The sequence below is a fragment of the Streptomyces sp. NPDC096012 genome (assembly GCF_040426375.1).
GTDB lineage: Bacteria > Actinomycetota > Actinomycetes > Streptomycetales > Streptomycetaceae > Streptomyces.
Window position 1 is genome coordinate 1 of sequence record NZ_JBEOTD010000014.1, and the last position, 56375, is coordinate 56375.

The 56375-nt window shown below is 70.1% G+C and carries 50 protein-coding genes, 1 tRNA gene and 5 pseudogenes (1 of these 56 running past the window's edge); 38 read left to right on the plus strand and 18 right to left on the minus strand.

Annotation, left to right across the window (positions count from 1 at the left end; genetic code table 11):
- Nucleotides 1-83: 83 nt before the first annotated feature.
- Nucleotides 84-254, minus strand: coding sequence for a three-helix bundle dimerization domain-containing protein (locus ABVB68_RS16065; protein ID WP_353601704.1), 171 nt, complete (start codon nt 252-254; stop codon nt 84-86).
- Between the two features lie 162 nt (nt 255-416).
- On the opposite strand from ABVB68_RS16065, the gene ABVB68_RS36915 reads away from it, so the two are divergent.
- The 6 genes from ABVB68_RS36915 to ABVB68_RS16095 all read left to right on the plus strand — a co-directional run bounded on the left by ABVB68_RS36915 (nt 417) and on the right by ABVB68_RS16095 (nt 4996).
- The gene (locus ABVB68_RS36915; protein WP_503006134.1) at nt 417-1307 is read left to right on the plus strand and encodes an MFS transporter; all 891 of its coding nucleotides are present in this window, start codon (nt 417-419) and stop codon (nt 1305-1307) included.
- Complete coding sequence (locus ABVB68_RS36920) at nt 1289-1870, plus strand: MFS transporter (RefSeq protein WP_503006141.1); 582 nt, start codon at nt 1289-1291, stop codon at nt 1868-1870. Before ABVB68_RS36915 ends, ABVB68_RS36920 begins: the two co-directional genes overlap by 19 nt.
- Nucleotides 1871-1895: 25 nt before the next feature.
- On the plus strand, nt 1896-2090 hold the full coding sequence (locus ABVB68_RS16075) for a hypothetical protein (RefSeq protein ID WP_353601705.1): 195 nt from the start codon (nt 1896-1898) through the stop codon (nt 2088-2090).
- 138 nt (nt 2091-2228) lie between these two features.
- Complete coding sequence (locus tag ABVB68_RS16080; protein WP_353601706.1) at nt 2229-2741, plus strand: MarR family winged helix-turn-helix transcriptional regulator; 513 nt, start codon at nt 2229-2231, stop codon at nt 2739-2741.
- A 285-nt stretch (nt 2742-3026) separates the two neighbouring features.
- Entirely contained in the window at nt 3027-3467 is a 441-nt protein-coding gene (locus tag ABVB68_RS16085) for a hypothetical protein (protein ID WP_353601707.1), read from the plus strand.
- A gap of 686 nt (nt 3468-4153) precedes the next feature.
- Nucleotides 4154-4996: a phosphatase PAP2 family protein gene (locus ABVB68_RS16095; RefSeq protein ID WP_353601708.1), complete on the plus strand. Its 843-nt coding sequence runs from the start codon at nt 4154-4156 to the stop codon at nt 4994-4996.
- A 336-nt stretch (nt 4997-5332) separates the two neighbouring features.
- Here the strand turns inward: ABVB68_RS16095 and ABVB68_RS16100 are convergent, their stop codons facing one another.
- A complete protein-coding gene (locus ABVB68_RS16100; RefSeq protein WP_353601709.1) occupies nt 5333-5860 on the minus strand; it encodes a penicillin-binding transpeptidase domain-containing protein in 528 nt (175 codons plus the stop codon).
- Between the two features lie 102 nt (nt 5861-5962).
- On the opposite strand from ABVB68_RS16100, the gene ABVB68_RS16105 reads away from it, so the two are divergent.
- Complete coding sequence (locus ABVB68_RS16105) at nt 5963-6229, plus strand: hypothetical protein (protein WP_353601710.1); 267 nt, start codon at nt 5963-5965, stop codon at nt 6227-6229.
- A gap of 251 nt (nt 6230-6480) precedes the next feature.
- Here the strand turns inward: ABVB68_RS16105 and ABVB68_RS16110 are convergent.
- The 3 genes and pseudogenes from ABVB68_RS16110 to lgt form a co-directional block, all read right to left on the minus strand.
- Nucleotides 6481-7278: pseudogene (locus tag ABVB68_RS16110) on the minus strand (transglycosylase domain-containing protein); the annotation flags it as partial.
- 6 nt (nt 7279-7284) lie between these two features.
- Nucleotides 7285-8130 (minus strand): phosphatase PAP2 family protein, encoded by an 846-nt coding sequence (locus ABVB68_RS16115; protein WP_353601711.1) that lies wholly within the window; start codon nt 8128-8130, stop codon nt 7285-7287.
- The gene (lgt, locus tag ABVB68_RS16120; protein ID WP_353601712.1) at nt 8127-9026 is read right to left on the minus strand and encodes a prolipoprotein diacylglyceryl transferase; all 900 of its coding nucleotides are present in this window, start codon (nt 9024-9026) and stop codon (nt 8127-8129) included. The genes ABVB68_RS16115 and lgt overlap by 4 nt, the downstream gene beginning before the upstream one ends.
- A gap of 167 nt (nt 9027-9193) precedes the next feature.
- Between lgt and ABVB68_RS16125 the strand changes: the two genes are divergently transcribed.
- Nucleotides 9194-9703: a MarR family winged helix-turn-helix transcriptional regulator gene (locus ABVB68_RS16125; RefSeq protein WP_353601713.1), complete on the plus strand. Its 510-nt coding sequence runs from the start codon at nt 9194-9196 to the stop codon at nt 9701-9703.
- Nucleotides 9704-9882: 179 nt separating this feature from the next.
- On the opposite strand, the gene ABVB68_RS16130 is transcribed toward ABVB68_RS16125, so the two are convergent.
- Complete coding sequence (locus tag ABVB68_RS16130; protein WP_353601714.1) at nt 9883-10158, minus strand: hypothetical protein; 276 nt, start codon at nt 10156-10158, stop codon at nt 9883-9885.
- A 127-nt stretch (nt 10159-10285) separates the two neighbouring features.
- On the opposite strand from ABVB68_RS16130, the gene ABVB68_RS16135 reads away from it, so the two are divergent.
- The gene (locus ABVB68_RS16135; RefSeq protein WP_353601715.1) at nt 10286-11725 is read left to right on the plus strand and encodes an MFS transporter; all 1440 of its coding nucleotides are present in this window, start codon (nt 10286-10288) and stop codon (nt 11723-11725) included.
- Nucleotides 11726-11751: 26 nt separating this feature from the next.
- On the opposite strand, the pseudogene ABVB68_RS16140 reads toward ABVB68_RS16135, so the two are convergent.
- Nucleotides 11752-12183 (minus strand): annotated as a pseudogene (locus ABVB68_RS16140) (SulP family inorganic anion transporter); the annotation flags it as partial.
- A gap of 438 nt (nt 12184-12621) precedes the next feature.
- Here ABVB68_RS16140 and ABVB68_RS16145 point away from each other — a divergent pair.
- Nucleotides 12622-13818 carry a PP2C family protein-serine/threonine phosphatase gene (locus tag ABVB68_RS16145; protein WP_353601716.1) on the plus strand — a complete coding sequence of 399 codons (1197 nt, stop codon included), beginning with the start codon at nt 12622-12624 and terminating at the stop codon, nt 13816-13818.
- Nucleotides 13819-14299: 481 nt separating this feature from the next.
- Here the strand turns inward: ABVB68_RS16145 and ABVB68_RS16150 are convergent, their stop codons facing one another.
- Complete coding sequence (locus tag ABVB68_RS16150) at nt 14300-15658, minus strand: MptA/MptB family glycosyltransferase (protein WP_503006135.1); 1359 nt, start codon at nt 15656-15658, stop codon at nt 14300-14302.
- Nucleotides 15659-15699: 41 nt separating this feature from the next.
- Nucleotides 15700-17157 carry a penicillin-binding transpeptidase domain-containing protein gene (locus tag ABVB68_RS16155; protein WP_353601718.1) on the minus strand — a complete coding sequence of 486 codons (1458 nt, stop codon included), beginning with the start codon at nt 17155-17157 and terminating at the stop codon, nt 15700-15702.
- Between the two features lie 758 nt (nt 17158-17915).
- On the opposite strand from ABVB68_RS16155, the gene ABVB68_RS16160 reads away from it, so the two are divergent.
- Complete coding sequence (locus ABVB68_RS16160) at nt 17916-18470, plus strand: hypothetical protein (protein WP_353601719.1); 555 nt, start codon at nt 17916-17918, stop codon at nt 18468-18470.
- On the opposite strand, the gene ABVB68_RS16165 is transcribed toward ABVB68_RS16160, so the two are convergent.
- The gene (locus ABVB68_RS16165; RefSeq protein ID WP_353601720.1) at nt 18457-19704 is read right to left on the minus strand and encodes a hypothetical protein; all 1248 of its coding nucleotides are present in this window, start codon (nt 19702-19704) and stop codon (nt 18457-18459) included. The genes ABVB68_RS16160 and ABVB68_RS16165 overlap by 14 nt on opposite strands.
- Before the next feature lie 352 nt (nt 19705-20056).
- Between ABVB68_RS16165 and ABVB68_RS16170 the strand changes: the two genes are divergently transcribed.
- The 3 genes from ABVB68_RS16170 (at nt 20057) to ABVB68_RS16180 (ending at nt 24193) form a co-directional block, all read left to right on the plus strand.
- A complete protein-coding gene (locus tag ABVB68_RS16170; RefSeq protein ID WP_353601721.1) occupies nt 20057-21499 on the plus strand; it encodes an alkaline phosphatase family protein in 1443 nt (480 codons plus the stop codon).
- 37 nt (nt 21500-21536) lie between these two features.
- Nucleotides 21537-22166: a hypothetical protein gene (locus ABVB68_RS16175; protein WP_353601722.1), complete on the plus strand. Its 630-nt coding sequence runs from the start codon at nt 21537-21539 to the stop codon at nt 22164-22166.
- Nucleotides 22167-23071: 905 nt separating this feature from the next.
- On the plus strand, nt 23072-24193 hold the full coding sequence (locus ABVB68_RS16180; RefSeq protein ID WP_503006136.1) for an IS110 family RNA-guided transposase: 1122 nt from the start codon (nt 23072-23074) through the stop codon (nt 24191-24193).
- A 556-nt stretch (nt 24194-24749) separates the two neighbouring features.
- On the opposite strand, the gene ABVB68_RS16185 is transcribed toward ABVB68_RS16180, so the two are convergent.
- On the minus strand, nt 24750-24971 hold the full coding sequence (locus ABVB68_RS16185; protein WP_353601724.1) for a hypothetical protein: 222 nt from the start codon (nt 24969-24971) through the stop codon (nt 24750-24752).
- Nucleotides 24972-25687: 716 nt separating this feature from the next.
- On the opposite strand from ABVB68_RS16185, the gene ABVB68_RS16190 reads away from it, so the two are divergent.
- From ABVB68_RS16190 to ABVB68_RS16205, 4 genes are all read left to right on the plus strand, one after another.
- The gene (locus ABVB68_RS16190; RefSeq protein WP_023586116.1) at nt 25688-25891 is read left to right on the plus strand and encodes a cold-shock protein; all 204 of its coding nucleotides are present in this window, start codon (nt 25688-25690) and stop codon (nt 25889-25891) included.
- Nucleotides 25892-26236: 345 nt separating this feature from the next.
- Nucleotides 26237-27730 carry a DEAD/DEAH box helicase gene (locus ABVB68_RS16195; RefSeq protein ID WP_353601725.1) on the plus strand — a complete coding sequence of 498 codons (1494 nt, stop codon included), beginning with the start codon at nt 26237-26239 and terminating at the stop codon, nt 27728-27730.
- Nucleotides 27731-27776: 46 nt separating this feature from the next.
- Nucleotides 27777-28181, plus strand: coding sequence for a CBS domain-containing protein (locus ABVB68_RS16200; protein WP_353601726.1), 405 nt, complete (start codon nt 27777-27779; stop codon nt 28179-28181).
- A gap of 50 nt (nt 28182-28231) precedes the next feature.
- The gene (locus ABVB68_RS16205; protein ID WP_353601727.1) at nt 28232-28540 is read left to right on the plus strand and encodes an SCO5918 family protein; all 309 of its coding nucleotides are present in this window, start codon (nt 28232-28234) and stop codon (nt 28538-28540) included.
- Nucleotides 28541-28644: 104 nt separating this feature from the next.
- Here ABVB68_RS16205 and ABVB68_RS16210 read toward each other — a convergent pair.
- Together ABVB68_RS16210 and ABVB68_RS16215 are read right to left on the minus strand one after the other, a co-directional pair.
- Nucleotides 28645-29000: pseudogene (locus ABVB68_RS16210) on the minus strand (hemolysin III family protein); the annotation flags it as partial.
- A 46-nt stretch (nt 29001-29046) separates the two neighbouring features.
- Complete coding sequence (locus ABVB68_RS16215) at nt 29047-29439, minus strand: ATP-binding protein (protein ID WP_353601837.1); 393 nt, start codon at nt 29437-29439, stop codon at nt 29047-29049.
- Nucleotides 29440-30672: 1233 nt separating this feature from the next.
- On the opposite strand from ABVB68_RS16215, the gene ABVB68_RS16220 reads away from it, so the two are divergent.
- Together ABVB68_RS16220 and ABVB68_RS16225 are read left to right on the plus strand one after the other, a co-directional pair.
- Nucleotides 30673-31011: a MerR family transcriptional regulator gene (locus ABVB68_RS16220; RefSeq protein ID WP_353601728.1), complete on the plus strand. Its 339-nt coding sequence runs from the start codon at nt 30673-30675 to the stop codon at nt 31009-31011.
- A gap of 240 nt (nt 31012-31251) precedes the next feature.
- On the plus strand, nt 31252-31455 hold the full coding sequence (locus ABVB68_RS16225) for a cold-shock protein (protein ID WP_030052720.1): 204 nt from the start codon (nt 31252-31254) through the stop codon (nt 31453-31455).
- Between the two features lie 258 nt (nt 31456-31713).
- Here the strand turns inward: ABVB68_RS16225 and ABVB68_RS16230 are convergent, their stop codons facing one another.
- On the minus strand, nt 31714-32274 hold the full coding sequence (locus tag ABVB68_RS16230; protein WP_353601729.1) for a hypothetical protein: 561 nt from the start codon (nt 32272-32274) through the stop codon (nt 31714-31716).
- Between the two features lie 394 nt (nt 32275-32668).
- Here ABVB68_RS16230 and ABVB68_RS16235 point away from each other — a divergent pair, with 394 nt between their 5' ends.
- The 12 genes and pseudogenes from ABVB68_RS16235 (at nt 32669) to ABVB68_RS16290 (ending at nt 42416) form a co-directional block, all read left to right on the plus strand.
- Entirely contained in the window at nt 32669-32863 is a 195-nt protein-coding gene (locus ABVB68_RS16235; RefSeq protein ID WP_353601730.1) for a hypothetical protein, read from the plus strand.
- 313 nt (nt 32864-33176) lie between these two features.
- Nucleotides 33177-33389: pseudogene (locus tag ABVB68_RS16240) on the plus strand (XdhC family protein); the annotation flags it as partial.
- Nucleotides 33390-33710: 321 nt separating this feature from the next.
- A tRNA-Met gene (locus ABVB68_RS16245) sits at nt 33711-33784 on the plus strand.
- Nucleotides 33785-34491: 707 nt separating this feature from the next.
- Nucleotides 34492-35584 (plus strand): annotated as a pseudogene (locus tag ABVB68_RS16250) (IS110 family RNA-guided transposase).
- A 32-nt stretch (nt 35585-35616) separates the two neighbouring features.
- Complete coding sequence (pcaDC, locus tag ABVB68_RS16255; RefSeq protein WP_353601732.1) at nt 35617-36909, plus strand: bifunctional 3-oxoadipate enol-lactonase/4-carboxymuconolactone decarboxylase PcaDC; 1293 nt, start codon at nt 35617-35619, stop codon at nt 36907-36909.
- 36 nt (nt 36910-36945) lie between these two features.
- Entirely contained in the window at nt 36946-37581 is a 636-nt protein-coding gene (locus tag ABVB68_RS16260; RefSeq protein ID WP_353601733.1) for an MBL fold metallo-hydrolase, read from the plus strand.
- A gap of 44 nt (nt 37582-37625) precedes the next feature.
- Nucleotides 37626-38405, plus strand: coding sequence for an exodeoxyribonuclease III (locus tag ABVB68_RS16265; RefSeq protein ID WP_353601734.1), 780 nt, complete (start codon nt 37626-37628; stop codon nt 38403-38405).
- Between the two features lie 193 nt (nt 38406-38598).
- Nucleotides 38599-39018, plus strand: coding sequence for a DUF6278 family protein (locus ABVB68_RS16270; protein ID WP_353601735.1), 420 nt, complete (start codon nt 38599-38601; stop codon nt 39016-39018).
- Between the two features lie 136 nt (nt 39019-39154).
- Nucleotides 39155-39898, plus strand: a complete 744-nt coding sequence (locus tag ABVB68_RS16275) for an amino acid ABC transporter ATP-binding protein (protein ID WP_353601736.1) — start codon at nt 39155-39157, stop codon at nt 39896-39898.
- Between the two features lie 15 nt (nt 39899-39913).
- Entirely contained in the window at nt 39914-40885 is a 972-nt protein-coding gene (locus tag ABVB68_RS16280) for a glutamate ABC transporter substrate-binding protein (RefSeq protein WP_353601737.1), read from the plus strand.
- An 11-nt stretch (nt 40886-40896) separates the two neighbouring features.
- A complete protein-coding gene (locus ABVB68_RS16285) occupies nt 40897-41541 on the plus strand; it encodes an amino acid ABC transporter permease (protein ID WP_353601738.1) in 645 nt (214 codons plus the stop codon).
- The gene (locus tag ABVB68_RS16290; protein ID WP_353601739.1) at nt 41538-42416 is read left to right on the plus strand and encodes an amino acid ABC transporter permease; all 879 of its coding nucleotides are present in this window, start codon (nt 41538-41540) and stop codon (nt 42414-42416) included. Before ABVB68_RS16285 ends, ABVB68_RS16290 begins: the two co-directional genes overlap by 4 nt.
- Before the next feature lie 48 nt (nt 42417-42464).
- Here ABVB68_RS16290 and ABVB68_RS16295 read toward each other — a convergent pair whose 3' ends face one another.
- Together ABVB68_RS16295 and ABVB68_RS16300 are read right to left on the minus strand one after the other, a co-directional pair.
- Nucleotides 42465-44030: an alpha/beta fold hydrolase gene (locus ABVB68_RS16295; protein WP_353601740.1), complete on the minus strand. Its 1566-nt coding sequence runs from the start codon at nt 44028-44030 to the stop codon at nt 42465-42467.
- A 108-nt stretch (nt 44031-44138) separates the two neighbouring features.
- The gene (locus ABVB68_RS16300) at nt 44139-44885 is read right to left on the minus strand and encodes a hypothetical protein (RefSeq protein ID WP_353601741.1); all 747 of its coding nucleotides are present in this window, start codon (nt 44883-44885) and stop codon (nt 44139-44141) included.
- A 143-nt stretch (nt 44886-45028) separates the two neighbouring features.
- On the opposite strand from ABVB68_RS16300, the gene ggt reads away from it, so the two are divergent.
- Nucleotides 45029-46831: a gamma-glutamyltransferase gene (gene ggt / locus ABVB68_RS16305; protein WP_353601742.1), complete on the plus strand. Its 1803-nt coding sequence runs from the start codon at nt 45029-45031 to the stop codon at nt 46829-46831.
- Between the two features lie 369 nt (nt 46832-47200).
- Here ggt and ABVB68_RS16310 read toward each other — a convergent pair whose 3' ends face one another.
- Entirely contained in the window at nt 47201-49957 is a 2757-nt protein-coding gene (locus ABVB68_RS16310; RefSeq protein WP_353601743.1) for an AAA family ATPase, read from the minus strand.
- A 150-nt stretch (nt 49958-50107) separates the two neighbouring features.
- Nucleotides 50108-50884 carry a type I methionyl aminopeptidase gene (map, locus tag ABVB68_RS16315; protein ID WP_353601744.1) on the minus strand — a complete coding sequence of 259 codons (777 nt, stop codon included), beginning with the start codon at nt 50882-50884 and terminating at the stop codon, nt 50108-50110.
- Between the two features lie 107 nt (nt 50885-50991).
- On the opposite strand from map, the gene ABVB68_RS16320 reads away from it, so the two are divergent.
- From ABVB68_RS16320 to ABVB68_RS16340, 5 genes are all read left to right on the plus strand, one after another.
- Nucleotides 50992-51243, plus strand: a complete 252-nt coding sequence (locus tag ABVB68_RS16320; protein ID WP_353601745.1) for a helix-turn-helix domain-containing protein — start codon at nt 50992-50994, stop codon at nt 51241-51243.
- Between the two features lie 318 nt (nt 51244-51561).
- Nucleotides 51562-53043, plus strand: a complete 1482-nt coding sequence (locus ABVB68_RS16325; protein WP_353601746.1) for a hypothetical protein — start codon at nt 51562-51564, stop codon at nt 53041-53043.
- Between the two features lie 524 nt (nt 53044-53567).
- On the plus strand, nt 53568-54410 hold the full coding sequence (locus ABVB68_RS16330) for a nitrilase-related carbon-nitrogen hydrolase (RefSeq protein ID WP_353601747.1): 843 nt from the start codon (nt 53568-53570) through the stop codon (nt 54408-54410).
- Nucleotides 54407-55687 carry an aspartate aminotransferase family protein gene (locus tag ABVB68_RS16335; protein ID WP_353601748.1) on the plus strand — a complete coding sequence of 427 codons (1281 nt, stop codon included), beginning with the start codon at nt 54407-54409 and terminating at the stop codon, nt 55685-55687. The genes ABVB68_RS16330 and ABVB68_RS16335 overlap by 4 nt, the downstream gene beginning before the upstream one ends.
- Before the next feature lie 43 nt (nt 55688-55730).
- Nucleotides 55731-56375, plus strand: the 5' portion of a protein-coding gene (locus ABVB68_RS16340) for a PucR family transcriptional regulator (protein ID WP_353601749.1). Its footprint extends 933 nt past the window's final position; only the first 645 of its 1578 coding nucleotides appear in the window; it begins with the start codon at nt 55731-55733; its stop codon lies off the right edge, out of view.

Genomic DNA, 56375 nt, shown 5'->3' on the forward strand with positions numbered 1-56375 from the left:
GCTCGGTGTGGCTCACGCAATGGACCGACTGACCGCCGTGGCCGCCAGCCTGAGCAACCGCTCCTGAGCCTCTGACATCGGACTTATTCGTCTAGAACGGGCACGTAGGTGCGAATCGGCAGGGATGTGAAGGACTGTCGTGCTGTGGCGACGGCGTCTTCGATCTTCTCGGGGGTGTGGCGGTCGCCGTAGGACGTCTTGAGTTGCTCGGTGACGTGCCGCAGGGCTGCTTCTTCGTCCAGGTCGATCGACACGATTCCCCCTGAGCGTCGGGGCCGTTTTGCCTTGCGTGAGGGGCCGCGGCAGCGCCATGGACATTCCTCGACTCCGTCATCCGGGCGGAGCGGGCGGAGCTGCCGCGGACCCGAGATAGGACGATAGCAAAATACTTCGGTGGCCGATATAACCTTGGAGGTATGGCCACCGACATGAGTCCGCACCCGTCGAGGGGGAGCTGGTCCACTGTGTTCACCGCCGAGCGGCCACGCCCCGAGGGGATACGCTCGCGGCCGAACGCCTGGTGGCTGGCCGTCGGGACGGTGTGCTTCGGGGCGTTCATGGGGCAGCTGGACGCCAGCATCGTGACGCTGACCTACGGCAGTCTGCGCACGGAGTTCCACGCGTCGCTCGCGGCGGTGGAGTGGGTCTCGCTGGCCTACCTGCTGGCACTGGTGGCCCTGCTGGTGCCGGCCGGGCGGCTGGCCGACGCGCACGGCCGCAAGCTGCTGTACCTGTACGGGTTCGCCGTCTTCACCCTGGCCTCCGCCGCCTGCGGCCTCGCCCCCTCTCTGCTCGCACTCGTTGCGTTCCGTGTGGTCCAGGCCGCCGGCGCGGCCATGATGCAGGCCAACAGCGTGGCCCTGGTGACCACCAGTGCACCGCGCGAGCGGATGCGCAGCGCGCTGGGCGTGCAGGCCGCCGCCCAGGCGCTCGGACTGGCACTCGGCCCGACGGTCGGCGGCGCACTGGTCTCGACGCTGGGCTGGCGCTGGGTGTTCTGGGTGAACGTGCCGGTCGGGCTGATCGCGCTGGTCGGCGGGCACTATCTGCTGCCGCGCACGCGTGCCCGTACGGCGGTGGCGCGCTTCGACTGGGCCGGGCTGGGGCTGCTCGCGGTGACGACCACGAGTGCCCTGATGGGGGTATCCGCGGCATCCGGGCTGGTCGTGCCCGGCTGGGGGGTTGCCCTGCTGTTCCTGCTGGCGGTCGGCTCGGGCGGGGGGTTTGTGCGTTGGCAGCGGCGGGCCGCGTCCCGTTGCTGGATCTGGCCCTGCTGCGCAGGCGGACGGTGGCGTTCGGGCTGGTAGGGGCCCTGAGTGGATACCTGGTGCTGTTCGGACCGCTGGTGCTGGTGCCCGTCGTACTCACCACGCGCGGCTCCTCGGACCTGACTGCCGGACTCGTGCTCACGGCGCTGCCGGCCGGATTCGCGCTGGCCGCGACCGGTGGCGACCGGCTGCTGCCCGGCCACCTTCCGGATCGCGGCCGTTGCCTGGCCGGAGCCTGCGTCTTCACGCTGGCGGTGGCCGCGCTGCTCGTCGTCCCGCTGACGATCGGCTGGCTTGTGCCGGTGCTGGCGCTGACCGGGCTGGGGCTGGGGACGTTCACTCCGGCCAACAACACCATGATCATGGGTGCCATACCGGCACGGGCCTCCGGTACCGGAGGAGGACTGGTGAACATGACCCGCGGTCTGGGCACAGCACTCGGCGTCGCCCTGGTCACGCTCGCCCTGCACCTGAGTGGCGGTGACGTACAGGCGGGGGCGCGCTGGGCGGCGGCCGTACTCGTGGCGGCCTCGGTCGTGGCGGTCGCGTCGGCATGGCTGAGCCCGGGCAGGGACCCGAGAGCGTCACAGGCGACGCTTTGACGAGCAGCGTGAAAGGATCGCAGGAGTGATCTGGACCTCGGCTCAGTGGGTACGAGACGCCTGCATGACCGGCCTCGATGCCCTGGTCGCGGCACTCGCTGTGACGGGGGCAGTGGTGCTGCAGGCGCGCTGGATGGCCGCCGCGGCCGGTGTGTGGTCGATCTTGGCCCTGCGCCAGGGCTGGCTGACTGTTCGGGAGTTTCGCCGCCACGGCGGGTAGGCCGGGCGTCCACCTGCTGAGTGCCCGACGAGCGCATAGAACACCGAAGTGTTCGGGAGAACGCCGACAGGGTCCACCAGGCGTTCGCTCCACGGACGAACGGACCATACGTGTGTACGGCCCGGCTACCCTTGCTCCATGTCTGAGCAGCCCAGCACCGAGGCGTCGTCGTCCTCTCCCGGTTCCGCCGGTCAGGAGCCGGAGGCACGCCTGCTCACCGAGGCGGTGACCCGGCTGCGTCGCGCGCTGCGCTCCTCGATCCGCACCGACTACCCGTGGGAGACCCTGCCCATGGCACAGGTCGAGTTGCTCCAGGTGCTGGGGGAGCACTCTCCGGCACGGATCAGCGACCTCGCCGCCCGCCGACGCCTGGCGCCGAGCACGGTCAGCGGGCTGATCGGCCAGATGATCACGACAGGACTGGTCGCGCGCGACGTGGACTCCGCCGACCGCCGGGCCTCGGTCGTCACTCTCACCGACGCCGGCCGCGAGAAGCTCGCCGCCTGGACCACCGCGCACGAACGCCGTATCGACGCCGCTCTTGCCGCGCTGGACGACAGCTCCCGGTCGGCCATCACCAGCGCGCTGCCCGCCCTGTTCCAGCTGGCCGAACACCTCGGTGAGTCGGCCGAGGGCACTGCGGAGCAGTGACCGGCGCATCGACGTGCGGTCGGAAATTCGCGGAAATTCGCGTTACGCGGGTGAGCGTCTGTTGGAGAAGTGCAGCGTCCTCAACGGCGTGACAGGCGGGGTCTGCACTCGGGCGCCTCTGCGTTGAGCGATCGGCCTGGCCTCGCCGCTTGTAGATGGCATTGCGCATTCATGACCGGGGCTTTGTTCGGATACCGAACTATCGCCCATACGCTCGCTTGCGCCGCCTCCCACGCGCACCGGCACGGCGCATCTGCGTGCCTTTGGAACACCGCAAGGACCATCATGAACAACAGGCGCCGACAGCAACTGATGCAGTCCGCCGCTCCTCTGCTCGCCGAGGGCGAGCAGGTGGAACTCACCTCTCTCGCCAAGGTCGGCTCCGTCTCGGTCAAGCGCCGGGTGCTGACCACCGCGCTGGTCGGAGTCCTCACCGCCGGGACGGTGATCGCCACCGTCCAGCCGCGTCCGATGTACTGGGCGCTCACCGACCGGCGACTGCTGTTCTTCGATGCCAAGACCACTACGGGTCGTCCCGGCAAGCTGCTCATGAGCCTGCCGCGTGAATTGATGTCCGCCGCGCCGATGAAGAAGGCGTTGCTGGGGCTGGGAGTGCAGACCCTGCTCACCGTTCAGGGTCAGGAACAGGGTCTGAAGCTCACGTTCCCGCCCGCCTGCAAAGCAGCAGGCAGGGACCTGGCCTCGCGCATCGCAGTGACGGCTTGAGCCGGACCGTCACAGCACTCAATACGTTCACTGCAGTGAGGCGGGCCCCTGCGGGTTACTCGTTCGCCGTGAGTGGCGCCATCTACCCGGTTCAAAGGCACGTCCTGCCAGCGGCGATGGGGCTAGTACGAGTTCGCGGTTCTCAAGGGCCGGCAGCACCACCCCGACCGGCACCGGTGACGTCGAGGCCACCGGCGACAAGCCGGCCGGCAAGCCCGAGACCGACATGAAGCCGCAGGGCGGCTCGGAGCAGCTCCCCGTCACCGGCAGCCCGGCGACACCGGTTCCTCCTCCGCCCTCCCGGTGATCGGTCTCGTCGGCGGTGCCGCCGTCGTCGTCGGCGCGATGTTCGTGGTGCGGCGCCGGAGGGGTATCGGCGCGAACCCCGCCGTGTGAGCACACCCGAGCCCGAAGGGCCTGCGCCTGAAAAGGTGCAGGCCCTCCTCACGTGCTGGCGCCTGTCGCCAAGGCCAACAGGTCAGTTGGGTGCGCGTCCAGCGGGACGAGCGAATCTGAGAAGACGGTAGCGCCGACGGAAATCACTTCGGGCACCGATATATTTGGTCGGCGACACGTTCGGGCAACCGCCTGTTCGGAGTCGTATCACCTCGGTGAGACAGGGGCTGACACACCACGCGCACACCGGTCGGCCCACAGCCCTCGAAGAACCCAGGAGCCACGTCCGGATGTCGACCAGCGCCACCGCGATACGCACCGCAACACACCGCGACCGCCTCCGCTGGTGGACCGAACTTCCACTGCTCGCCGTCGTCTACGCCTTCTACTCCGGGATACGCCTGCTGATCAGGGGCGAGGTGGGCGATGCCGTGAGAAACGGGGTGGGCATCCTGCACGCCGAGCAACTGGCCCACCTGGCCCCGGAGCACTGGTTCAACCGGCTCTTCTCGCACCACGCCCTCCTGGGCATACCCGCCGACTTCGCCTACGCGTCGCTGCACTACATCGTCACGCCCGCCGTCATGGTCTGGCTGTGGCGCCGCCGCGCGGCGCACTACCGGGTGGCCCGCACCTGGTTGATGATCTCCACCCTGATCGGCCTGGTCGGCTTCGCCGTGCTGCCCACCGCTCCGCCCCGCCTGCTGAACGGCGGTCACGGCTTCATCGACACCATGGCCCAGTACAGCTCCTACGGCTGGTGGGGCACCGACGCCAGCGCGCCGCGGGGCCTGGGCCATCTCACCAACCAGTACGCGGCCATGCCCAGCCTGCACGTCGGCTGGTCGCTGTGGTGCGGACTCATGCTCTTCCGTCTGGGGCGGCACTGGCTGGTTCGCACGCTGGGAATCGTCTACCCGGTGGTGACCACGCTCGTGGTCCTGGGCACGGCCAATCACTACCTGATGGACACAGCTGCCGGCGTCATGGTGATGGGTATCGGCTTCGCGCTCGCCAAGCCGGCGCTACGCATTACCGATGCACTGTCCGTCCGCAGGCACGCCGGCAGGCAGGGCGCCCCTGTTTCGGCGCGGGTCATGGCGGAAACGGCAGCAGGGGAAAGCCGGTTGTGACCCGACCCGGCTGGCCACCTCCCCTCAAGCGCGTTGGATTCCCAGCGTTATCACGGGGCCTTTGGCAGTCTCGCCCTCAGCGACATCGAGGGGCACCACTTCGGCGCCCACCTTGTCAGGTTGTGCCTTCAGCCGGTCCCCGCTGCGGATGCCGCGGAGCCGGGACAGGCCGGGCGCGTCCGGTGAGCAACTGCTGGACGAGGAAGTCGGCCGCGTCCCCAGGACGCCCGGGTCAGGCTGGACAGGCAGCCAGGGTCACAGCGCCCAGCCATGACCGCCATTGTTGTGGAGCACTTTCAGGGGGCGGTGGCGCGGCCGTTTGAGACGGCGGTGTGATCAAGATGGCCGCTGCATCGACTGCAGGCCGGCGTTCTTCGGGTCCTCCTTGAACATGGCGACGGAGGTAACCAGTTGGGGGGTGTAGCCGATGAACCAGGCGGATTTGTAGTCGTCGGTGGTGCCGGTCTTGCCGGCCGCCGGGCGGCCCAGGGCCTGGGCGTTGGTGCCTGTGCCGTTCTTGACGACGTTCTGCAGGACGTCGGTGACGGTGTCGGCGGTCGAGGAGGGCATGGCCGTGGTGCCCTTGGGCTTGTCGAAGGCGGCGTACGCGTCGGCCATACGGATCGCGGAGGGGGTGGAGGTGCCGATGTAGAAGCCGGGGGTGTCGTACTGCAGGCTCTTGCGCAGCAGGCCCGCCTTGAGGGCCTCGTTCTCGACATTGGTGTAGCCGACGTACTCGCCGAGCTGGACGTAGGGCGTGTTGACCGACTGCTCCATGGCCTTGCGCAGGGTGATGTAACCCCATTTTGTAGGAACGTCGTTGTGCTGGTGGAGGAACCCGGAGGGATCGCTGGAGTCCGGCATTTCCTGGCCCTGCTGGTTCTTGATGGTGATGCCGTCGTCTCCGTTGAACTTGGAGTCGGGTGTGATCGGTAAGGGCGGCTGGCCAGGGGAGAGTACGGCGCCGTGGTCGAGGGCGGCGGCCAGGTCGATGGGCTTGAAGTGGAGCCGACTGGCACACCGGTGGCGTCGGCGTTGTCGGTCCAGTGGCCCTTGTCCCAGCCCGGCCCGCCGTACAGGGCCGCGACCGCGCCGGTCGACGGATCGATCGACGCCGCGCCGACCTGGACGTCCTTGTCGGCCGAGCGGTGCTTGGGGTCGAGGTGTTTCTTCTCCATCGCGGCGACGGACGCCGACAGTGCGTTCACCTTCTTCTTGTCGAAGGTGGTGTAGACCTGGTAGCCACCGTGGCCGAGTTGCTGGTCGGTGAGGGACGAGTGGGCCTCGACGTACTTCTTCGCGGCGTCCACCAGATAGCCGGTCTGCCCGGACATCCCCGCCGACGGCGTGTACGGCTTGGGCGTGGGGAACCCGGCGGTCAGGTACTGCTGTTCCTGGGCCTGACTGATCTTGTGGATGGTGGCCATGCGGCTCAGCACGTACTTCCATCGTGCCTCGGCCTGGGCCCTGGCGTGCGGGTCGGTGTCGGCGTGCATCAACAGGCTCGGCTCGTTGACCGCAGCGGCGATGAACGCGCCCTGGCTGACGGATAGCTGGGAGGCGTGCACGTGATAGTAGGCGCGGGCCGCGGCCTCGATGCCGTAGGCGTCCCGGCCGTAGTAGCAGATGTTCAGATAGCCCTGCAGGATCTGCTGCTTGGACATCTGACCACCGATCTTGAGGGAGATCATGATCTCCCTCAACTTGCGGGTGACCGACTGGTTCTGGTTGAGGTAGGTGTTCTTCACGAACTGCTGGGTGATGGTGGACCCGGACTGCACCTCGCCGCCCGTGGCCGTGTGGTAGACGGCGCGGAGCATGCCCTGCGTGTCGACGCCGGGGTCGGTGTAGAAGGTGGCGTTCTCTGCGGCGAGGAAGTCCCACTGCGCCAGCTTCGGCACCTGGGCGAGGTCGACGTTCTGCCGGTTGGTCGACCCCTGCGTGGCCATCACCGATGGGTCTGGTGTGCGACGGCAACCGGCCCTGGGTAAAGTCACACGGGCCAGGAGAGGCCGAAGTCGTGGCCGGGCCCGGCTCGGGGGCCGATGTGCCGCCTCAGCGTGGCGACAGTCGACAACGACCGCGAGCTGGGAACCGCACGCACCGAGAGTGTGCCGACCGACGCGAGTACCTCGTCCGCGCAGTACGCACAGCCAGCGGTCTCGCTCCCGTCGGCTTAGGTGCCTCCTCGCTGGGACCGGCGCTGGTCGCGAACGAATGCACCTGACCTGGGCGGTCGAGCGCCCTCCGGCATTGCGGGGGATCACTTCGGTGCCGATCATGTCGGGCTATGCCTTCAGCCGGTGTCCGCTGCGGATGCCGCAGACTCCGGGATAGGCCGGGCGTCCGGTGAGCAGTTGCTGGACGAGGAAGCCGACCGCGAGGGTGGCAGCGCCCGCGACCGCATCGGTGACGAAGTGGTTGGCGGTGGCCAGGATGACGGTGAAGGTGGCCAGCGGATAGCAGAGGCCGAGTACGCGCACCCAGGTGCGGCGGGCCAGGAACGCGAGGGTCAGGCCCGACCAGCTCGACCAGATGATGTGCACCGAGGGCATGGCGGCGTACTGGTTGGACAGCGCGGCCACGTCGCCGGAGGCCCAGGAGCCCCAGGTGTGGTGGACAACCACGGTGTCGATGAAGCCTTGCCCGGGCAGGAAGCGGGGCGGGGCCGTGGCGCAGAACGCGAAGCCGGCCAGGGCCAGCAGGGTGGCGGTGTACAGGGCGGTGCGCACCGGGCGGTAGCGGTCGCCATGGCGGCCGTACAGCCAGAGGAGCACTCCGATGGTCACGATGAAGTGCAGTGTGGCGTAGTAGTAGTTCATCCCCACGATCAGCCAGCCGACTCGGTCGGCGGCGTGGTTGATCGTCAGCTCGATGTTCAGGTGCAGCTCCTGCTCGGCGCGCAGGATGTCCTGCGCGCGGTGCAGGGCGGCGCTGCGGTGGGCGGGCACGGCGTTGCGGGTGAGGGTGTAGGCCCAGTAGAGAAGCCCGGTGCAGACCAGTTCCACCCACAGGCGCGGCCGGTCCGGCGGGCGCAGCCGGGCGGGCAGTAACGGGCCGAGGTGCCAGGTGCGGGAGCTGTCGCAGGATGGGGCCGGGGATGTTTCGGTTTCCGGTGCCGGAGCCGTCGTCACACCTGCTCCCGGTCGGCGGCGTCGTTCGCGCCGACTGCCGTCAGTGCCTCTTCCTCTTTCACGTCCTTGCCGGGCGGGTACGGGGCGTCATCGTCCTGACGCGGTCGCCGGGTGGCGATCAGGTACACCAGCGCGCCGGTGAAGAGGGCAAGGGAGACGTAGTCGTTCAGGCGCAGGCCGAGGAAGTGGTTGGCGTGGTCGATGCGCAGGGCCTCGATCCAGGCCCGGCCGGTGGTGTAGGCGAGTACGTAGCAGGCGAACAGCCGGCCTCTGCGCAGCCGCTGGTGGTGACGGGCGTCCAGCCACAGCAGCAGCGCCATTACACCCAGGTCCCACAGCGACTCGTACAGGAACGTCGGGTGGTAGAGGCCGACCGTGGGCATGTCGGCCGGTCGGTGGGCCGGGTCGATCTGCAGCGCCCACGGCAGGTGGGTGGGGCTGCCGTACAGCTCCTGGTTGAAGTAGTTGCCCCAGCGGCCGATCGCCTGCGCGAGCACCAGACCCGGCGCGACCGCGTCCGCGAAGTCCGACAGCTTGATGCCGCGGCGGCGGCAGCCCAGCCAGGCGCCGACCGCGCCGAGCGCGACGGCACCGGGTATGCCGAGGCCGCCGTCCCAGATGAAGAGGGCGTGGATCGGCTGCTTGCCGGCGGTGAAGTACAGCTCGGGGTCGGTGATCACGTGGTAGAGACGCCCGCCGGCGACGCCGAACGGTACGGCCCAGATCGCGATGTCGGCGATGTCGTCACGGCGCCCGCCCCTGGCCTCCCAGCGGCGGCCGGCGAGCCATACGGCGGTGAAGATGCCGGCCAGGATGCACAGTGCGTACGCCCTGATCGGCAGCGGACCGAGGTGCCACACCCCTTGTGACGGGCTGGGGAGGTACGCCAGGTTCAAGGGTTCGACCGTTTCTCGTACGCACGGAACCCGGCCGTGCGCCGGGAGGGGGACCCACCCGACAATACATCGGACACCGAACCTTTCGGGAGGGTGGAGCGGTGGACGGGTGTCCGAGGCGCGGACGACGCGACCGCACCTGTGTGCGCCCCCGCTACCCTTGATCCATGTCTGTGCTGCCCCGCGCCGAGGCCCCGTCCTCCTCGGTCGCCCTCGGGAAGGAGCCGGAGGCTCGTCTGCTCACCGAGGCCGTGACCCGGCTGCGTCGCGCCCTGCGCTCCTCGATCCGCACCGACTACCCGTGGGAGACCCTGCCCATGGCCCAGGTCGAGCTGCTCCAGGTGCTCGGCGAGCACTCACCCGCGCGGATCAGCGACCTCGCCACCCGCCGGCGCCTTGCCCCGAGCACAGTCAGCGGCCTGATCGGTCAGATGATCGCCGCGGGGCTGGTGGCGCGCGACGTGGACGCAGCCGATCGCCGGGCCTCCGTCGTCACTCTCACCGAGGCGGGCCGCGAGAAGCTCGCGGCCTGGACCACCGCCCACGAACGCCGCATCGACACCGCTCTCGCCGCCCTCGACGACGGCGCCCGGGCGGCCATCACCGGAGCGCTGCCCGCCCTGTTCCAGCTGGCCGAACACCTGGGCGAACCGTCCGACGGCGCGGCGGGCGACTGACAGGAACCAGCGGGTGCACCGGGCGCGCGAGTCTGCCCACCGCTCGCCCGCGATCTTCTCGTGCGGTGACGAATCCGGCTCGGTCGGTGGTCGGTGCGTGCGCGTATGTCCGCCCGCGTGCGGTCCACGCGGGCACCTGTTTGGCATGCATGCGGGCGAGGATCATCGCCATGCTCGAGTCAGGGTGTCGTCGGCCCGCTGCGGCGCGCGAGGATCACCGCCTCGCGCGCGTCGTCGGGCGGATTCGCGCCACTGTCGTACTTCGCCGACCACTCGCACACCATGCCGGCCACCACCAGACCTATGGCCGCGGCGGCGATCAGCCGCCAGCCGCTGCGCTCTCCCCAGCCCAGCCCGACGATCAATCCCGCTGCCGCCAGGCCACCAGCCGCTGCGGCAGCGCCATCGGTCAGCCATGTCCACCAGTGCCGTCTCGTCCAGTGTCGTCTCGTCATGTCGGCGTCCTTTGTGGGTTCACGTCACGCCATTATTCGGTTACAAAATATTTTGGTAGCCGATGTAACCTGAGAGGGCAAGTTTCCCTGCCGAGTCCGAGGACGGAGGCGTCATGGTGGTGGAGGCATGAACACGGCCCCGATACGTACCCGCTCGTGGTCGTCGCTGCTGACCTGGGAACGGCCCCGGCCCGAGGTGATACGCAGTCGGCCGGGTGCTTGGTGGCTGGCGGTGGCGACGGTGTGCTTCGGCGCGTTCATGGGGCAGTTGGACGCCAGCATCGTCACGCTCACCTACGGCAGCCTGCGGAGCGGGTTCGGCACGTCGCTCGCGGCGATCGAGTGGGTGTCGCTTGCCTATCTGCTCACACTCGTCGCGCTCCTGGTCCCGGTGGGGCGGTTGTCGGACGCCCACGGCCGCAAGTTGTTCTATCTCTACGGGTTCGTGGTGTTCACCGGCGCGTCGGCCGCCTGCGGTCTGGCCCCGTCCCTGGTCGCGCTGGTGGTCTTCCGGGTGGTGCAGGCCGTGGGCGCGGCGATGATGCAGGCGAACAGCGTCGCGCTGGTGATCACGAGTGCGCCCAGGGAACGGATGCGCGCCGCGCTGGGTGTACAGGCGGCGGCGCAGGCACTGGGCCTGGCTCTCGGGCCGACGGTGGGCGGGGCGCTGGTGTCGGCGCTCGGCTGGCGGTGGGTGTTCGGCATCAATGTGCCGGTGGGGGTCGTGGCGCTGGTGGCCGGCCACTATCTGCTCCCGCGCACTCGCAGCCGCAACCGGGTGGCCTCCTTCGACTGGCCGGGCCTGGTGCTGCTGGCGGCGGCGACCACGAGCCTGCTGCTGGGGGTCTCGGCGGCCTCGGGTCTGGCGGTGCCGCCCTGGGCGGTCGTGGCGCTCTTCGCGCTCGCGCCGGTGGCGGGCATGGCCTTCGTACGGCGTCAGCGGCGCGCCCCCGTTCCGCTGCTCGACCTCGCCCTGCTACGGGTGAGGGCGGTCTCGTCCGGGCTGGTGGCGGCACTGTGCGGGTACCTGGTGCTGTTCGGGCCACTGGTGCTGGTGCCGCAGATCGTGGTGCGGGCAGGGGGTTCGGAGCTGCTGGCCGGGCTGGTGCTGACCGCGCTGCCGGGCGGGTTCGCGCTGGCGGCCACCGGCGCGGACCGCCTCCTTCCACAGGGCGTGGGTGACCGGGCGCGGTGTCTGCTCGGCGTCCTGGTGTGTACGGGCGCGTTGACGGCGATGCTGGTGCTTCCCGTCACGACCACCTGGATGGCAGTCCAACTGGCCGCGCTGGGTGTCGGGTTGGGGCTGTTCACCCCGGCCAACAACACGCTGGTGATGAGCGCGATACCGGCGAACTGTTCCGGCACCGGCGGCGGTCTGGTCAACATGGCCCGGGGTCTGGGTACCGCCCTCGGCGTCGCTCTGGTCACCCTGCAGCTGCACCTGTCCCGCGCCGGAGGAGTCAGCGACGGGTGGGTCCATGCTGTCGGTGTCCTGCTCGCCGCGGCGTTCGTCGCAGCCGTGATGGCATGGCTCTCCCCGGTCGGCAACCGCGGGCGGGTGCGTTGACGGTCCCGGCCCGGCGTATGGGGGCGTCAGGCTTTGGGGCTCAGGAGCGGCTGATCGCGGCCAAGGGGTTCCGGTAGATGGCACGGACCGGGGGCCGCCGGCCGTGCCGGCGGTGCTGCGGCCAGGGCGACGAGCAGGGACTGGTCGAGCGGTGCCTGCGTGGTGGACAGGAAGGTCGGCAGTATCACCGTGGTGTCGGCCGGGCCGGAATTCAGGGCGCCGCGGATGTCGCGGGTGCGGGCGGCGATGAGTTTGCAGCCGATGACGGTGACGAGGGCGCCGATGACGGGTAGGGGGATGCGGGCGGGGAGTGGGCCGAGGGTGGCCACCAGCGCGGCCAGCAGGAGCCCCGAGAAGATGCCTGCCCAGCGAGTGCAGGCTCCTGCCGCCTGGGCCACACCGGTTCGGGAGGGCGAGCTGTCGGCCGGCAGTGCCTGGAAGAACGTGCCACTGATGTTGGCCGCGCTATGGCAGGGATGTCCGCCGCCGCTGAGCCCTTCTGGCCGGCCTGGATAGGGCTACCGACCGAAATTCGCTGACCTGCAGGAATGTGACCCGTGTTGTGTGGATCTCTCGTGCTGGGGGGTGAAGGTTCCCGGGTGTACCTTCACCCGCTGACCTGTCACCAGCCAGGCCATGCTGGGAGCTCGGCTGCTGCAGTCGACGACACATACCACCGGGTCGGACGCCCTTGGCCACCCGCCGATTCAACCCAGCGGAGCACGATGTCCACGGCGCCGCCTCGAACTAGTCCCCCGCTGGCCTGGGCGAGTGGCCCAGCGGTAATGGGCGGGTACTCGCGTCTGCGCTCACATGCAGCGCCGCGAGCCGTACCGAGCTCGACAGGAAACCGACGCGGAGAGCATGCACGGCCGAAGACGGCGTAGAAAGGGCATATGGGTCCACGAGGTACATCAGGGAACCGTCTCCTGGAGCAGCGTGCGGGGCGCGGGCTGCTGGTGATCGCGCTTGCCTTGATCGTGGCCATCACTGTGGCGGACGTCGGTATCGGCACCAGTGTTCATCTGGGCCCGTTGCTGGTCATCGCGCCGACTCTGACCGCCTCTTTCGCCGGTCCGCGGCTGACCGCTCTGGTCGGGGCTCTGGCGCAGGCAGCCCTGGTGATCATCTCCATATTCCACGGCGGGCTGACCACGACCAACCACGTGGCGCAGCTCGTCGCCCTGGCCGTGCTGTCAGCTCTGGTGGTCTTCATTACCTATGTGCGGGAGCGGCGTGCCCGGGAGCTGAGCCGGGTGCGGTCGGTGGCCGAGACGGCACAGCGGATTCTGCTGCGGCCTCCACCTCGCCGGATCGGACCCCTCCGGGTGGCCTGGCTGTATCTGGCCGCCGAGGATGAGACCCAGATCGGGGGCGACCTGTTGGCGGTCGCCCGCGCCGATCACCCCTGCACCCGGGTACTCATCGGCGACGTACGAGGCCATGGGCTGGCCTCCATCGGCGAGGCATCGGTGGTGATGGGCGCGTTCCGTGAGGGCGCTCACCGGTACGACTCCTTGCCCGAACTCGTCACCGCCGTCGAAGAGAGCGTCTGCCGGAACCTGGAAGAGGTCGCCGACACCGCGCACGACCCCGGCGAGCACTTCATCACCGCTGTCATGATCGACATCCACGATCAGGGCCCGCAAGCTGACATGCTCAACTGCGGCCATCCGCCACCCCTGCTGATCCGTGGTGGCCAGGTGACCGTCCTGAACTCCCGTTGGCCCTCACCCCCGTTGGGCCTGTGCTCCCTGTGCGTACGGGATGACCGCACCGACCGGTTCACCGTGGAATCGGGCGACATGCTGCTGCTCTACACCGACGGCGTGATCGAAGCCCGCTCACCGACCGGAGCCTTCTACCCGCTCGCCGAACGGGTCGCCTCCCTCGCCGCCTCAAGCCCCGACGCTCTGCTGCACCGCCTTCACCGAGACCTGCTCGAACACACCGGTGAGCAGCTCACCGACGACGCCGCCTTCCTGATCATCGAACGCACCCCCTCGCACCATCTGCACGGGCCACACCTCATGTCCCATGCCGACGGATCACCTCGTCCACAACCGGCTGATCGTCACCACCTGGCCGGCTGAGCACGCTCTGCGCATTCCGTCACCCCGCGAGCCGCATTTCGTCGGTTGCCCGGATACGGTCCGGGGGATGTCGGCGGCCTGAGCCAGGGCGACCACCGCGACGGCGGCGGCTCCCGGCAGTAGCTGCGGCAGGACGTGCCAGTCAGTAAGCGTGATGCGGGGCAGCCCGGCCGGGACGATGCCCAACGGGCCTGCCAAGGGCACGGCATGGCCCGATGCCGCGACCGCGACGCTGGCAGTGACCAGGGCCAGGAGGATCGACAAGGAGTGCAGCCGGCGATGGCGATGTGCATCAGTCCGTTGTGATGAGGGCTGTGGTAGCCGGTACGTCACCGACCGCTCCGGCGATGATCTGCACGGCGTTTACCGGCGGAGAATCCCGCCATGACCGCACCGGAGACGAGCCGGAGCAGCAGTCCGAGCCGAAAAGCGGTGAACAGGGCCATGCACACCCCAACGAGCAGGGTCAGGCATGGCCCGATCACGCCCAGCCATGACCGCCACTGTTGTGGAGCAGGGCCAGGGCGGAGGTGGCCACGACCAGGCACTGCGTCGGGCGGACGGAGCGGAACAGGGCAGCCAACGCGCAGGCGAGGGCCGTGTACCAGGGCATCGACCATGGTGCCGCGAGAACCCAGGCGAAGGCGAGCGCGAACGTAGCGGTGATGATGTCCGGGGCGTCGGAAGGGGCGTGCCGGTGAAGGGTCAGAGCGAGTCCCAGCATCAGCATCGGCCACAGGGCACTGATGCTCGCCGCGGCTGCACCAGGGCCCACGAACTCCGTCGCGAAGTGGTCGAACACCGCCCACAACGAGGGCGCGGACACCAGATGCGAGGCCGCGGAGAGCGGAGTCAGGGCGTGCAGACCGTAGCCGCCGTAGAGCGCGGCCAAGGTCAGTGCGGCGGCAACCGTCACGCGGGCGGCCCGCAGCCAGGCGCCGGAGCGGAGGAGAGGCCAGGAAAGCCCCACCCCGACCAGGGCGGCGCTGATCTTGACTCCGCACGCCAGTCCGACCAGTCCTCCGACGACCAGGTCGTGGTGTCGTCCGGTGCCCCTGCGCGCCACGTGGACGGCGCAGACGGCAAGGGCGGCGACGAGGGTGTCCAGGTGTCCGCCCCCGACCAGTACGCCGATCAGCAGTGGGTTGGCGGTCCACAGGAGCGCGGCCCGGACCGGATCGGCAGCGGTGCGCATCAACAGGTAGCCGGTGCCGAGGAACGCGGCGGCGTTCGCGAGCATCAGCACCCATATCGTGAGCAACGGCCGGTCGCCGCCGACCGACCCGGCAGCGGCCTGCCACCACGTGGCGACCGGCCCGTACACCGACGGGGTGTTCTGCCAGGCGTCGCTGACCAGGTGGGCGTAGGAACCGCCCAGTCGGGCGGGGGTTGTCACGTACGGGTCCCCGCCCAGGGCGGCGATACGGCCGTAGGCGGCGTAACTGGCAGTGTCGGAGGAGCCGACCGGGGTGAGATTCGCGACGACGAGCACGGCGATCGCGCCGGCACGGAAGAGGACTCGCGGATCGGGACGCCAGCCTTGGCCGTGGGCGCCCAGCAGGCGAAGCGTTCCGACGCACGACAGCACTATGGCGACGGAGGTGACCACCGCGGAAACGCTGCCTGTCATGGCCGGCAACTGAAGCCAGGTGATCGGCGCCCTGAGGGTGTTGTGGTTGGGAGCGCTCGCACCGACCAGCCCGAACAGGGCGATGCCCGCCCCGGCCGTCCACAGGGCCGCACGGGGCCAGGACTCTCCGTCGCCGGTCCGTACGGCGGGCGAGACTGTCCTCTCCCGATGTGCGGGCTGCGAAATCCATGTACTGCCGTTGGTCGTCAAGGTCGCTCTCTGCGTCGTACCCCCGTCACGGCCCTGCCGGGTCAGCTCCCGGCGAGAACGGCGGTGACAATCTTTCCGGCGAACTTGTAGCCCTCGCCGCTGCCCGGCACCACGGCCGCCGCCGCCATGTCGCCGCGGTAGGCCACGAACCAGCTGTTGGGCTTCTGCCGGCCGTCCACCTCGGCCGTACCGGTCTTCGCACCGACGTCCCCGCTCAGTTGGCCGATGACCGGTGCCGCGGTGCCCTGCCGCGCCGTCAGCCGCATCAGCTCACGCAGGGACGCGTCCGCCGAAGCGCTCATCCGCCGCGGTGCCTGCGCGAGCTGCCGGTTGTCCACGCTCGCAGGCACGATCACCGGCTGGTGGAAGACACCTGCCTTCGCGGTCGCGACCACGGAGGCCATGTCGAGCGGACTGACGAGGACCTTGCCCTGTCCGATGTACGTCATCGCCTTCGAAGCACCGCCGGTCGTCGGGACACTGCCGTCGAAACTGGGAACGCCCGTGCTCCAGGTCAGGCCGAGACCGAACACGTCACGCGCCTCGTTCTCCACGGCACCGTCCGGCTGGGCCTGGGCCGTCGACATGAAGGCGGTGTTGCACGACGCCTCGAAGTCCATGGCGAGCGTCGCGTGCTCGATCTTCATCTTGTCCACGTTGTGGAACGTGAGACCGCCGTAGGAGAAGTACTGCGGGCAGTTCAGCGGTGTGCTGGGCGTGTACTTTCCGCTGTCGAGCAGCGTCGCCGCCGTGATCACCTTGAAGGTGGAGCCCGGCGCATAAGTGCCCTGGAACGCCTTGTCGAAGCCCTTCGCCGGGGCCATGGCCACCGCCAGTACGTCACCCGTGCTGGGCTGCACGGCAACCACCGACGCGTCCGGACCCTGGCTTTTGACGTCCTTCTCCGCCTCGGTCTGCAGGCGCGCGTCGATGGTGGTGGGCAGCGGCTTGCCCGGCTTGCCCCGCGAAAGCACCCCGAGGACCCGTGCCCCACTGCCGTCGGCATTCCTGACACGGATCTCGGTGCCGGGCGTGCCGTGCATCCTGGCTCCGTACCGGTCCTGCAGCTGGCTGAGGATTCCGGCCAGCGACGGGTACTGGGCGGCGGTCAGCTCCTTGCCCGCTCGGTCCACCACCTTGACCGGCGGCGCGCCGGCCGGCGCGGCCACGACCGACTGACCTGCGGTCAGCTTCGGATAGAGCACCGACGGCGCCCACTTGACCACCGCGCGCCCGTCGCCTCCTCGCTCCACGGTGAGCGACGAGTCGTACGTCCAGGTGGTCTTCTGCCCGCCGTAGTCCAGTCGCGTTCGTACGGAGAACGGCACCTGGATGCCGGTCGGCTGCTTGCCCGAGAAGGCCAGGGACGTGGTGTGCAAACCCGTCTTGTACGACACCAGTTGCGCGCCTGCTTCCGCGGCGTTGTCCGTGAGTGACGCGGCCTTCGCCGTGTCACCCGCCTCCCAGGCGGCCAGAAACTGCTGCGCCGTGGTGCGCACTTCTTCCGCCGAAGGCGGGCTGGTGTTCGCCGGGTGAGCCGCCGCCGAATGCGATGACCCGGTCGTGTGACCGTTCGTCTCCCGCTGCCCGGCCGCGTAGCACGCCAACGTCACCCCCGCCGCTGCCGCTGTGACCACGCTGCTGACGACTACTGCGGTCCTTGCTGCTCTCTGCACCGGCTCTCTTCCCTCTGACGACGAACGCCTCCCGCGTCCCCAGCGCACGCACCGGGCTCCCGCCCCGGTCTGGTGCACCAGGCTACATCGGTTACCGAAACATTCGGACGCCGCGGTAACGGTGCCGACGGTCCGGCGGAGTCCCGCCCCCTTCTGGAACGGGTTCCGCGGCGGCGTGACGGGAGATTCCTCCGGCTGCCCTCAAGGAACCTTCTGCCTACCGGGACGGCGGCCTTCGGCGAGCCGCCGTAGACCCGGTGGAACGGTGGCAGAATGTTTCGGTAACCGACGTATAGTGCAGAATGTCGCGAGCGCGCCGTCCCCTGGGTGGGCCCTGACAGGCCGCAAATCCCGTCGGGGACAATGCACCGTAGGGCCCACCCGCGGCTGGGCAAGTAATGCGCCGCCGGAACGGGCCTATGAACGGCGACACGAGGAGAACCACAGCGGTGCGGGCGCAGCGGGCGCTGATATGGGGCGGTCGATCGGGCCGGTAGGCACACGTCGGCCGGTCGGGCCCTCTCGCGATCGCAGCGGTGGTCGAAGGGGCCGTCGTCTCTGTGGCGGGAACGCTGCTTGTCGTGGGATCGAGCGCCATCGGCGTCCTGGCCGGACCCGCCGCGTTCCGCTCGGGCGCCGCGGGTGTGGTCTGCATTCTCGGGCTCGCTCTCTACCTCCTGATCGTCCGCGCGGGCCGGGTGCTCGTCGTCGGCGTCGTCGTGGTGGGTGTGGCGCTCGCCGTGTTCATCCCCCGGGTGACCGCCGAGATCACGCTGACCGAACGTGGCTATCGCCAGGACGTGTTCGTCACCGCCGTGCAGAGCGAACGGTCCACGCAGGGCCGTACCGACCGGCGTTGCACCTTCTCCTGGGCGGACGGGGAGCCCGTGCCGGTGGCCATACGGCGCGGGTGCCAGGCCCACACCACGGTCGGCGAACGGGTCGCCGTCCTGTTCGATCCCAGGGGCGTACTGGCGCCCCGCGCGGCCGGCCGCTTCCGGACCGGCCGCTTCATCGGCACCGGCCCGCTCGCACTTGTGCTGCCGGTCCTTTGTCTCCTCGCGGTGGCTCGCTCCTACTGCCTGCCGTCTGAGACAGGCAGCCGGACGGTGCTCCGTCGCGTCAGGTGCGGGTGACCGTGCCGCACACGTCGGGACGGTTCGGGTCGAGGGGCTTGCCGCGGTCGTAGGGGTCCGTTGCCGGCCCTGTCGGCGGCTGTCCGTTCGGAGCGTCCGTGGTGAACTGCGGGTGGAGGAAGCCGTCGTCGCTCTCGCAGGCGGTGTTCGCGATGTCCTCGTCGTAGCTGATTACTCCCAACTTTCCGCGCTCGACCCGGTACTTCGTCGGGTCGAGCAGTTGCGTGTCCAGCACGCGGCGCACGATGGTCCGTTGCACCTCCGTGGAGCCGCCCCCGGCGTGGGTGACGGGATAGACGAAGGTGTAGTCGGCGTGCACCACGACGGAGTCGCGCTCGCCCCGTTTGAAGGTCATACGGCCGCGGACCTTGACCACATCGCCGACGAGCCGGAGTTCGTGCGGGTCGAACCGGCTGAACATCGTCAGGGGGTCGTGGCGCTTGTCCGGCTTGCGCAGCGCGGTGTCCAGCAGGTCCAGCAATTCGGTCTGGTGCGGGTCGATAACGTCCAGCACAGCCTGTGGGCGCTGGCCGCGCAGGGCGCGAGGATCGAGGTTCGCCGCTGCGAGGAGTTGTTTGGTCGCCTTCAACGCGAAGGCGACCTGTTCCTTGCTCAGGGTGCCGACCGGGGTCGCTTTCGGCAGCACGATGGCGTCGGCTCCGGCCACCCACCGTTCGGCGGGCGAGCCTGCGAACGGCCGCTTCAGGGTCGGCACACCGGTTTCCCCGATGGACGGGGCCACGGTGGGCTGGGCCGTCTCCGGCGGCCGGGCAGTCGCCGCCTGCGCGTCGCCGGAGGAGGTGAACCGGTCTCCCAGCACGCCGGGCAGGTGGGACAACGCCCGGTCCGGGTTGACCGCGATGACGGCCACGGCCGCCGCGGCGACCACGCCGATCACGCTCAGGATCTGACACCGCCGCGTCGCCCGCCCGTCCAGCTCACGCCACGCCGGTCCGGTCCGCCAGCCTTCTGGCTGCCACGGCTGACCGGCCGCACCAGCGGTGCGCTTCTTCCGGAACCGCCGTTTGCGGCTGCTCTGCTGATCCGCAGCCCGCGCGTCCTGCTCCCGCAACCGCGCGGTGACCATGCGGGCGCGCGCCGAGGGCTCCTTCGGCGCCGTGGCCCGTATCTCGCTCTCCTGGTCCCGGACGAACTGCTCCCACACCTTGTCGGTTACCGACGCCTTCTTCGCGTCCCCCGCCGGTCTGCTCTCGTCCGGCTCCTTCGTGCCCATGGGCCCCTCCTCGTCGTCCATTCGCTCCCCGCCCGCGCACGCGCCTGACCACGGCGAAGGGCTCGCAGACTGTGGTGAGGGTCGGCAAAAGGCGCATATCCAAGCAGGAGCCACCGACACCAGAGGGACGGGGGTGCCACCCGCCGGGCATGGGTGAACAAGCCGACCGCTCGCGCTACTTACCGCGTATCGGCCCTTCTTGACGATCCGATAGCACTCCGTATCGCCATTGTTCACCCGTGCATCACTGAGCGTTGGGGGCGGAGTCGGGACGTGTGTGGGCTGTGGGTAGACAGTGCCTCGGGCGGCGGGGGAGGTCTTCGCCGCGCGTTGCCTTCAATGAGGGAGCGACATGGCAGGGTTCATACGCGGGCGCCGACAGTGGCGCCTTGCGGCGGGGACGGCCGTCGTGGGCGCGATCGCCGCGATCGCCGCGGTCACGCTGGCGCCGGCCTCGGCATCGGCCCGTGAGGAGCACCATCCCACGGCCCACAAGATCGGCCACGTGTGGACGATCATCCTGGAGAACAAGTCGTACGAGGCCACCTTCACCGGCCTCAACCAGAACAGCTACTTGTGGAAGACGCTGCCGTCCTACGGCGAGCTGCTCACCCAGTACTACGGCACCGGCCACTACAGCCTGGACAACTACATCAGCCTGGTGTCCGGGCAGGCCCCGGCGCCGGACAACCAGAGCGACTGTCCGCAGTACAAGGACGTCTCCCCGGGCACCCCGGCCGCCGACGGGCAGGTCAACGCCACCACGGGCTGCGTGTACCCGTCCTCGGTGAAGACGCTGTTCAACCAGCTCGATGCGAAGAAGGTCCCGTGGAAGGTGTACGCCCAGGACATGGGCAACACCCCCACCCGTGAGAACGCCTACCAGTGCGGCATCCCCGGCAGCCCCTCCGGCAGCGGCGTGCCGGACCCGGGCGGCGCGACCGCCGAGGACCAGTACGTGCCCAAGCACAACCCGGTGCCCTGGTTCCGCTCGCTGATCGACAAGCCGAAGGACTGCGCCAACGTCGCACCCCTCAATGGGCTCCCGGCCACGACGGGGCATTCGGCCGTCTCCGGCCTGGCGCAGGACCTGAAGAGCGAGAAGACCACGCCGCGCTTCTCCTGGATCAGCCCGAACAACTGCTCCGACGCGCACGACGCCACCTGCAAGGGCGACAACCTCTCCGGTGACCGGAACAACCACCAGGGCGGCCTGTACGCCTCGGACAAGTTCCTGGAGAAGGTCGTCCCCCAGATCATGGCCTCCCCGGCGTACCAGCACGACGGCATGATCCAGATCATCTTCGACGAGGCGTTCCCGCCCTACAAGATGTACGGCAACTCCATCGCCGACTACACCGGCAACGCGAACGCGTCGCTGAACACCCCGACCGACACCGCCCAGTCGGTCGTGGCCTGCTGCAACGAGCTGCCCGGCCCGAACACCACCCAGCCCGGCTTCCAGGCGTTCGGTCAGGACACCACCCCGGGCGGCGGCATCACCGGCGCCGTATTCCTCTCCCGCTACATCAAGCCGGGCTCCGTCAGCGAGCAGCCCTACAACCACTACTCGTGGCTGCGCAGCATGGAGGACCTGTTCGGCATCCGCCACGGCGGCACGGACGGCCACGGACACCTCGGCTACGCGGCCGCCGACGGCCTGCGCCCATTCGGCGCCGACGTCTACAACAACCCTTCCGGCAAGGCCCTGCCCCCGGCGCCCTCCGGCAGCATCACCTACCCGGCCGTCGCCCGCATCGACGACCCCGAGCACCCCATCATCAAGACGCCCTGACCAGGGCGGCTGACCGGAAGGGAAAGACCTGCCGCCGATGACCGCTGCGCGTACTGCGGCACCCCGCCGGGCCGGCCTCCGCCGGCCCGGCGCGTGGCGCACCAACCCCAAGACCGCCCTGGCCATCCTCGCCTGCACCGCCCTCAGCCTGGCCGCCCTGGCCGGCTGCGGCGGACACTCCACGCCGAAGGCGACCGACGACGCGGCGAAGACCGTCAAGAGCCTGGGCGCCGTCCCCATCCCCAGCCCGCCGACTGCCCAGGCCACTCCCACCGCCAGTGAGAAGCGCCTGCAACTGCTGGCCATGGGCTACTCGGTCCACGCCCAACTACCCCGAGCAGATGCGGTGGTGACCGCCGGCGGTCCGAGTGAGAACCCGATCGCCAAACCGAAGGGTGTCCCTGACCATGCGACCGGCACGATCACCGTGACGGTCCGCGAAGCCACCGGCTCCCTCACCCTCCACGCCGCCGACTTCACCTCCCGCGACGAGAACGGCAAGGCCATCACCCTGTCCCCGCACGGCCCGGCGACCGTCACGGCACGCCCCGGACAGACGGCGACGCTGACGCTGGCCGGCACCTATGAGGCCGGCGCTGCCGAACTCACCTGGCGCCACGCCGGAAAGACCATCGCCGTCTGGGACTTCAACATCGAACTCGACTGACTCCAGGCATCAGGCTCGCGTGCGTCGGTCGCTGGTGGCGGGGCTCACGACCGCTCGGTGACCGATGGGGTTACGACTTGTCGGCGGGTTGGAACAGTTCGATGAGAGTGCTGGCCGGGTCGGCGTCAGGATCTGGCGTCCGCCGGGGCCGGAGACCGTCTCGCTGTGAAACGTCACACCAGCGGTGCGCAGCCGGTCGGTCTCGGCCTGCTGATCGTCCACGATGAGGTGGATACGGTTGCGGCCGGCCGCAGCGGCGTCATCGAGGGTGGCGCGTGCACCGGAGCCTTCCGGCCCGGACAAGGGCCGTCCCTACCCCCGGCCGAAAGGCCGATGCCCGATCTGCAACGGCCGGTGGGTCGCCGGTGAGGTCACGGGCTTGAACCGCAAGCGGCTGGACGCTGCGTACTGCTCGCCAAGGTGCCGGACTCGTGTCTATCGCAAGAGACGTCTGCGTTCAAAAGGCGCCACCGTGTGACGCCTTCACGTGACGCGGCGGGCCCGCTGGCGGCGATCGACGCAGGCCGGGAGGCGCTCCTCGCTGCCTGTCACTGCCGATCATGAGTGGACGAAGAGTCGACTTATTGTCAGCCCGTCCGGGCCGGGTTGAGCGTCGGTTCGTTCGAAGCCATCCGGCGTTGATCGAGTCGCGCCGTTGTGGCGGGATCGGTGGGACGGTTGTGCAGTGTCGTCCCGGGCGGGGGTCTGACTCGTGAGATCTATGACCGAAGTGTCCAGTCACTGACCTGTCGGCTGCCGTTGCGGGATGGTGACTGCTGGTACCGAGCCACAGGGCGTGTCCCAATAGGGGCCTTGCCGATTTTCAGGCGCCATCACGGTTCAGACCGCCCGAGCGGGCCGGTGCCATCCACTCAGCATGTCACCCACGCGGGAGGCGAACCACCATGACGACCAGACAGCGCAGCACTTCCTCCAGTACGGACCCTCGCGTGCGGAGAGAGGTCGTGCTGGGCGTGGACACGCACGGTGAGGTGCATGTTGCCGCCGTGGTGTCCCCGCTGGGGAAAATCCTGGGCACCGAGTCCTTTCCGGCGACGGCTGCCGGCTACCGCCGGTTGCTCGTATGGGCCCGCAAGCGGGGTACGGTGCGCCGGGCCGGCGTGGAGGGTACCGGCACCTTCGGCGCGAGCCTGTCCCGCTACCTGCTGGCCCAGCAGATCCAGGTCTACGAGGTGAACCGGCCCGACCGGACGGCCCGCCGTCTGCTCGGCAAGTCGGACCCGCTCGACGCGCAGGCCGCCGCGCGAGCCGTGTTCAGCGGTCGCACCCGCGCCCGGGCCAAGTCCGGCGACGGACCCGTGCACAGCGCCCGGATCTTCAAGCTCGCCAAGGATTCCGCGGTCAAGGCCCGTACCCAGGCGATCAACCAGCTCAAAGCCGTCCTGGTCATCGCCGATCCCGTACTGCGGGAACGACTGTCCAGCCTGGGCAACCGCGAGCTGTTCCGCACCTGCGCGCGCCTCGGCCTATCCGGCGGTGGGGGAGACGAGGACGCGGTGAGCCAGGCCACCCACCTGACGTTGCGCATGCTCGCCGAGCGCATCGAGCAGCTCACCGGGCAGATCGATGAGCTGAACCAGCGCCTGACCCGGCTCGTCGAAGACCACGCCCCACAGTTGCTCGTACCGCTGGGCATCGGCCCTGACAGTGCCGTCACGCTCCTGATCACCATGGGAGACAACACCGAGCGGCTGAGCACCGAGGCGTCCTTTGCTGCGCTTTGCGGAGTCAGCCCCGTCGAGTACTCCTCCGGCCGGCGGAGCACACGCCGGCTCAACCATGGCGGCGACCGTCAGGCCAACGCCGCCCTGCACCGCATCGTGTTCACCCGCCTGCGCCACGACCCGCGCACCCGGGCGTACTACGAACGCCGCACCCAAGAAGGCAAGACCCGACGCGAGATCATCCGATGCCTCAAACGATACGCAGCCCGCGAGGTCTTCAACCTGGTCAGACCAGTTTCTCGCCCCCCCCGCTTTATAGGGGCGTCTGTGATACGCGGGTGATACGGCGAGGCCCCGCCTGGGGCTTTGCGTGGAGCTGTGAGACGACGAGGCCGCACCGGAGAGCTCCGGCGCGGCTTCGTCATGAGATCGGCTGCGCTGTCGGGCACGATGCGGTCGGTGCCTCATGCGGCCCGTGTCCCTGTGGCGCTTTCGGGGTGCGCCTACTTTGTGATTGCACTCGCGCATGCGTCTAAAGAGCCGGTTCCGTCAGAGAGCGCAGCACCTCCTCGAGCACGGATCTGCCCAATCGGGGTGAGGTCGACCTGGGTGTGGTACGCACGGCGAGGTTCACGTCGCCGCCCCGGTCCCCCGGCTGGGGAAGGTCATGGCCACCGAATCCTCTCCGGCGACGGTCGCCAGCTGCTGGCAGCTGACGTCTGCGCCCGAAAACTGGATACGGTTGCGCCGTGCGGGGGTGGAGGGCACCGGCACCTTCGGAGTGAGCCTGTCCCACTACCTCCTCGCCCAGTACGTTCAGGTGTATGAGGTGAAGCGGCCCGATCGCTCGACCCGCTGGTTGCCCTGCAAACCGGACCGATCGACGCGCGGGCCGTGCTCAGTGGCCGCGCCCGGAGACGAGGACGCGGTGGCCCAGGCCACCTACCTGACGTTGCGCATGCTGGCCGAGCGCGTCGAGCAGCTCACCGGGCAGATCGATGAGCTGAAACAGCGCCTGACCGGGGTCGTCGTACGTCACGCACAGCAGCTGTTCGAGCGGGTGGGCATCGGTCCGGACAGCGCCGTCACGCTCCTGATCACCATGGGAGACAACCCGCATCGGCTGAACACCGAGGCGAATCGACGGTGTGCCGCAACTGCGCGTTCTCCTGCTCCAGGAGGGCGATCACGGCGCCGTCAGGTATGCCGTCAAGCGAGGACCGCGGCACGCGAGAGGTCGTCATCACCGGTCTCCATACAGAGGCAAGGCTTCCTGTACGCCTCGCCCCTGCCGCGACAGCAAGGCGCCCTCAGTACGACAGCGAAAGTCACACATGTGGGATGGGCCTCTTCGCGAGCCGAGGCTGCCGAAGAGTCCGAGAGGCTGACCAGCCGTGGTCGGCAGTGGGCGCGGAAAGCCCGGGCTCATGGTCGGGCCAGCTGGCCACCCCGGCCACGGCTCGCGGCTGCGTTTCCTGGGCGTCGGCAGCCTTTTCCGGCCGTCGCGCAGCGTGCCGGTCGGCAACTCTGCTGAGACGTTGAACTCCGAGTGAATCAATATCTGTTCCCGAGGGATCAGATATTGCGGGGTCGGGCAGCGGGAGTTTTTGTCGCGAAGAGCAGAGTGGAATTATCCACCGCACACAGGCCGCTCCGGCGTGCTACTGTCTATCTCAGTTGCAGTTGTGGTTCCCGAAACTTCAAGTGCCCCCACCAGCTTTCTGCCGGTCGGGAGCGCTTTTGTATTTCCGGTCATGTCCGGGCGGGGTAATCATCGCGGCGACACGGCGTCCGCGCGGTGCGGATGCTGATGCACTGCCCCAAAGGAGATATGACATGGCTGCTGGTACCGTGAAGTGGTTCAACGCTGAAAAGGGCTTCGGCTTCATCGAGCAGGACGGTGGCGGCGCCGACGTGTTCGCCCACTACTCGAACATTGCCGCGCAGGGCTTCCGGGAGCTGCTCGAGGGCCAGAAGGTGACCTTCGACATCGCGCAGGGCCAGAAGGGCCCGACGGCCGAGAACATCGTTCCGGCCTGACGCTCACGCGCAATCCGCAGCTGGGGCCCGCATCCTTCGGGGTGCGGGCCCCAGCTGCATGCGTTTCCCACAGCGGCTTTCACCCGCGGGACGCCCCGGAGGAATCCGCAGTACCACCACAAGCGGTTCCTCCCTCAGGAAGCGGACGCATCCTGAAGCGCTGCACCGCAGCCGACGTCCGGATCGCAAGGTCCCCATCGCGTCACCCATTTCAGCACCTGTGCCCACGGATATTTCCGTCGGCCAGATCTGCTTTCTTTTGTCACCGGTCCATACTTGTAATTCTCCGTGCCATTCATCGCAGCGGGAATTCCTTGATATGTGCCACATCGAGGAAGGTTCCGCATGAACCGCACGTACACGAACGACCGCCCCGCCCGCACCCGTGACCGCCGTGCCGACGCCGGAAGGGGCGGCAGCGGCTACGGCTCGCAGGCACCGCGCCGTACCGGCGGGCCCGTCCGCTCCGGCGGTTACGGCCGTCGGCCCGCCGCAGTGCAAGGTGAGTTCGCGCTGCCCAGGACGATCACCCCCGCGCTGCCCGCCGTTGAGGGCTTCGCCGATCTCGACATGCCCGAGCAGCTGCTGGCCGAACTCGGCAGGCAGAGTGTGACCGCACCGTTCCCGATCCAGGGAGCGACACTGCCGAACTCCCTGGCGGGCCGTGACGTCCTGGGCCGCGGCCGCACCGGTTCCGGCAAGACCCTCGCCTTCGGCCTCGCCCTGCTCGCCCGCACCGCCGGACAGCGTGCCGAGCCCCGCCAACCGCTGGGGCTGATCCTCGTACCCACGCGTGAGCTGGCACAGCAGGTGACCGACGCGCTCACCCCGTACGCCCGCTCCGTGCGGCTGCGGCTGGCCACGGTGGTGGGCGGCATGTCGATCGGCAGGCAGGCCAGCGCGCTGCGCGGCGGAGCCGAGGTCGTCGTCGCGACACCGGGGCGGCTCAAGGACCTCATCGACCGCGGCGACTGCCGGCTGAACCACGTCGGCATCACCGTGCTGGACGAGGCCGACCAGATGGCCGACATGGGCTTCATGCCCCAGGTCACCGCGCTGCTCGACCAGGTGCGCCCGGAGGGGCAGCGCATGCTGTTCTCCGCCACCCTGGACCGCAACGTCGACCTGCTGGTCCGCCGCTATCTGACCGACCCCGTCGTGCATTCGGTCGACCCGTCGGCTGGTGCGGTCACCACGATGGAGCACCACGTCCTGCACGTCCACGGCGCCGACAAGCACGCCACCACGATCGAGATCGCCGCCCGCGACGGCCGCGTGATCCTGTTCCTGGACACCAAGCACGCCGTCGACCGGTTGACCCAGGACCTGCTCAACAGCGGGGTACGGGCCGCCGCGCTGCACGGCGGCAAGTCGCAGCCGCAGCGCACCCGCACGCTGGCGCAGTTCAAGACGGGGCACGTCACCGTGCTGGTGGCGACCAATGTCGCGGCGCGCGGCATCCACGTCGACAATCTCGACCTGGTCGTCAACGTCGATCCGCCGACCGACCACAAGGACTACCTCCACCGCGGCGGCCGTACCGCCCGCGCCGGCGAGTCCGGCAGCGTCGTCACCCTGGTCACACCGAACCAGCGCCGCGGCATGGTCCGCCTCATGGCGGACGCCGGAATCCGGCCGCAGACCACCCAGATCCGCTCGGGCGACGAGGCCCTGAGCCGGATCACCGGCGCCCAGGCCCCGTCCGGCATCCCGGTTGTCATCACCGCACCGGTGGTCGAACGCCCCAAGCGCAGCGCCTCCTCCCGAGGCCGCCGCCGCCCCTCCTCGGCGACCAGGCGCACCCCCGTACGCCAGTCCGGCTTCGGCACGGTGGCCTAGAACTTTCGTGATCAGGAAGCCGGCCCATCTCTGCAGGAGGCACCCTTTGACGCTGGTTCAGACGCAGACCCGCCCGGCGGACACCGACCCCGCGCACAGGACGGCGGTCGAAGTCATGGACGAGGCCGGACCGCAGGTCTGGGACGACATGAGCGTGGAGGTGGCGCTGGCCGTCATGGCCGCCGCACGCACAGGCCGACTGGTCGTCTGCGACCAGGACGGCCAGTGCACCGGCCTGGTCACCCGTACCGAACTTGCCGCCGTCCGTGACAGCTCCGACTACACGGACCGGGTCCGCCTGCGCGACGTCCTCGGCGACCACGGTTCGTTCGCCTCACCCGTGACCACGATGGCCGAAGCCGAGCACGCGATGCGCACCCGTCGGCTCGGTGTCCTGCCGGTGGTCGACGAGCGAGGCAGCGCCCTGGGCATCCTCGCCCTCTCCCGCTGAAACACCTCGCCCCTGGTCGGACCGTTCTCTCCTTCTCTCTGTGAGGCCACATGCGCTGCGTCATCGCCCGATTCCCCTTCGAGCTCACCAAGGGCGGAGTGCTGGAATCGATGAAGGGCATCAAGCCCGAACCGGTCACCGGAGAATCGGTGATCATCGGCCGCCGCCACTACCCCGTCAAGCAGGTCGGCCAGGTCATCACCCGCCAGGACCGCCGTGATTTCAGCGCCGCCGAAGTCCTGCGGGCCATGGCTCAGCTCGGCTTCACCTGCCGCGCCCTCCCCAAGGCAGCGCCCCTGGGCATTCTCAGCCCGATGCAGCACGCCTCCGCGATGCTCGGCACCCCCGTGACGGTCTGACCGGGTAAACAGGCACCAGCCGACATCTGAGCAGCAGTGTGGGCCCGACCGGTACGCCGGTCGGGCCCACACCGCGTGCAGCGGGTTCCCGTCGCCGTCGCTCGGTGGCCGGAACCGCTGAAGTCGCCCCCGGTCCAGGCGCTGACGTCCTCGATCGCAACCCGGTACCTCCACCCGTCTCCGGACTTCCAGAGTGCCCTGCAGGATCCGGGCGACATGGAAGTGCAGACGCGTGGGCGGCCCGTCCTTCTTCGCTGGGGAGTCGAAGACGGCGGCGACTCGTCCAAGCGGGCGGAATCCGTCAGCACATCCGACACCCTCTGCCTTCACGTGGCTGCGAGAGAGCCAGTCGACCGGTGATGACAGCGCCACTGGTGACCACGATCAGGGACTCTGATTGCTCTGGTCAGACTCCACCCGGGGCGCCGACGCCAGCGAGCAACTCGTCGGGCTGCGACATGAGGCGGACCGTATTCGCCGGCCATCCGGCTGCCTGAGTGGTGACGCTACCGGGCAAGGAAGGCGCTCACGGTCTTGCCGCCGGAGGCCCAGCGGGTTTCCGCCGTGGCGCGCGCGAGGCGGGTGACTATGGGCCAGCCGAAGCCCCCGGTGCCGCCGTTCAGGTCAGGCGTGCGCATGCGCGGCACATGCCGGCTGGGATCGTGAACGGCGACCTCGATGGTGTCGGGGTGCGCAGTCGGTTCCAGTGTGCAGCGGCCCCCGCCGTGGCGCAGGGCATTGGTGACGAGCTCGGACACGGCCAAGACCACAGTGTCCGCCGCGTCAGGGGCCAGGGCCGGCTGCTGCAAACCTTGGAGGAAGGCCCGTGCCGTATCGCGTGCGTCGGCAATGGCTGTGGTGGAACGGACGGCTGCGGCGCTGGCCATCACCGTGATCATCAGGGTCACCACGGTCTCTGAATAGTCCATGCCCCTGCCCGTGCCTACCCAGCCCCTGTGCCCTCCACCCGCCAACCCCGCGGAGCCACAGTGCTTGCCTGAAGGGTACGGAGGACCACAGTCGACGCATGACAGGCACCTGCTGCCGTGAGCCCGTGTCTCCGCAGCCGGCGGTCTGCTCGAGTCAGAGGCCGTGCCGGTTCGCCACGAGCTGCTCGATCATCCCGGGACCGTCGAGGGCGGCGCAGGGACTCCTGCCGCGCTCGTCAACGGCCGACCTGCGGGGCGTCACGGCTGGAAACGCCCGTCCCGGCCAGTGGAGTTCTCCACGAGACGCAGTGTTGGCCGGTGCCCGCCGACGGTAGCCGCGGCGCAGTCGGCGACGTCCCGCTCAGCCCGACGTGCTGCGCGGCGGGGAATCCCTGCGCGGCGGACTGAGCCCCGAAGCTGCTTGAACCGTACATGGACCGGTCGAGGCAGACTGGTCGAGACGGGCTACCTCATCGTCGAGTGCACGGAAATCTATGCCGGCCGGAGTAGACATTCGTCGGCGGTGTGGTTATGGTTTCTCTCGTAGCCGAGATCAAGAGAGGCCCGGCAGAGATGAACTGCCGGGCAGCAGTACGCAGTTGTAGTTCGCAGGACGGTGCGGTGGTGGAGTTCCGAAGCCAGAGCAGTTGCAGGACGGCGACGGGACTGACGACCGGACCGGGTGGCTCGCAGTGATCAGGGGCCGCCATGAGCAGCACCGCAGTGGCAGTACCAGTAAGTGAAGGTTCGCAGTACCCAGCAGCGGAGTCAGTGAGCAGTACCTCGGTGAAGGCGTCGGCTGCGGACGCGCGCACCGGGAAGTTCGGCAGTGGGGTTCTAAGCCAGAGCAGACGCAGGACGGGCGACGGGGCTGGCTGTCGAAGAGTGGCGCTGTTCGAGGCCACCAGCAGTTCGCAGTTTCCGAAAGTGAGTAGTTGATCAAGAGGGAAGAACGGAGGAGCCAGCGCCATCAGGATCGCCCGGGCGGAATTCTTGGCCCCGGGTACCGCAGGACATCGCGATAGTGAGGTGGTCTCCGGTCAAGCAACCGCGATCCCCGCGCCCCCGACAGCGTCTCGGTCGGGTTTGCGGAAACAGAAGGCCGGTGCAGTATCAGGGCCGGCAGATGGTGTAGTAGTTCCTTCGGGGCCCTGGTGCCAGTACGGCGCCAGGGCCCCTCCACGCGTTCCACAGAGAGGTGCAATGACAGCAGACGACACGTTCGGCCGTCTCGATGACGACGACTACCCCGCCTACACCATGGGCCGGGCCGCCGAACTGCTCGGCACCACACAGGGCTTCCTCCGGGCCATCGGCGAACACCGCCTCATCACCCCGCTGCGCTCCGCAGGCGGACATCGCCGCTACTCCCGCTACCAGTTGCGCATCGCCGCCCGGGCTCGGGAACTCGTCGACCACGGGACCCCCATCGAGGCCGCTTGCCGGATCGTCATCCTTGAAGACCAGCTCGAGGGAGCCCAGCGCCTCAACGCCGAATACCGCCGCGCCGCCGAATCAGCGAACCCGACGGCAGCAGCATGAGATGAGCGTGCCCGTCAGCGTCGGCGGGCACCGCACGCACGGTCTCGTGTGTGGCCTGATCATTTCCTGTGGTGACCCGGTGCGTGCGCGTGTAACGTCTGGGTCAGCTGTCGTGGTTCGGAATTCCCTGCCCGCGCCTTTGGTGTGGGCGTTTTGCTGTGCTGTGCCGCGGGAACCAGGACGATCACCTCCGTCTGCCATACGGAGTGGTAGGCGTTCATCGACTGGAAGGCATAAGACATGGCAACGGGTACTGTGAAGTGGTTCAACGCGGAGAAGGGCTTCGGCTTCATCGCCCAGGACGGCGGCGGCCCGGATGTCTTCGCACACTACTCCGCGATCAACTCCACCGGCTTCCGAGAGCTCCAGGAGGGCCAGGCCGTGACGTTCGACGTCACCCAGGGCCAGAAGGGCCCGCAGGCCGAGAACATCAACTTGGCCTGACCTCGCAGACCTGCTCGAGGGATCGTGCGCGCCGCGTCCGGTGGCCGACGCCCACCTGGACGAAGGCGCCTGCTCTCGTGCCGGGCCGGTGCAGGATCAGGGCCGCGCAGCCATGGCTGCGCGGCCCCCTGATCTGTTGAGGCCCGGGGCCGCTGCCACCTCGGCTTGAACCTTCCTGACCTCAGTCGCTGCAAGCGTCGTCGGGCACGGGAGCCGCGTGTCTGGCGCGGCTCCCGTGCAGCTCGGAGGAGCCGACGTTCAGACGCTCGTCCAGGCGTCGAGGAAGGCTTTCCGTCCAGCCGGATCGTCCGACCTGCGGTCTGCGTGCAGGACGCGCCAGGCGGTGAGCTCGAGATCTCGGAGCCACAGTTCTCCGATGACCTGTGTCTTGAGGTCGGGCAGATGGTCGGACTCGACGAGGGCCTGACCGATCACCTCCCCGGCCGCGGAACGCTGGGGTGGGGTCATCTCATCGACGGCCGAGAGGATCTGCCGGGCCAGGGCGGTTCCCTCTCCTGCCAGGGAACGCAGCACCGGATCCTTGATGTTGACGGGGAGCAGGTACGCGGTGCCCGAAGACCTCCACAGGTCCGACCAGAAGTGCTCTCCTGCCGCGGTGGGGGCAGGCAGCGCGGCCAGCAGCCCGAGGAGATGGCCGGTGGCCGCATAGCCATCGCAGTGGGCGGCTGCGACCACTGCGACGCCGGCGACGCCCTCCACATCGAGCCGGCCCGCCTCGAGATGCGGAGCCAGGTCCAGTTGGTGTTCCAACTGGTCTGCGAGCGCGCTGGATACGTAGGGGCGGACCTCAGGAAGCATCGGCGATCCTTGCGCGTAGGCGAGCGGAGATGCCCGTTCGTAAGCCCTGATCGTTCCCAGGACCAGCCGTTCTACTCGGCTTCGGCAGGCCCAATTGGCGGTAGGTCAACGGGGTAGGAGTTCCCATGGTGGCGAACCGGCTCAGGCCCGGCGACGTGGCTCTGTTCCGGACCGACCTCCCGCCATGTGTCCGGGTGAGGTTTCCTAGCATGACCGCATGGTTGCCAGTGACGCCCAGGAGCCCGGGGAAGGCCGAGAAGCTGTGTCCCGCGACGCCGCTGAAGTCGAATGTGGTCACGTCGTGTCAGCGCGTGCGGAGCGCCGTGCAGACGGGCTACCCGACGAATCACCAGGCGACCAGGCGGGGAAGGGGGCTCACTCGGTTACTGCTCTGGTGGAGCGGGTGGCCGACCTGGCCGAACCGATCAAGCCGAAATTGCGTGGCTGGCTCCATGCCGGAATGGTCCCCGCCGCACTGATCGCGGGCGTCGTACTCATCTGCCTGGCCGGTACTCAGCAGGCGGTCCTGGCCTGCGCCGTGTACTCGGTCACCGCGCACTACGCCGCCATCTCCCTCGCCACCTACTGACCGCGCCGGGTTCGAGCTCGCGCCGCTTGTCACACACGTTGCCGCGTGTTGCTCCGGGACGGGCGGGGCGGTCCCTGGGCATCCCCCCTGCTTGGAATCCGCCGCAGTCCTGTCTGCAAGTCGGCTGTTTTCCGGGATGCGGCGCTTGGTGGGGCAGGGTAGGGACAGAGGAGCGAGAGAAGGCGAGACACCGGTCTTCAGCTGACCTGCGATGGTAGGCGCCCCGTGTTCGAGGCGGAAGATATGAGGGAATGGGGGGCCACGACGTGCTCGACCATGAGCGGCAACACACACGTTCAGGGAATGTGAGCACGCCGTGATCGATGCCGGAGGGGACCCTGACAGCTGCCCGGAGAAGCTCTCAGTCCTCGTTCCCGTACATGCTGCTCCGCCCCGCATGCCAATCTTCGGCGCCGTCGACTTCAGCCAGGCCGCATGCTTACTCGGGTACCGCGTCACCGTCTGCGACGCCCGACCCGTCTTCGCGACCGTCGCCCCCTTCCCGTACGCCGACGAAGTCGTCGTGGCGGGTTCCGCAGCACCCTCTTCCTGCGCCGTGAAGTTAACCGTCGGCGATGCGGCGGCCTTCCCCGGACACCACCGAGTCCCCCTGGGCGGAACCGACGCTCGGACGCCGCAGTGGGCATGGCGTCTCCTCCGGCGCTGCATGGACAGGCGGCCATGTGCATGACTGCGGGTGTGCGGTCTCGACGGGGAGTTTCCGGGGTGCTCGCTCGTCCGACGAGTCTGCTTGTTTGTTCACAGGCGGATGACGACCAGCGCGACGAGCGCATGCGAAAGTCGATTGGGTCGATTCCGATCGGTGCCGTACAGTTCACCGTACCGACGCGGGGTGGAGCAGCTCGGTAGCTCGCTGGGCTCATAACCCAGAGGTCGCAGGTTCAAATCCTGTCCCCGCTACTCAAACGTGAAGGCCCGGCATCCACCGGGCCTTCACTGCGTGTGTGCCGGTTCGGACCTGGCTCTCGGCGAACAGGGCACCGCGGTCGCAGAAGGCGTCAACGCACTGGGCTGCACCGATGCCGTACGCCGCCTCCGCCACCGTGAACCAGCCAGGAAACTAGCGGTGCCCATGTCCCTCCCGTCTGTCCATGGTCGGCGAGGTCTGATTCATCGGAGAACAGTAGGTGGGTGCTGTCCTGCGGCGGAGTCTGACTCCTGAGATGCCGCGACCACCGGCCGGTGTTGCGCTGGGCGCCGGCGGAGCCGCAGCCGCCGCAGCCGGTCAGCACCACCTCCTTGCGTGACGTCTCCCTGCCAATACGGGTCAGGAGCGGACGAGAGTCAACGCTTTGTCAGCCCGCTCGGTCAGATTGAGCATCGGTTCGGCCGAAGTCATCCGGCAGTGATCGAGTCATACAGCTGTACCGGGATCGATGGGACGGTTGTGCAGTGTCGTCCCGGGCGGGGGTCTGACTCGTGAGATCTATGACCGAAGTGTCCAGTCACGGACCTGTCGACTGCCGTTGCGGGACGCTGCCTGCCACCGAGCCACAGGGCGTGTCCCGATAGGGGCCTTGCCGAGTTCAGGCGCCATCACGGTTCAGACCGCCCGAGCAGGCCGGTGCCATCCACCCAGCACGTCACCACGCCGGAGGCGAACCACCATGACGACCAGACAGCGCAGCACCTCCTCGAGCACGGATCCGCCCGTTCGGCGCGAGGTCGTCCTGGGCGTGGACACGCACGGCGAGGTGCATGTTGCCGCCGTGATCTCCCCGTTCGGGAAGATCCTGGGAACGGAGTCCTTTCCCGCGACGGCGGCCGGCTATCGGCAGCTGCTCGTGTGGGCCCGCAAGCTGGGTACGGTGCGCCGTGCCGGTGTGGAGGGCACCGGCACCTTCGGCGCGGGCCTCTCCCGCTACCTGCTGGCTCAGCACGTCGAGGTGTACGAGGTGAACCGGCCTGACCGCTCAGCCCGCCGGCTGCTGGGGAAGTCAGACCCGCTCGATGCGCAGGCCGCCGCGCGGGCCGTGCTCAGTGGCCGCGCCCGGGCCCGGGCCAAGTCCGGCGACGGACCCGTGCACAGCGCCCGGATCTTCAAGCTGGCCAAGGACTCCGCGGTCAAGGCCCGTACCCAGGCGATCAACCAGCTCAAAGCCGTCCTCGTCATCGCCGACCCCGCACTTCGGGAACAGCTGTCCAGCCTGGGCAACCGCGAGCTGTTCCGCACCTGCGCACGCCTCGGCGGTGGGGGAGACGAGGACGCGGTGACCCAGGCCACCCACCTGACCTTGCGCATGCTCGCCGAGCGTATTGAGCAGCTCACCGGGCAGATCAATGAGCTGAACCAACGCCTGACCCAGCTCGTCGAACGTCACGCCCCACAGCTACTCGCACCGGTGGGCATCGGCCCGGACAGCGGAGTCACCTTGCTGATCACCATGGGAGACAACCCCGAGCGGCTGAACACCGAGGCATCCTTTGCTGCCCTTTGCGGAGTCAGCCCCGTCGAGTATTCCTCCGGCCGCCGGAGCACGCGCCGGCTCAACTACGGCGGCGACCGGCAGGCCGGCCAACGCCGCCCTGCACCGCATCGTGTTCACCCGCCTGCGCCACGACCCGCGCACCCAGGCGTACTACGAACGCCGCACCCAGGAGGGCAAGACCCGACGTGAGATCATCCGATGCCTCAAGCGATACGCGGCCCGCGAGGTCTTCAACCTGGTCAGACCGGTTTCCCGCGCCCCCGCGTTATAGGGGCAGTCGTGAGACGTGAGAGGGTCTGGGGCGTGAGTGAGACACCCCCGAACACCCTGCAATACCGCTTTGACGGGCCGGAAGACGCTCCGGTCCTGATCCTGGGTCCCTCACTGGGTACCACATGGCACATGTGGGACCGGCAGGTTCCCGAGCTGATGAAGCAGTGGCGGGTCTTCCGGTTCGACCTGCCGGGCCACGGCGGCGCCCCCGCCCACCCGGCCGCCTCGGTCACCGAGCTGACGGCCCGCCTGCTGGGCACGCTGGACTCGCTCGGTGTGCAGCGCTTCGGCTACGCGGGCTGCGCGCTGGGCGGTGCCGTCGGCATCGAGCTGGCGCTGCGCCACCCGGAGCGGGTCGCCTCGCTCGCGCTGGTCGCGGCCTCGCCGCGGTTCGGCACCGCCGACGAGTTCCGGCAGCGCGGAGTGATCGTCCGCACGAACGGGCTCGACCCGATCGCGCGGACCGCGCCCGACCGCTGGTTCACCGGCGGGTTCGCCGCGGCCCAGCCGGCGATCACCGAGTGGGCGGTGCAGATGGTGCGCACCACCGACCCCGGCTGCTACATCGCCGCCTGCGAGGCCCTCGCCACCTTCGACGTACGCGGCGAGATGGGCCGCGTCGGTGTGCCCACCCTCGTGCTGGTCGGCTCCGACGACCAGGTCACCGGTCCCGCCGAGGCCCGCACGCTGGTCGCCGGCATCCCCGACGCCCGGCTCGCCGTGGTCCCCGGCGCCTCCCACCTGGTGCCGGTCGAGCAGCCCGCCGCCGTCACCGACCTGCTGGTGCGCCACTTCTCCACCGCCTGGCAGCCGTCCTACGACACCGGTCAGACGGTGCTGCCGGGCTTCCAGCCCGCCGCCCCGGTCCCGCTCGCGCCGCCGCAGGCCGTACCGGTCGCGGAGATCGCCCCGGCGGCCGGACCGGCGCAGCCCGCGGGGCAGCCGGACCGGTACGAGACCGGTATGAAGATCCGCCGGGAGGTGCTGGGCGACGCGCACGTCGAGCAGACGCTGGCGCAGGCCGGCGAGTTCTGCGGGGACTTCGAGGAGTTCGCCACCCGCTACGCCTGGGGCGAGATCTGGGACCGGCCGGGCCTGGACCGCCGTACCCGCAGCTGCATCACGCTGACCGCGCTGGTCACGGGCGGCCACCTGGAGGACCTCGCCGTCCACATCCGGGCGGCCCTGCGCAACGGGCTCACCCCGGACGAGATCAAGGAAGTGCTCCTGCAGACGGGCGTGTACAGCGGGATGCCGGCGGCCGGCCGGGCCTTCACAGTGGCCCAGCGGGTCATCCGCGAGGAGACCACGCCCGCCGAGTGAGGCCTCGCGGGGCCCGAGGCGGCAGGATGGGGAGACATGAAGCTCACGAAGAAGTCCCACGCCTGTGTCCGCCTCGAGAAGGACGGCCGCACGCTCGTCATCGATCCCGGTGGGTTCAGTGAGCAGGACGCGGCGGCCGGCGCGGACGCCGTCCTGGTCACCCACGAGCACGCCGACCACTTCGACGAGGGCCGGCTGCGGGCGGCCCTGGAGGGCAACCCGGCCGCGGAGATCTGGACGCTGAAGTCCGTCGCCGACCGGCTCACCGCGGCCTTCCCGGGGCGCGTGCACACCGTCGGCCACGGCGACGCCTTCAGCGCGGCGGGCTTCGAGGTGCAGGTCCACGGCGAACTGCACGCGGTGATCCACCCGGACATCCCGCGCATCACCAACGTCGGCTATCTGGTCGAGGGGGGCAGCGTCTTTCACCCGGGTGACGCGCTCACCGTCCCGGACCACCCGGTGGAGACGCTGCTGCTCCCGGTCATGGCCCCGTGGAACAAGATCGCCGAGGTGATCGACTACGTCCGCGAGGTCGCACCGCAGCGCGCCTACGACGTCCACGACGCCCTGCTCACCGACCTCGCCCGCCCGATCTACGACCGGCAGATCGGCGCTCTCGGCGGTACGGACCACCAGCGGCTCGCCCCGGGGGAGTCGGCGCAGGTCTGAACGCGGACCCGGCGTTGTCACACCCGCCGGGTAGGTTGTGGAGCATGCGCATCGCCACCTGGAACGTGAACTCGATCACCGCCCGCCTCCCGCGGCTGCTGGCCTGGCTGGAGAGCAGCGGCACCGACGTGCTGTGCCTGCAGGAGGCCAAGGTCGCCGAGGAGCAGTTCCCGTCCGACCAGCTGCGCGAGCTGGGCTATGAGGCGGCGGTCCACGCGACCGGCCGGTGGAACGGCGTGGCGGTGCTCTCGCGGGTGGGCCTGGAGGACGTGGTCAAGGGCCTGCCCGGCGACCCGGGCTACGACGGCGTGACCGAGCCGCGCGCGATCTCCGCGACCTGCGGCCCGGTCCGCGTCTGGTCGGTGTACGTGCCCAACGGCCGCGAGGTCGGCCACCCGCACTACGCGTACAAGCTCCAGTGGTTCGAGGCCCTGAAAGCGGCCGTGTACGGCGACGCGCAAGGCAGCCGCCCGTTCGCCGTCCTGGGGGACTACAACGTGGCGCCGACCGACGACGACGTCTTCGACGTGGCCGCCTTCGAGGGCTCCACGCACGTCACCGCCGCCGAGCGGGCCGCCCTGGCCGCCCTGCGCGAGGCCGGCCTGCACGACGTCGTACCGCGCCCGCTGAAGTACGAGCGGCCCTTCACGTACTGGGACTACCGCCAGCTGTGCTTCCCGAAGAACCGCGGCATGCGCATCGACCTGGTGTACGGCAACGAGCCCTTCGCCGCGGCGGTCAAGGACGCCTACGTCGACCGCGAGGAACGCAAGGGCAAGGGCGCCTCCGACCACGCGCCGGTGGTGGTCGACCTCGACGTCTGATGCCCCGCCGGTGGTGGTCGGCCGCGGCGTCTGATGCCCCGCCGGTGGTGGTCGGTCTCGGCGTCTGATGCCCCGCCGGTGGTGGTCGGTCTCGATCGTCCTCGTCGTCCGATGCCCGCCGATGGTGGTCGGTGCCGACGTCCGATGGCCGCCGGTGGTGGTCGGCCTCGGCGTCCGATGCCACGCTGGATGCATGAACATTCCGTTCCTGGGCCACCGGCACAAGAAGAACGGTCCCGCGGTGCTCTTCGCCGATCCCGCGTCGGTCGCCGCGCTGCTGTCCGAGTGCGAACTGCTCCGCTCGCAGGCGGCCCAGGCGGGTGTCCGGCTCGACGACACCCCGGCCTCGCTGGAGGCCCTGGACCAGATGGTGCCGCGCTGGCGCGACGACCCCGAGACCCTGCCGTGGCTGGGCAACGACGCCGGGCTCTACCTGGGCACGGTCCTGGTGCGCACCGTGCCCGGTGCCGTCTGGGTGATCCGCGCGGACGGGGAGCCCGTCGTACGCCTTGCCTCCGGCCGGGAGGCCGAGGTGGTGCCGGCCGGCCAGGAGTGGGCCGCGAGCGGTGTTCCCGAGCTGTCCCAGCTGTACGCGGAGATCGCCGAATCCTGAGGTCATGAGGGCGTGAGGGCACCTCGATGGCGTAAATACGGCTAATGCGCGGAAAGTGCGTGTCGTCCGTCGGCTCCGCTGTTGTCTGGATAGTTTGCGGCAACCACGACACAGCTGAAAGCGAGTAGGGCTGCGGATGGCCGTCGATCCGTTGATCGAGCTGCGGAACGTCAACAAGTACTACGGGAAGCTGCATGTCCTCAGGGACATCGACCTCACCGTCGGCAAGGGGGAGGTGGTCGTGGTCATCGGCCCCTCGGGGTCGGGCAAGTCGACGCTGTGCAGGACGGTCAACCGGCTGGAGACCATCGCCTCGGGCACCATCACGCTCGAGGGACAGCCGCTGCCCGCGGAGGGCAGGGCCCTCGCCCGGCTCCGGGCCGAGGTCGGCATGGTCTTCCAGTCCTTCAACCTCTTCGCCCACAAGACGGTCCTGCAGAACGTCTCCCTCGCCCAGGTCAAGGTCCGCGGACGCAAGAGGGACGACGCCGACCGTCGCTCCCGCGAGCTCCTGGACCGGGTCGGTCTGGCGAACCAGGCCGACAAGTACCCGGCGCAGCTCTCCGGCGGCCAGCAGCAGCGCGTGGCTATCGCCCGCGCCCTCGCCATGGGCCCCAAGGTGATGCTCTTCGACGAGCCCACCTCGGCCCTCGACCCGGAGATGATCAACGAGGTGCTGGAGGTCATGCGGCAGCTCGCCCGGGACGGCATGACCATGGTCGTCGTCACCCATGAGATGGGCTTCGCCCGCGCCTCCGCCAACCGTGTCGTCTTCATGGCCGACGGGCGGATCGTGGAGGACCGCAGCCCGGAGGAGTTCTTCACCAACCCGAGCAGTGACCGCGCCAAGGACTTCCTCTCCAAGATCCTCAAGCACTGACCTGGAGTGCGCCGCATGTTCCGTACCCCCCGTGTGCCAGGTGCCCCGGCCGCGCGTGTGCCCCGCGCCCGGGTCGCCCGTGTGCCCCGCGCCCTGTGCGCCGCACTGCTCGGCGCCTGTGCCCTGCTCGCGGCCGGCTGCGGCAAGGAGGGCAGCCCGCCCGCCAAGGGCCCGGCGGCCGACAAGCTCCCGGACTACCGGGTGGCGCGGGGCTTCCGGCTGCCCGGCTCCAGCACCTGGACCCGCGCCGAGAAGCGCGGCCACCTCGTCGTCGGCACCAAGGAGGACCAGCCCTACCTCGCCGAGAAGGACCCGGCGACCGGCACCTACTCCGGCTTCGACGTCGAGATCGCCAAGATGATGGCCGCCTCCCTCGGCTTCCCGCCGAACAGCACCCACTTCCGCACCATCGCCTCGGCCAACCGCGAGACCGCCCTGCAGAACGGCCAGATCGACTACTACGTCGGCACCTACACCATCAACGCCAACCGCAAGAAGCTCGTCGGGTTCGCCGGCCCCTACTACATGGCCGGCCAGTCCCTGCTGGTCCGCAAGCACGAGAACGACATCCACGGCCCCCAGGACCTCGCCGGCAAACGCGTCTGCTCGGCGGCCGGCTCGACGCCGTACCAGCGCATCAAGGACGACTATCCGAGGGCCGTCCTCGTCGCCTACGACACCTACTCCGTCTGCGTCGACAACCTGCTCACCTACCAGGTCGACGCCGTCACCACCGACGACGCCATCCTCATCGGCTACGCGGCCAAGGCACCCGGCGAACTCAAGGTGGTCGGAAAGCCGTTCTCGAAGGAGCCGTACGGCATCGGCGTCCCGCACGGCGACAACGCCCTGCGCTTCGCCCTCGACGACGCACTCCAGGCACGCGAGAGGAACGGCGACTGGAAGAAGGCGTACGACGCCACGCTCGGCCTCTCGGGCGTGCCGGCCCCCCACCCGCCTGCCATCGACCGCTACCCGGCGAGCTGAGCGAGGACGGCATGAACGTACTGAAAGACAACTTCCCGACCTACTGGGAGGGTTTCCTCGGCACGGTCGAACTGACCGTCTACGCCTCGCTGCTGGCCCTGGCGCTGGGATTCCTGATGGCGTCCTTCCGGGTCGCCCCGGTCGGCTCCCTGCGGGTCTTCGGCACGGTCTGGGTCACCGTCCTGCGCAACACCCCGCTCACCCTGCTCTTCTTCGCGGTGCTGCTCGGCCTGCCCAGGTTCGGGCTCGTGCTGCCCTTCCAGCTGTTCGCGGTGCTCGCCCTCGGCTGCTACACCTCGGCGTTCATCTGCGAGGTACTGCGCTCCGGCATCAACACCGTCCCCACGGGACAGGGCGAGGCGGCCCGCAGCCTCGGCATGACCTTCACGCAGACGCTCAGCCTGGTCGTGCTGCCGCAGGCGTTCCGGTCGGTGATCCCGCCGGTCGGCTCCACGCTCATCGCGCTCGCCAAGAACTCCGCGATCGCGGGCGCCTTCAGCGTCACCGAACTGCTCGGCACCTACAAGACCATCAACGAACTGGGCTACAACATCGTCTGGACGTTCGTCTGGATCGCCGTCGGCTACCTGATCATCACGCTCGCCATCAGCGCCCTGTTCAACGTGCTGGAGCGGACCTGGGGAGTGACCCGATGACCCAGGCCACCGCCCTCTACGACGTGGCGGGCCCGCGCACCCGGCAACGGCACCGCGTCTACGGCTTCCTGAGCACCGCGGTCATCCTCGCCCTGGTCGCCTGGCTCCTGTATCTCCTGTTCAGCACCGGACAGTTCACCTACACCAAGTGGATGCCGTTCGAGTACAAGGGCATCCAGGAACTGCTGCTGCGCGGTCTCGGCAACACCCTGAAGGCGTTCGCGCTCGCGGCCGTCCTCTCCCTCGCCCTCGGCGGGCTGCTGGCCGTCGGCCGGCTGTCGGACCACCGTGCGGTGCGCGTGCCGGCCACGCTCGTCGTGGAGTTCTTCCGCGCCATGCCCGTGCTGGTGATGATCTTCTTCATCTTCGTGGCGCTCAAGGTGCAGCCGCTGCCCGCGCTGGTCGCCGGCCTCGCCCTCTACAACGGCTCGGTGCTCGCCGAGGTCTTCCGCTCCGGGGTGAACGCCGTCGAACGCGGCCAGCAGGAGGCCGCGTTCGCGCTCGGCATGCGCAAGACCCAGGTCATGGCGCACGTCCTGGGACCGCAGGCGCTGCGGGCCATGCTGCCCGCCATCATCAGCCAGTTGGTGGTCGCCCTGAAGGACACCTCCCTCGGCTTTCTCATCACCTACGAGGAGTTCCTGCACGCGGGGAAGCTCATCGCCTCGAACCTCGACTACGATTTGCCGTTCATCCCCGTGGTGATGGTGATCTCGCCGATCTACATCGGGATGTGCATGCTGCTCTCGTGGTTCGCCGGCTGGGTGTCCCGCCGTGAGCAGCGCAGTCCCAAGACCGAGGCCGTGGCGGTCGCCGCGGCCGGTCCTGGGGCGCTGCTGCCGGGTGGGGAGCCCCCCACGGCCCCGCGACCGTAGGGGGGTGGCAGTTCACACGGGCCAGGCTCGTCCGGCGGCAGCCGGAGATCACTGCTCGCGCAAGGGGACCGACAGGTACGACGGGTCACCCGAGGGCGAGGAGAAGGTCAGCTGCGCGCCGGACGGGTTGTGCTCCGTGTACAGGGGGTCGACCGTGTCGACCACCACGGCGAGCCGGTGCCCGGCGGGGACGTCGTAGGCCGTGGAGAACAGGTCCAGGTCGACGCCGAACGGCTCGCCGGGCGTCTTCCCGTGCCAGGTGAGGGGCGCGTGCGTGACCAGCCTGCCGAAGCCGAGCGGGCCCACGTCGTAGAGGTAGGCGATGAGGGTGCCGCTCTCCTTGTCCGGGGTGAGCGTGGTGTGCAGTGCCGCGGTGCCGCGCACCCGCTGGGCCGTGGCGTACCGCTCCGACTGCCACACGGCCGCCCAGCGGCGCGGCAGCAGCGGTATCGAGGCGACCGGCGGCAGCTGGGCCACCTGGTCGAGGATGCTGGAGAGGAAGACGATCCCGCCGTCCGCCCCGGAGTCGATGTTCGCGTGGATGGTGGTGGAGCCCGCGAGCGCGATCTTCCGCCGGGTGGCGCCGACCGACTTCCAGTCCGGGTAGCCCTCGTACCCCTCCGCGTTACGGGACTTCAGCTGGATCGGCTGCTCCTGGTCGATGCCGTTGGCGGCGCCCCTGAGATAGTGGTCGAACCACCGCCGGGTGTCCGTCCACACGTCGTTGGGCAGCCCGAACAGGCCGGGCAGCTCGGCGGTCGCGTGGTCGCCGGAGCGCAGTTCCAGCCGCTTGGGGCCGGTCAGCTTCTCGTAGAAGTCGGTGGCCTGGTTCGCCGGGAAGACCGTGTCGCCCCAGGCGTTGGCGAGCATGACGGCGGCACCGTTGTCGTTCAGCCGGTCGACATAGGTCATGGCCGAGCGTTTGCGACCCCAGTCGATCATCTCCTGCTCCTTCGACAGGTTCGAGGAGTACAGGTTGTTGAAGATCTGCCGAAGTTCCGGGCTCTCGCGGCCGGTGAGGGTGGCCGCGCCGTCCAGGACGCCGAGGGCCTGGACGTGCTGGGTGCGGCCCGAGTAGATCGAGGCCACCAGGTCCGCCCAGCCGCTGAGCGCGGCCACGGCCTTGACGCGCTTGTCGTGGGCGGCGGTCAGCAGGCTGATCCCGGCGCCGTACGACACCCCGGCCATCCCGATCCTCCCCGGGTCGGCCGGGGTGTGCGCGAGGGCCCAGTCGATGACCTTGGAGGCGTCCGCTATGTCCGGCGGACCGGCCACTTCTATCTGGCCGCCGGACTGCCAGAAGCCGCGCACGTTGTAGCTGAGCACCACATAGCCGGAGTCGGCGAGCTGCTGTGCCTGGGCGAGGTACTCGACCTGGGGCAGTCCCCAGCTCGTGGGCAGCACGATCAGCGGGTACGCCCGCGAGCCGTCGGCGCCCGCGGGCGTCAGGACGTTCGCCTTCAGCACCGTGCCGCCGTCGCCCGCGATGTCGACGAAGCGGACGGACGGCTCGGCCTGCGCGGCCGGTGCCAGGCCGACGACGGTGCCGGCGATCAGCGCCGCGGAGACGGCTCCCGCGGCCGAGGCGCGCAGAGCGGTGCGACCTTGTCCCATGGGTCACTCCTTCACTTGGTCCAGTGCAAAGTGACCCGACGGTAACCGGCCTGCCTTACCGCAAGTAACCCGTCGGTAAGTTACGTACGGGTAAAGGTTGTTGGACTTTCACTCGGTTCCCGTGGCGGCCGGTTCGGGCGGGGGAGTCCGAGCCGCCCGCGTCACGTCGGCCACCAGCTCCACCACATCGGGGCCGTACGCCTGCGAGTTGACCACCTTCAGCAGCAGCACGAAGGAGCCGGTCCCGTACTTGCGGGCCAGCCGTTCGTGATGCCGGGCGAGATGGCGGGCGGCGGCCTGGTTGCTGACGGCCGTCTGGCCGCAGAAGAGGAAGACCGGGCGGGCCTCGCGCCGCTCGCCCGCGGTGAGCCGGGCCAGCAGCGCGTACTCGCTCCGGCCGCCCTCCAGGGGGTAGTCGCTGCCGTCGACCCGGAAGGCCCACCGCTCGGGTACGGCCTCGGCCTCCACGTTGACGTGCACTCCCGGCAGCAGGGAGGAGAGATGGGCGGCCATCCGGCGGTTCGAGGCGGGCCCCCCGAGGCAGAACTCCGTGCGCTCGCCGAAGCCCTGCCGGGTGGCGTCGTGCGCCACGACCTGCGCGTGCGCGTGGCAGTCCTTGATGAGCGCGGACAGTTCGAGCAGGGCGAACACGTCGTGCCGCATCACCGACAGCTCCGGCCCGCCCGCGTTGCGGTTGACGACCAGCAGCGCCTCGGAATGGTCGGGCAGCCCGAAGAACGCCTGCTTGCGCCGGAGTCTGCGTCGCCACAGGTAAGTGCGGGCGAGCCAGCCCAGCGAGGCGGAGACGCCCGCCGCTATGACCCCCAGCACGATGTTGCGCACGTCGTCGTTCATGGCCGCGCATGCTAGCGGGCCCGGGGCGGCGGCTACGTACCCGTGTTCGACCTGTGACGGTCGTGTGGCGGGGAGCCGAGGCGTACTGTCGGTAGGGCGCCGATCTGGTTACGCTGCGCGGACTGTCCCGACGGGAGGTACGCATGGGTCGCCCAGGTACGCGGAAACTGGCGGTTCTGGCGGTCTCGGCCGCCGTGGTGTCGGTGGGGGCCGCGGCGCCGCCCGCCGCGACGACGAGCCGGACGGCCGGCAAGGCTCCGGTGGCCGTCGGCTACGGCGGTGCCGTCGCCAGCGTCGACGCGGACGCCTCCGCGGCCGGCATCGAGGTGCTCCGGCACGGCGGCAACGCCGTCGACGCGGCCGTCGCCACCGCCGCCGCGCTCGGCGTCACCGAGCCCTACTCCGCGGGTGTCGGCGGAGGCGGCTACTTCGTCTACTACGACGCCAGGACCCGTACGGTGCACACCATCGACGGCCGCGAGACCGCACCGCTGTCCGCCGGCTCCGACCTGTTCACGGAGCACGGCAAGCCGCTCGCGTTCGCCGACGCCGTCAGCAGCGGTCTGAGCGTCGGCACCCCGGGCACGCCGGCCACCTGGCAGAAGGCGCTGGACGAGTGGGGCAGCAAGCGGCTCGGCACCGTCCTGCGGCCGGCCGAGCGGATCGCCCGCGAGGGGTTCACGGTGGACGACACCTTCCGCTCGCAGACCGCCTCCAACGAGACCCGGTTCCGCTACTTCCCCGACACCGCGAAGCTGTTCCTGCCGGACGGCAGGCTCCCCGTGGTCGGCACCACCCTGAAGAACCCCGAACTCGCCCGCACCTACGAGGAGCTGGGCCGCAAGGGCACGGACGCGATCTACCGCGGAGACATCGGCGACGACATCGTCAAGACGGTCGAGCACCCGCCCGTGGACCCCGCCTCCGGCTGGAACGCCCGCCCGGGCAAGCTCGCCGAGAAGGACCTCGCCGTCTACCGCGCCAAACTCCAGGCGCCCACCAGGACGTCGTACCGCGGCCTGGGCGTGTACTCCATCGCGCCCTCCTCCTCCGGTGGCACGACGGTCGGTGAGGCCCTCAACATCCTGGAGCGGACGAACCTCTCGAAGGCGAGCGAGGTGCAGTACCTGCACCACTTCATCGAGGCGAGCCGGATCGGCTTCGCCGACCGCGGGCGCTGGGTCGGCGACCCCGCCTTCGAGGACGTGCCGACGCGGCAGTTGCTGTCCCAGCGGTTCGCCGACTCGCGGGCCTGCCTGATCAAGGACGACGCGGTGCTCGGCAGCCCGCTCGCGCCGGGGGACCCGCGGCACCCCGCGGCCTGCGGCAAGGGCGGCACGGCGGCTCCGACGACCTACGAGGGCGAGAACACCACCCATCTGACGACGGCCGACAAGTGGGGCAACGTCGTCTCCTACACGCTCACCATCGAGCAGACCGGCGGCAGCGGCATCACCGTGCCGGGCCGCGGCTTCCTGCTCAACAACGAGCTGACCGACTTCTCCTTCGCCCCGGCCAACCCCGCCGTGCACGACCCGAACCTGCCCGGCCCGGGCAAGCGGCCGCGCTCGTCGATCTCCCCGACGATCGTCCTGGACCGCCACGGCAAGCCCGTGGTGGCGCTCGGTTCGCCCGGCGGCGCGACCATCATCACCACCGTGCTGCAGACCCTGACCGGGTTCCTCGACCGGCACCTGCCGCTGGTCGACGCCATCGCCGCACCCCGCGCCAGTCAGCGCAACGCGGCGAAGACGGAACTCGAACCGGCCCTCTTCGACAGCGACCTGCGGACGAAGCTGGAGAGGATCGGCCACTCCTTCTCGCTCAATCCCGAGATCGGCGCGGCGACCGGCGTGCAACGGCTGCCGAACGGGAAGTGGCTGGCCGCCGCCGAGAGGACACGGCGCGGCGGCGGTTCGGCGATGGTGGTGGACTCGGCGCCCTAGACGTGGGCACGGTGCCTAGACGTCGGCACGGCGCCCTAGACGCCGGCACGGTGCAGTGGGCGTCGGCACGGCGCGGTGGACTTGAGAACGGCGCTTGGGTGCCAACGGTGCCCGGGTGCCAGGGCGGTGCCTTGGGCGGGTCAGGGCGGTGCCTTGAGCGTCAGGGCGGTGCCTTGGGCGACAGGGCGGTGCCTTGGGCGACAGGGTGCCCCCGGCGTCAGGACGCGCCTGGGTGACAGGACGGCGCCCTCGCGTCAGGACCGGGTGCAAGGGTGGCGTCGTGACGGGGTGCGGTGCGGCGCTGGCGTCATGACGGGTGCGGTGTCGCTCGCGATGGCGGCGCCCGGCGCACCGGGCCCCGCCGCACGGTCACGGTGCCGGTGGCCGGTCTTGCCCAGTGCCTTCGCCCGGGCTTTCTCCGGCGCGTTCGCCTGTGTCGCCCGCCGTGCGTTCGCCGGTGTCGCCCGCCGTGGGTGGGCCGGTGTCGCCGGCCGTGTGTTCGCCGGTGTCGCCCGCCGTCCGTTCGCCGGTGCCGCCGGTGGTGCGTTCGGCCGTGCTGCCGGTGGTGTGTCGGCCCGGGCCGTCCTCAGCGCGTTCGGCCGTGCCGCTGTCGGTGCCGTCGGTGCGGAACTCCAGTCGTCCGTCCCGTACGTCCACCGTGACCCGGCTGCCCTCGGAGATCGTCCCGTTCAGCAGCATCCGGGACAGCTGGTTGTCCACCTCCCGCTGGATGGTGCGGCGCAGCGGCCGGGCACCGTACTCCGGCTGGTAGCCGCGCTTGGCGAGCCAGTCGACGGCCGCGTCCGTGAACTCGACGTGGACGCCCTGCCCGTCCAGCAGCCGGCGGGTGCTCTCCAGCAACAGGTTGGTGATCTGCCGCAGTTGCTCGCTGGTCAGCTGCCGGAAGACCACGATCTCGTCGATGCGGTTGAGGAACTCCGGCCGGAAGTGCTCGCGCAGCGGCCGCAGGATCTGCTCGCGCCGCGCCTCCTCGTCGGCCTCGGCGCCGCCCGGCCCGAAGCCGATCCCGGCACCGCGCCGGGTGATCGCCTCGGAACCGAGATTGCTGGTCATCACGATGACCGTGTTGGTGAAGTCCACGGTCCGGCCCTGGGAGTCGGTCAGCCGGCCGTCGTCCAGCACCTGGAGCAGGATGTTGAAGACATCGGGGTGCGCCTTCTCCACCTCGTCGAGCAGGAGCAGCGAGTACGGGTGCCTGCGCACCACCTCGGTGAGCTGCCCGGCCTCCTCGTGGCCGACATAGCCGGGCGGGGCGCCAACCAGCCGGGAGACCGTGTGCCGCTCCTGGTACTCGCTCATGTCCAGGCGGACCATGCGGTTCTCGCTGCCGAACAGGGACTCGGCGAGTGCCCGGGCCAGCTCGGTCTTGCCCACACCGGTCGGACCGAGGAACAGGAAGCTGCCGATCGGCCGGTTCGGGCTCGCGAGCCCGGCGCGGGAGCGCAGCACCGCCTCGGTGACCACGGCGACCGCCTCCTCCTGACCGACCACCCGCTGGTGCAGGTGCTCCTCCAGGCTCAGCAGGCGTTGCTTCTCCTCCTCGGTCAGCCGGCTGACCGGGATGCCGGTCTGCCGGGACACGACCTCGGCGATGGCCTCCGCGGTCACCTCCAGCTGCCCCTCGTCGGCCTTGTCCTCGTCGCCCGCCTCCACGATCTGCCGCTTCAGCTCGGCGATCCGGTCGCGCAGCTGCTTGGCCTGTTCGTAGTCCTCGCCCGCGACCGCCTGGTCCTTGTCCCGGACCAGCTGCTCGACCGAACGCTCCAGCGCGCGGACGTCCGTGCCCTTCGTCCCGGCGCCGAGCCGGACCCGGGCACCCGCCTGGTCGATCAGGTCGATAGCCTTGTCCGGCAGCCGCCGGTCGGTGAGGTACCGGTCGGACAGCTCCACGGCCGCGACCAGCGCCTCGTCGGTGTACCGGACCTGGTGGTGCGCCTCGTACCGGTCGCGCAGCCCGCGCAGGATCTCGATGGTGTCCGGTACGGTCGGCTCGGACACCAGAACCGGCTGGAACCTGCGGGCCAGCGCCGCGTCCTTCTCGATCCGGCGGAACTCCTCCAGCGTGGTCGCGCCCACGATGTGCAGCTCGCCGCGGGCGAGCGCCGGCTTGAGGATGTTGCCCGCGTCCATCGCGCCGCCCTCGCCGCCGGTGCCGGCACCCACGACCGTGTGCACTTCGTCGATGAACACGATCAGCCGGTCGGAGTGGGCGCGGATCTCCTCCACGATGTTGTTCAGGCGCTCCTCGAAGTCGCCCCGGTACCGGGTGCCGGCCACGACCCCGGTCAGGTCCAGCGCGACCACCCGCCGTCCGGCCAGCACGTCCGGCACGTCCCCGTCGGCGATCCGCTGGGCGAGGCCCTCCACGACGGCCGTCTTGCCGACGCCCGCCTCACCGATGAGCACCGGGTTGTTCTTGCCGCGCCGCGACAGCACCTCGATGGTCTGCTCGATCTCCGACTCCCGGCCGATGACCGGGTCGACCTGACCCTGCCGGGCCAGCTCGGTCAGGTCGCGGCCGTACTTGTCCAGGGTGGGCGTGGCGGTCGGCCGCGGCCGCTCGGGGCGGGCCTGCGTGGTCTCCGGCGCCTCGGACGGCCCGGCGCCCCCGGAGAAACGGGCCGCGTGGAGGATGTGCCCCGCCGCCGAGTCCGGGTTCGAGGCCAGCGCGCTGAGCACGTGCTCCGGTCCGATGTACCCGGCGCCGCTCGCCCGTGCCATGTCGTGGGCGTCCAGCAGGGCCCGCTTGACGGCCGGCGTGAGCGACAGCGAGGTCGGCGGCGGCACCTCGCCGGGCGGGTGCTGGACGGGGCCGGCCCGGCTGTCGATCTCCGTCGCGAGCCAGTCGGGGTCCGCGCCCGCCCGGCTCAGCAGGGTGCGGGTGGGCTCGGTGGACAGCGCCGCGCGCAGCAGGTGCTGGGTGTCCAGGTCCCGGCTGCCGTGTTCCGCGGCGTACTGGGCGGCCCCTCTGACCAGCTCCCGGGCCGGCTGGCTGAGCAGGCGGCCCATGTCGACGTGGCGGGGCCCCTGCGCCCCGTCCGGGAGCCCGCCGAAGAAGCGGGACATGAATTCACCGAAGGGGTCAGGAGGGTAGCCGTTGCTCATGGCGTCGAGTTCCTTCGCTGACGACTGGCTTCGCCGGGTATCCGATCGGAGCCCACGCATGCCACTCCGATCGGAGCCCGCTCCTGCCACGATGACACGATCCAGGGAGGCGGGCATGTCGCCTGCCGTCGAGCCCGTGGGCGGCCCTCCTCAGACCGGGGCGCGTGCCGTCAGGATCCGGGGGCCCCGCTCCGTGATCGCCACCGTGTGCTCGACGTGGGCCGCGCGGGAGCCGTCGATCGTGCGGAGGGTCCAGCCGTCGCCCGCGGTGCGGTACGCGTCGCTGCCGCTCGCGATCAGCATGGGCTCGATGGCGATGACCATGCCCGGACGGAGCGGGATGCCGCGCCCGGGACGCCCTTCGTTGGGCACCTCGGGCTCCTCGTGCATGCGCCGGCCCACCCCGTGGCCGCCGAAGCCTCCCATGATCCCGTAGCCGGCCGTACGGCACACGCTGCCTACGGCGTGCGCGATGTCCCCGATGCGGTTGCCGGCCACCGCCGCCTCGATGCCCGCCGCCAGCGCCCGCTCGGCGGTCTCGATCAGCCGCAGGTCCGCCGGGCGGGGGCGGCCCACGACGAAGCTGATCGCCGAGTCGCCGACCCAGCCGTCCAGTTCGGCGCCGCAGTCGATGGAGACCAGGTCGCCGTCCCGCAGCCGGTCGCTGGTCGGGATGCCGTGCACGATCGCGTCGTTGACCGAGGCGCAGATCACCGCGGGGAAGGGGACCGGGGCGAAGGAGGGGCGGTAGCCGAGGAACGGGGAGGACGCCCCGGCCTCGCGCAGTACCTCTCGTGCCACCTCGTCCAGCTCGCGCAGCCGGACGCCGACGCCCGCGGCCTCCCGTACGGCCGTCAGCGCCCGCCCGACCACCTGACCCGCCGCGTGCATCGCGTCGATCGACGCGTCCGTCTTCAGCTCCATCATGCCAATTACTATACCGTTATTTGAATGGGGTTACCGACGGTGCTCCGCGCCGACGATCGGGACGCGGCCGGGGTCGGCATCAGGAGTCCGGTATTAGAATGGGCGTCATGGTGCGCACCCCACTCTCCCCGGAAGAGCGCGAGCGCGGCGAGCGGCTCGGACGGCTGCTGCGTGAGGCGCGCGGCGGCCGGAGCATGGTCGAGATCGCCGCCGAGGCCGGCGTCTCGCCCGAGACGCTGCGCAAGATCGAGACGGGGCGGGCGCCGACTCCGGCCTTCTTCACGGTCGCCGCGCTGGCCCGTGTGCTCGGCCTGTCCATGGACGAACTCGTCACCCGTTGCGCGCTGGTGCCCGTCTGAGGCACCGTGCCGGTCGTCGAGTTCCGCTGCTGCCCTGGGGATCCCGGTCGCCGAGTTCCGCTGCTGCCCCGGGGGTCCCGGTCGCCCAGTTCCGTTGCAGCTCCGGGGGGCCCTGATCGCCGAGGTCCGTTACCGCCTTGGGGGTCCCGAGCGCCGGGATCCGTGACCTCCGGTGCGACCCGGTCGCCGAGGTCGGTGACCGTCCGGGGTTCGCGACCGGTCGTCCGCGCGCTGTCGGAAAACTCTGCGTAGCAGCCCCGTAACACAAGTGGTGTTGCCTACCGACCGGAGTGCTGGCGGTCGGGCGGGAGCTGGGCGATGGCTGTGGATCGACTCCCCGGCGGAGTGCGGGAGTTCGCGAGCTACCTGGACGGCCTCCTGGCGCGCCTCGATCAGGACGGAGGCTGGTGCGGTGTCTTCTGGCGGCGAGACCCCGAGGGCATGCGGGCCTGCCTGGACGGGCGCGAACTGCCGCCCTGGGACGTCGTCGAGGCGCTGCTGCAGGACCTCGGTGCGAGTTACGGCCCCGCGGCCGAGGCGGCCGAGCGGCAGCGGGCCCGCGCGCTGCGCGCCGCCGCGCTCACGGCCCACGACGCCAGACCGGGCGCCCGAAACGACCTGATCGACCGTCTCGACGTCATGCTCCGCGAGCAGCGGTACGCCGCCGAGCGCCAGGCCGGACTGCGCCGCCTGCTGTCGGCGCCGGCCTCCCCCGAAGACGCCGAGTCCCTCCGTCTCGACCTCGCCTGGGCCGAGGACGACCATGAGCGAGCGACCGCACGCTGCGCCGAACTCCGTGGCAGACTGGAGCAGTTGGAGTCCCAGGCAATGGCGTACGGCGCCGGGGCCACGCCACCCGTCGGTCCGGCCGCGGGCCACCCGGGCGCGTACGCGCCCCCCGATCCGGCTCACCCCACCGCGTACACGCCTGCCGATCCGGCTCACCCCGCCCCGTACACGCCTCCCGATCCGGCCCACCCCACCGCGTACACGCCTCCCGGTCCGGCCCACCCCGGCCCGCACCCGCCCCCCGATCCGGCTCACTCCGCCCCGCAGCCGCCTCCCGCCCCGGCCGGACCCCGCAAGCGCCGTCGCGGCAGTGCCCGGTTCGCCGGGCTGGCCGAGGACGAGCCCGCCGTGGCCGTGCCGCCGGCGGCGGTGGACGTGCCGGCCGACGACCAGGGCGGCCTTCGCACGCCGCGCGGGGCCCGGTTCGCCGGCGCCGCGACGCCGGACCGCCCGGTACCGGCCCCCGTCGCGTCGCCGGACGCCGGGGCGGCCGAGGCGGTCGGCACACTGGTGGAGCGGCTGGCCCGGCTGCGGGCCGAGGGACGCAGCGGGGAGGCGCACGTGCTGCTGGTGGAGGCCACCGGCTGGCCCGCGTCCCGTTTCCCGCTGCTCGCCGAGGCCCTGCACCGGGCGGGGCTGGGCGCCGACTGGGCCACGCTGCTCTGGGAGGCCGTCGCGCTGCCCGCCGACCGGCTGGTGACCGCCGCCGACGCGCTGGCCGCGGCGGGGCGGGACCACGACGGACGGCAGCTGCTGCGGCAGGGCGTGGCCCGGCCCGCCGAGCAGATCGGTGCGGCCGTACTGCGGCTGGACGACGAGGCCCGCGGGCGCGAGGCGCGGGCGCTGCTGGACGCCTACGTGCGCGTCCGCACCCCGGAAGAGGCGGCCCTGAGCGCCGCCACCGCCCCGGACCGCCTCGTCCCCCTGCTGCTGGAGGCGGCGCACGCGGTCTCCGACGAACGGCACTGGGACCTCGTACACGCCCTGCGGGTCGCGGGACACACCTGGTGACCGCCGGCGAAGGCCGGGGACGCCCCCGTGGTTCGCCGGCAGGAGCACACCCGGTGACCGCCCGCCCAGAGAGCTCGGAACGCACCCGTGGCGCGGTCGCGGAACGCACCCGGTGGCCGCCCGCCGAGAGAGCTCAGAACGCACGCGTGGCGCGGTCGCGGGACGCACCCGGTGGCCGCCCGCCCAGAGAGCTTGGAACGCACCCGTGGCGCGGTCGCGGAACGCACCCGGTGGCCGCCCGCCGCGAGGGCCCCGAACGCACCCGTGGCGCGGTCGTGCACCGGCTCGTGGGCCCGCAGCGGGTCCGTGCGGCCCGGGGGAGGCCGCGGGTGTGCCCGTCCCACGTGTGCCCCGATCCGCCCGCGACCGGGGCCCGGCACTCACCCACAGGAGTGCGAAACGTGATCGACTCCGCGGGTTGACGACGATGGTCTTGGCAAGGGCCGCGCGGAGGCTTACTTTCGTCCCTCTACGACCTGTTCTACGGGCGTAGAGGCTCTGAGGCCGCGTCGAGGGAGCAGCTCATGGCCAACGTCGTCCGCGCCGCTCTGGTCCAGGCCACCTGGACCGGCGACACCGAGTCCATGGTGGCGAAACACGAGGAGCACGCCCGCGAGGCGGCCCGCCGGGGTGCGAAGATCATCGGCTTCCAGGAAGTCTTCAACGCCCCCTACTTCTGCCAGGTGCAGGATCCGGAGCACTACCGCTGGGCCGAGCCGGTACCCGACGGCCCGACCGTCCGCCGGATGCGGGAGCTCGCCCGCGAGACCGGCATGGTGGTCGTCGTCCCGGTCTTCGAGATCGAGCAGTCCGGCTTCTACTACAACACCGCCGCCGTGATCGACGCCGACGGGACCTACCTCGGCAAGTACCGCAAGCACCACATCCCGCAGGTCAAGGGCTTCTGGGAGAAGTTCTACTTCAAGCCCGGCAACCTCGGCTGGCCCGTCTTCGACACCGCCGTCGGCAAGGTCGGCGTCTACATCTGCTATGACCGGCACTTCCCGGAGGGCTGGCGGCAGCTCGGGCTGAACGGCGCGCAGCTGGTCTACAACCCCTCCGCCACGCACCGCGGACTGTCCGCCCACCTCTGGCAGTTGGAGCAGCCCGCCGCCGCCGTCGCCAACGAGTACTTCGTCGCCGCCATCAACCGGGTGGGGCAGGAGGAGTACGGCGACAACGACTTCTACGGCACGAGCTACTTCGTCGACCCGCGCGGGCGCTTCGTCGGCGAGACGGCGAGCGACAAGGGCGAGGAACTCCTCGTCCGCGACCTCGACTTCGACCTGATCGAGGAAGTACGGCAGCAGTGGGCCTTCTACCGTGACCGCCGTCCCGACGCCTACGAAGGGCTGGTACAGCCGTGAACGATCTCTCCACACGTCACCGCAAGGTGCTGCCCGACTGGCTCGCCCTGTACTACGACGAGCCGCTGGAGATCACCCACGGCGAGGGACGGCACGTCTGGGACTCCGCGGGCAACCGCTACCTGGACTTCTTCGGCGGCATCCTGACCACGATGACCGCGCACGCACTGCCCGAGGTGACCAAGGCGGTCAGCGAGCAGGCCGGCCGGATCATCCACTCCTCGACCCTCTATCTCAACCGGCCGATGGTCGAACTCGCCGAGCGCATCGCCCAGGTGAGCGGAATCCCGGACGCCCGCGTCTTCTTCACCACCTCCGGCACCGAGGCCAACGACACCGCCCTGCTGCTGGCCACCGCCTACCGCCGCAGCAACACCGTGCTGGCCATGCGCAACAGCTACCACGGCCGCTCCTTCAGCACGGTCGGCGTCACCGGCAACCGCAGCTGGTCCCCGACCTCGCTGTCCCCGCTGCAGACCCTGTACGTGCACGGCGGCGTCCGCACCCGCGGGCCGTTCGCCCACCTCGACGACCGCGCGTTCGTCGACGCCTGCGTGGCCGACCTGAGGGACATCCTCGGGCACACCCGGCCGCCCGCCGCGCTGATCGCCGAACCCGTCCAGGGCGTCGGCGGGTTCACGTCCCCGCCCGACGGGCTCTACGCCGCCTTCCGCGAGGTCCTGAGGGAGCATGACGTCCTGTGGATCGCCGACGAGGTGCAGACCGGCTGGGGGCGCACCGGCGAGCACTTCTGGGGCTGGCAGGCGCACGCCCGCAGCGGTCCGCCGGACCTGGTCACCTTCGCCAAGGGCATCGGCAACGGCATGTCCGTCGGCGGGGTGATCGCCCGTGCCGAGATCATGAACTGCCTGGACGCCAACAGCATCTCGACGTTCGGCGGCACCCAGGTCACCATGGCCGCCGGCCTCGCCAACCTCACCTACCTCCTCGAACACGACCTGCAGGGCAACGCCCGCCGGGTCGGCGGACTGCTCATCGAGCGGCTGCGCGCCGTCGCCGCCCAGCTGCCCGGTGTGCGCGAGGTGCGCGGACGAGGGCTGATGATCGGCATCGAGCTCGTGAAACCCGGGACGGACGAGGCCGATCCGCGGGCGGCCGCCACCGTGCTGGAGGCGGCTCGCGAGGGCGGACTGCTCATCGGCAAGGGCGGCGGCCACGACACCAGCGCCCTGCGCGTCGCACCCCCGCTGTCGCTCACCGTCGCCGAGGCCGAGGAGGGAGCGGCCATCCTCGAACGCGCCCTGCGGAGCGTGTGACCCGCACAGCGGAGCCGGCACCACCCGAGCGAGGGACACGGCCATGACGACGATCTCCACCGACACCTGGCAGCCGCACGAGCCCGCCCTCTCCGTCCGGCAGGTGCTCACCCTGGAGCGGGTGCTCGCCGGCGAACCCGAGGTGGTCGCCGGGGCCGGGCAACTGGACCGGGCGGTGCGCTGGGTGCACGTCGCCGAGGCCGCCGACGTCGGCGTGATGCTCAGCGGCGGCGAGATGGTGCTGACCACCGGGGTGCTCCTCGCCGGAGACGAGGCCAAGCAGGCCGAGTACGTCCGCTCCCTGCACCGGGCCGAGGCGGCGGCCGTCGTCCTCGGTCTCGGGCGGGCCTTTCCCACCCCGCCCGAGGTGATGCGGCGGGCCGCCGAACGGTGCGGGCTGCCCATGGTCGTCCTGCACCGGCCCCTGCCCTTCGCCGAGCTGACCGAGGAGGTGCAGTGCCGGCTGGTCCGGCGCAGGTTCGCCGCCGTCAGCCTCTCGGAGACCGTACGCACCGCCCTCACCGGCCTCATCACGGCCGGTGCCCCGCTGCAAGGGCTGCTGGAGGAGGTCGCCCGGCACAGCGGCTGCCCGGTGGTGGTCACCAACCTCGCCCACCGCGTCCTCGCCACCGCGGGGGAGCGGTCGGCCGTGGACGACGTACTGCGCGACTGGGAGCGGATCTCCCGG

Coding starts and splice junctions, on each gene's coding strand:
- ABVB68_RS16135 (WP_353601715.1), top strand. CDS start 10,286: ATGAACACGGCCCCGATACGTACCCGCTCGTGGTCGTCGCTGCTGACC.
- ABVB68_RS16170 (WP_353601721.1), top strand. CDS start 20,057: ATGGCAGGGTTCATACGCGGGCGCCGACAGTGGCGCCTTGCGGCGGGG.
- ABVB68_RS16085 (WP_353601707.1), top strand. CDS start 3,027: ATGAACAACAGGCGCCGACAGCAACTGATGCAGTCCGCCGCTCCTCTG.
- ggt (WP_353601742.1), top strand. CDS start 45,029: ATGGGTCGCCCAGGTACGCGGAAACTGGCGGTTCTGGCGGTCTCGGCC.
- ABVB68_RS16215 (WP_353601837.1), bottom strand. CDS start 29,439: ATGATCACGGTGATGGCCAGCGCCGCAGCCGTCCGTTCCACCACAGCC.
- ABVB68_RS16100 (WP_353601709.1), bottom strand. CDS start 5,860: ATGCCGGACTCCAGCGATCCCTCCGGGTTCCTCCACCAGCACAACGAC.
- ABVB68_RS16125 (WP_353601713.1), top strand. CDS start 9,194: ATGTCTGTGCTGCCCCGCGCCGAGGCCCCGTCCTCCTCGGTCGCCCTC.
- ABVB68_RS16260 (WP_353601733.1), top strand. CDS start 36,946: ATGAAGCTCACGAAGAAGTCCCACGCCTGTGTCCGCCTCGAGAAGGAC.
- ABVB68_RS16225 (WP_030052720.1), top strand. CDS start 31,252: ATGGCAACGGGTACTGTGAAGTGGTTCAACGCGGAGAAGGGCTTCGGC.
- ABVB68_RS16270 (WP_353601735.1), top strand. CDS start 38,599: ATGAACATTCCGTTCCTGGGCCACCGGCACAAGAAGAACGGTCCCGCG.
- ABVB68_RS16175 (WP_353601722.1), top strand. CDS start 21,537: ATGACCGCTGCGCGTACTGCGGCACCCCGCCGGGCCGGCCTCCGCCGG.
- ABVB68_RS16325 (WP_353601746.1), top strand. CDS start 51,562: ATGGCTGTGGATCGACTCCCCGGCGGAGTGCGGGAGTTCGCGAGCTAC.
- ABVB68_RS16320 (WP_353601745.1), top strand. CDS start 50,992: ATGGTGCGCACCCCACTCTCCCCGGAAGAGCGCGAGCGCGGCGAGCGG.
- ABVB68_RS16290 (WP_353601739.1), top strand. CDS start 41,538: ATGACCCAGGCCACCGCCCTCTACGACGTGGCGGGCCCGCGCACCCGG.
- ABVB68_RS16285 (WP_353601738.1), top strand. CDS start 40,897: ATGAACGTACTGAAAGACAACTTCCCGACCTACTGGGAGGGTTTCCTC.
- ABVB68_RS16300 (WP_353601741.1), bottom strand. CDS start 44,885: ATGAACGACGACGTGCGCAACATCGTGCTGGGGGTCATAGCGGCGGGC.
- ABVB68_RS16145 (WP_353601716.1), top strand. CDS start 12,622: ATGGGTCCACGAGGTACATCAGGGAACCGTCTCCTGGAGCAGCGTGCG.
- ABVB68_RS16080 (WP_353601706.1), top strand. CDS start 2,229: ATGTCTGAGCAGCCCAGCACCGAGGCGTCGTCGTCCTCTCCCGGTTCC.
- map (WP_353601744.1), bottom strand. CDS start 50,884: ATGATGGAGCTGAAGACGGACGCGTCGATCGACGCGATGCACGCGGCG.
- ABVB68_RS16330 (WP_353601747.1), top strand. CDS start 53,568: ATGGCCAACGTCGTCCGCGCCGCTCTGGTCCAGGCCACCTGGACCGGC.
- ABVB68_RS16275 (WP_353601736.1), top strand. CDS start 39,155: ATGGCCGTCGATCCGTTGATCGAGCTGCGGAACGTCAACAAGTACTAC.
- ABVB68_RS16095 (WP_353601708.1), top strand. CDS start 4,154: ATGTCGACCAGCGCCACCGCGATACGCACCGCAACACACCGCGACCGC.
- ABVB68_RS16180 (WP_503006136.1), top strand. CDS start 23,072: ATGACGACCAGACAGCGCAGCACTTCCTCCAGTACGGACCCTCGCGTG.
- ABVB68_RS16295 (WP_353601740.1), bottom strand. CDS start 44,030: ATGGGACAAGGTCGCACCGCTCTGCGCGCCTCGGCCGCGGGAGCCGTC.
- ABVB68_RS36915 (WP_503006134.1), top strand. CDS start 417: ATGGCCACCGACATGAGTCCGCACCCGTCGAGGGGGAGCTGGTCCACT.
- ABVB68_RS16310 (WP_353601743.1), bottom strand. CDS start 49,957: ATGAGCAACGGCTACCCTCCTGACCCCTTCGGTGAATTCATGTCCCGC.
- ABVB68_RS16165 (WP_353601720.1), bottom strand. CDS start 19,704: ATGGGCACGAAGGAGCCGGACGAGAGCAGACCGGCGGGGGACGCGAAG.
- ABVB68_RS16265 (WP_353601734.1), top strand. CDS start 37,626: ATGCGCATCGCCACCTGGAACGTGAACTCGATCACCGCCCGCCTCCCG.
- ABVB68_RS16230 (WP_353601729.1), bottom strand. CDS start 32,274: ATGCTTCCTGAGGTCCGCCCCTACGTATCCAGCGCGCTCGCAGACCAG.
- ABVB68_RS16130 (WP_353601714.1), bottom strand. CDS start 10,158: ATGACGAGACGACACTGGACGAGACGGCACTGGTGGACATGGCTGACC.
- ABVB68_RS16220 (WP_353601728.1), top strand. CDS start 30,673: ATGACAGCAGACGACACGTTCGGCCGTCTCGATGACGACGACTACCCC.
- ABVB68_RS16185 (WP_353601724.1), bottom strand. CDS start 24,971: ATGCGGGTTGTCTCCCATGGTGATCAGGAGCGTGACGGCGCTGTCCGG.
- ABVB68_RS16205 (WP_353601727.1), top strand. CDS start 28,232: ATGCGCTGCGTCATCGCCCGATTCCCCTTCGAGCTCACCAAGGGCGGA.
- ABVB68_RS16280 (WP_353601737.1), top strand. CDS start 39,914: ATGTTCCGTACCCCCCGTGTGCCAGGTGCCCCGGCCGCGCGTGTGCCC.
- ABVB68_RS16195 (WP_353601725.1), top strand. CDS start 26,237: ATGAACCGCACGTACACGAACGACCGCCCCGCCCGCACCCGTGACCGC.
- ABVB68_RS16190 (WP_023586116.1), top strand. CDS start 25,688: ATGGCTGCTGGTACCGTGAAGTGGTTCAACGCTGAAAAGGGCTTCGGC.